At 58.1% G+C, this 57,671-nt stretch carries 54 protein-coding genes (2 of these 54 only partly in view); 8 read left to right on the forward strand and 46 right to left on the reverse strand.

Features of this window, described 5'->3' with window-relative positions; genetic code table 11:
• On the reverse strand, positions 1–264 hold the start of the coding sequence (locus G411_RS19095) for a transglutaminase-like domain-containing protein (protein WP_022957676.1). The gene continues 1,248 nt to the left of window position 1, outside the view; the window shows 264 of its 1,512 coding nt (coding positions 1–264); the start codon lies at positions 262–264; its stop codon lies beyond the left edge, outside the window.
• A gap of 83 nt (positions 265–347) precedes the next feature.
• On the opposite strand from G411_RS19095, the gene G411_RS19100 reads away from it, so the two are divergent.
• The 3 genes from G411_RS19100 to G411_RS0102930 are packed head-to-tail and all read left to right on the forward strand — an operon-like array spanning position 348 to position 1,652.
• Positions 348–806, forward strand: coding sequence for a DUF1499 domain-containing protein (locus tag G411_RS19100; RefSeq protein WP_022957677.1), 459 nt, complete (start codon positions 348–350; stop codon positions 804–806).
• A 37-nt stretch (positions 807–843) separates the two neighbouring features.
• Positions 844–1,137, forward strand: a complete 294-nt coding sequence (locus G411_RS19105; RefSeq protein ID WP_022957678.1) for a hypothetical protein — start codon at positions 844–846, stop codon at positions 1,135–1,137.
• 11 nt (positions 1,138–1,148) lie between these two features.
• Complete coding sequence (locus tag G411_RS0102930) at positions 1,149–1,652, forward strand: CYTH domain-containing protein (RefSeq protein ID WP_022957679.1); 504 nt, start codon at positions 1,149–1,151, stop codon at positions 1,650–1,652.
• On the opposite strand, the gene G411_RS0102935 is transcribed toward G411_RS0102930, so the two are convergent.
• Positions 1,649–1,837, reverse strand: coding sequence for a hypothetical protein (locus G411_RS0102935; RefSeq protein WP_022957680.1), 189 nt, complete (start codon positions 1,835–1,837; stop codon positions 1,649–1,651). The two genes, G411_RS0102930 and G411_RS0102935, sit on opposite strands and share 4 nt — an antisense overlap.
• A gap of 185 nt (positions 1,838–2,022) precedes the next feature.
• On the reverse strand, positions 2,023–3,636 hold the full coding sequence (locus G411_RS0102940) for a class I adenylate-forming enzyme family protein (protein ID WP_022957681.1): 1,614 nt from the start codon (positions 3,634–3,636) through the stop codon (positions 2,023–2,025).
• A gap of 183 nt (positions 3,637–3,819) precedes the next feature.
• On the opposite strand from G411_RS0102940, the gene dapE reads away from it, so the two are divergent.
• Positions 3,820–4,950, forward strand: coding sequence for a succinyl-diaminopimelate desuccinylase (gene dapE, locus G411_RS0102945; protein WP_028968093.1), 1,131 nt, complete (start codon positions 3,820–3,822; stop codon positions 4,948–4,950).
• Here the strand turns inward: dapE and G411_RS0102950 are convergent, their stop codons facing one another.
• The 12 genes from G411_RS0102950 to dapA all read right to left on the reverse strand — a co-directional run bounded on the left by G411_RS0102950 (position 4,951) and on the right by dapA (position 15,902).
• Complete coding sequence (locus G411_RS0102950; protein ID WP_022957683.1) at positions 4,951–5,712, reverse strand: class I SAM-dependent methyltransferase; 762 nt, start codon at positions 5,710–5,712, stop codon at positions 4,951–4,953.
• 82 nt (positions 5,713–5,794) lie between these two features.
• Complete coding sequence (locus G411_RS19110) at positions 5,795–6,178, reverse strand: globin domain-containing protein (RefSeq protein ID WP_022957684.1); 384 nt, start codon at positions 6,176–6,178, stop codon at positions 5,795–5,797.
• Between the two features lie 9 nt (positions 6,179–6,187).
• Complete coding sequence (locus G411_RS0102960; protein ID WP_022957685.1) at positions 6,188–7,372, reverse strand: acyl-CoA dehydrogenase family protein; 1,185 nt, start codon at positions 7,370–7,372, stop codon at positions 6,188–6,190.
• Between the two features lie 33 nt (positions 7,373–7,405).
• Positions 7,406–8,302 carry a VOC family protein gene (locus tag G411_RS0102965; protein ID WP_022957686.1) on the reverse strand — a complete coding sequence of 299 codons (897 nt, stop codon included), beginning with the start codon at positions 8,300–8,302 and terminating at the stop codon, positions 7,406–7,408.
• Positions 8,302–9,375, reverse strand: coding sequence for a 3-ketosteroid-9-alpha-monooxygenase, oxygenase component (locus G411_RS0102970; RefSeq protein WP_037508663.1), 1,074 nt, complete (start codon positions 9,373–9,375; stop codon positions 8,302–8,304). The genes G411_RS0102965 and G411_RS0102970 overlap by 1 nt, the downstream gene beginning before the upstream one ends.
• A gap of 165 nt (positions 9,376–9,540) precedes the next feature.
• A complete protein-coding gene (locus G411_RS0102975) occupies positions 9,541–10,077 on the reverse strand; it encodes a Tll0287-like domain-containing protein (RefSeq protein WP_211218287.1) in 537 nt (178 codons plus the stop codon).
• A gap of 131 nt (positions 10,078–10,208) precedes the next feature.
• Positions 10,209–11,552, reverse strand: coding sequence for a dicarboxylate/amino acid:cation symporter (locus G411_RS19115; protein WP_022957689.1), 1,344 nt, complete (start codon positions 11,550–11,552; stop codon positions 10,209–10,211).
• A 27-nt stretch (positions 11,553–11,579) separates the two neighbouring features.
• Complete coding sequence (locus G411_RS0102985) at positions 11,580–12,278, reverse strand: VIT1/CCC1 transporter family protein (RefSeq protein WP_022957690.1); 699 nt, start codon at positions 12,276–12,278, stop codon at positions 11,580–11,582.
• Positions 12,279–12,480: 202 nt separating this feature from the next.
• Positions 12,481–13,200, reverse strand: coding sequence for a phosphoribosylaminoimidazolesuccinocarboxamide synthase (gene purC / locus G411_RS0102990; RefSeq protein WP_022957691.1), 720 nt, complete (start codon positions 13,198–13,200; stop codon positions 12,481–12,483).
• 17 nt (positions 13,201–13,217) lie between these two features.
• Entirely contained in the window at positions 13,218–13,976 is a 759-nt protein-coding gene (locus G411_RS0102995) for an MBL fold metallo-hydrolase (protein WP_022957692.1), read from the reverse strand.
• A complete protein-coding gene (gene bamC, locus G411_RS19120; protein ID WP_022957693.1) occupies positions 13,976–14,983 on the reverse strand; it encodes an outer membrane protein assembly factor BamC in 1,008 nt (335 codons plus the stop codon). The genes G411_RS0102995 and bamC overlap by 1 nt, the downstream gene beginning before the upstream one ends.
• A 43-nt stretch (positions 14,984–15,026) precedes the next feature.
• Positions 15,027–15,902 (reverse strand): 4-hydroxy-tetrahydrodipicolinate synthase, encoded by an 876-nt coding sequence (gene dapA, locus G411_RS0103005; RefSeq protein WP_022957694.1) that lies wholly within the window; start codon positions 15,900–15,902, stop codon positions 15,027–15,029.
• A gap of 183 nt (positions 15,903–16,085) precedes the next feature.
• Here dapA and G411_RS21285 point away from each other — a divergent pair, with 183 nt between their 5' ends.
• Positions 16,086–16,571: a DUF3806 domain-containing protein gene (locus G411_RS21285; protein WP_169530607.1), complete on the forward strand. Its 486-nt coding sequence runs from the start codon at positions 16,086–16,088 to the stop codon at positions 16,569–16,571.
• 10 nt (positions 16,572–16,581) lie between these two features.
• Here the strand turns inward: G411_RS21285 and G411_RS0103015 are convergent, their stop codons facing one another.
• From G411_RS0103015 to npdG, 7 genes are all read right to left on the reverse strand, one after another.
• Positions 16,582–17,469 carry an AEC family transporter gene (locus tag G411_RS0103015; RefSeq protein ID WP_022957696.1) on the reverse strand — a complete coding sequence of 296 codons (888 nt, stop codon included), beginning with the start codon at positions 17,467–17,469 and terminating at the stop codon, positions 16,582–16,584.
• A gap of 78 nt (positions 17,470–17,547) precedes the next feature.
• The gene (locus tag G411_RS0103020; protein WP_022957697.1) at positions 17,548–18,309 is read right to left on the reverse strand and encodes an SDR family oxidoreductase; all 762 of its coding nucleotides are present in this window, start codon (positions 18,307–18,309) and stop codon (positions 17,548–17,550) included.
• 65 nt (positions 18,310–18,374) lie between these two features.
• The gene (cofH, locus tag G411_RS0103025; RefSeq protein ID WP_028968096.1) at positions 18,375–20,822 is read right to left on the reverse strand and encodes a 5-amino-6-(D-ribitylamino)uracil--L-tyrosine 4-hydroxyphenyl transferase CofH; all 2,448 of its coding nucleotides are present in this window, start codon (positions 20,820–20,822) and stop codon (positions 18,375–18,377) included.
• Complete coding sequence (gene cofC / locus G411_RS21290) at positions 20,819–21,535, reverse strand: 2-phospho-L-lactate guanylyltransferase (RefSeq protein ID WP_028968097.1); 717 nt, start codon at positions 21,533–21,535, stop codon at positions 20,819–20,821. The genes cofH and cofC overlap by 4 nt, the downstream gene beginning before the upstream one ends.
• 3 nt (positions 21,536–21,538) lie before the next feature.
• Positions 21,539–22,495 (reverse strand): 2-phospho-L-lactate transferase, encoded by a 957-nt coding sequence (gene cofD / locus G411_RS0103035; protein WP_022957698.1) that lies wholly within the window; start codon positions 22,493–22,495, stop codon positions 21,539–21,541.
• On the reverse strand, positions 22,495–23,265 hold the full coding sequence (gene cofE, locus G411_RS0103040; RefSeq protein ID WP_022957699.1) for a coenzyme F420-0:L-glutamate ligase: 771 nt from the start codon (positions 23,263–23,265) through the stop codon (positions 22,495–22,497). Before cofE ends, cofD begins: the two co-directional genes overlap by 1 nt.
• An 8-nt stretch (positions 23,266–23,273) precedes the next feature.
• Positions 23,274–23,948, reverse strand: a complete 675-nt coding sequence (gene npdG, locus G411_RS0103045) for an NADPH-dependent F420 reductase (RefSeq protein ID WP_022957700.1) — start codon at positions 23,946–23,948, stop codon at positions 23,274–23,276.
• Between the two features lie 268 nt (positions 23,949–24,216).
• Here npdG and G411_RS0103050 point away from each other — a divergent pair, with 268 nt between their 5' ends.
• Positions 24,217–24,996, forward strand: a complete 780-nt coding sequence (locus G411_RS0103050) for an SDR family oxidoreductase (protein ID WP_022957701.1) — start codon at positions 24,217–24,219, stop codon at positions 24,994–24,996.
• 33 nt (positions 24,997–25,029) lie between these two features.
• On the opposite strand, the gene pyk is transcribed toward G411_RS0103050, so the two are convergent.
• From pyk to G411_RS0103080, 6 genes are all read right to left on the reverse strand, one after another.
• Positions 25,030–26,451, reverse strand: a complete 1,422-nt coding sequence (gene pyk / locus G411_RS0103055; protein WP_022957702.1) for a pyruvate kinase — start codon at positions 26,449–26,451, stop codon at positions 25,030–25,032.
• A gap of 110 nt (positions 26,452–26,561) precedes the next feature.
• Positions 26,562–27,419, reverse strand: a complete 858-nt coding sequence (locus tag G411_RS0103060) for a flagellar motor protein MotB (RefSeq protein ID WP_022957703.1) — start codon at positions 27,417–27,419, stop codon at positions 26,562–26,564.
• Entirely contained in the window at positions 27,419–28,186 is a 768-nt protein-coding gene (gene pomA, locus G411_RS0103065) for a flagellar motor protein PomA (RefSeq protein WP_028968099.1), read from the reverse strand. Before pomA ends, G411_RS0103060 begins: the two co-directional genes overlap by 1 nt.
• 237 nt (positions 28,187–28,423) lie before the next feature.
• Positions 28,424–29,608 (reverse strand): acyl-CoA dehydrogenase family protein, encoded by a 1,185-nt coding sequence (locus G411_RS0103070; RefSeq protein ID WP_022957705.1) that lies wholly within the window; start codon positions 29,606–29,608, stop codon positions 28,424–28,426.
• A 94-nt stretch (positions 29,609–29,702) separates the two neighbouring features.
• Positions 29,703–30,614, reverse strand: a complete 912-nt coding sequence (locus G411_RS0103075; RefSeq protein WP_022957706.1) for a VOC family protein — start codon at positions 30,612–30,614, stop codon at positions 29,703–29,705.
• Positions 30,615–30,681: 67 nt separating this feature from the next.
• Positions 30,682–31,746: a 3-ketosteroid-9-alpha-monooxygenase, oxygenase component gene (locus tag G411_RS0103080; RefSeq protein WP_022957707.1), complete on the reverse strand. Its 1,065-nt coding sequence runs from the start codon at positions 31,744–31,746 to the stop codon at positions 30,682–30,684.
• Positions 31,747–32,047: 301 nt separating this feature from the next.
• Between G411_RS0103080 and G411_RS22500 the strand changes: the two genes are divergently transcribed.
• Positions 32,048–32,899 (forward strand): bifunctional helix-turn-helix domain-containing protein/methylated-DNA--[protein]-cysteine S-methyltransferase, encoded by an 852-nt coding sequence (locus tag G411_RS22500; protein ID WP_022957708.1) that lies wholly within the window; start codon positions 32,048–32,050, stop codon positions 32,897–32,899.
• On the opposite strand, the gene G411_RS0103090 is transcribed toward G411_RS22500, so the two are convergent.
• The 15 genes from G411_RS0103090 to G411_RS0103160 all read right to left on the reverse strand — a co-directional run bounded on the left by G411_RS0103090 (position 32,884) and on the right by G411_RS0103160 (position 53,919).
• A complete protein-coding gene (locus G411_RS0103090; RefSeq protein ID WP_037508401.1) occupies positions 32,884–34,008 on the reverse strand; it encodes a helix-turn-helix transcriptional regulator in 1,125 nt (374 codons plus the stop codon). The genes G411_RS22500 and G411_RS0103090 overlap by 16 nt on opposite strands.
• Positions 34,009–34,114: 106 nt before the next feature.
• On the reverse strand, positions 34,115–35,143 hold the full coding sequence (gene dmpG / locus G411_RS0103095) for a 4-hydroxy-2-oxovalerate aldolase (protein WP_022957710.1): 1,029 nt from the start codon (positions 35,141–35,143) through the stop codon (positions 34,115–34,117).
• Positions 35,144–35,153: 10 nt separating this feature from the next.
• Positions 35,154–36,062 (reverse strand): acetaldehyde dehydrogenase (acetylating), encoded by a 909-nt coding sequence (locus G411_RS0103100; protein ID WP_022957711.1) that lies wholly within the window; start codon positions 36,060–36,062, stop codon positions 35,154–35,156.
• A gap of 84 nt (positions 36,063–36,146) precedes the next feature.
• Positions 36,147–36,932 (reverse strand): fumarylacetoacetate hydrolase family protein, encoded by a 786-nt coding sequence (locus G411_RS0103105; protein ID WP_022957712.1) that lies wholly within the window; start codon positions 36,930–36,932, stop codon positions 36,147–36,149.
• A gap of 3 nt (positions 36,933–36,935) precedes the next feature.
• Positions 36,936–37,769, reverse strand: a complete 834-nt coding sequence (locus G411_RS0103110; RefSeq protein ID WP_022957713.1) for an alpha/beta fold hydrolase — start codon at positions 37,767–37,769, stop codon at positions 36,936–36,938.
• Positions 37,770–37,918: 149 nt separating this feature from the next.
• A complete protein-coding gene (locus G411_RS0103115; RefSeq protein ID WP_022957714.1) occupies positions 37,919–38,779 on the reverse strand; it encodes an SDR family NAD(P)-dependent oxidoreductase in 861 nt (286 codons plus the stop codon).
• Positions 38,780–38,912: 133 nt separating this feature from the next.
• A complete protein-coding gene (locus G411_RS19135; protein ID WP_022957715.1) occupies positions 38,913–39,845 on the reverse strand; it encodes a transglutaminase family protein in 933 nt (310 codons plus the stop codon).
• The gene (locus G411_RS0103125) at positions 39,842–42,355 is read right to left on the reverse strand and encodes a circularly permuted type 2 ATP-grasp protein (RefSeq protein WP_022957716.1); all 2,514 of its coding nucleotides are present in this window, start codon (positions 42,353–42,355) and stop codon (positions 39,842–39,844) included. Before G411_RS0103125 ends, G411_RS19135 begins: the two co-directional genes overlap by 4 nt.
• A gap of 96 nt (positions 42,356–42,451) precedes the next feature.
• Complete coding sequence (locus G411_RS0103130) at positions 42,452–43,378, reverse strand: alpha-E domain-containing protein (protein ID WP_022957717.1); 927 nt, start codon at positions 43,376–43,378, stop codon at positions 42,452–42,454.
• Entirely contained in the window at positions 43,378–44,856 is a 1,479-nt protein-coding gene (locus tag G411_RS0103135; protein WP_022957718.1) for a circularly permuted type 2 ATP-grasp protein, read from the reverse strand. The genes G411_RS0103130 and G411_RS0103135 overlap by 1 nt, the downstream gene beginning before the upstream one ends.
• Positions 44,857–45,075: 219 nt before the next feature.
• The gene (gene aceF / locus G411_RS0103140; protein ID WP_022957719.1) at positions 45,076–46,704 is read right to left on the reverse strand and encodes a dihydrolipoyllysine-residue acetyltransferase; all 1,629 of its coding nucleotides are present in this window, start codon (positions 46,702–46,704) and stop codon (positions 45,076–45,078) included.
• Positions 46,705–46,719: 15 nt separating this feature from the next.
• Positions 46,720–49,365, reverse strand: a complete 2,646-nt coding sequence (aceE, locus tag G411_RS0103145; RefSeq protein ID WP_028968104.1) for a pyruvate dehydrogenase (acetyl-transferring), homodimeric type — start codon at positions 49,363–49,365, stop codon at positions 46,720–46,722.
• Between the two features lie 349 nt (positions 49,366–49,714).
• Entirely contained in the window at positions 49,715–52,555 is a 2,841-nt protein-coding gene (locus G411_RS0103150; protein ID WP_022957721.1) for an insulinase family protein, read from the reverse strand.
• A 21-nt stretch (positions 52,556–52,576) separates the two neighbouring features.
• A complete protein-coding gene (locus G411_RS0103155; protein WP_022957722.1) occupies positions 52,577–53,656 on the reverse strand; it encodes an AI-2E family transporter in 1,080 nt (359 codons plus the stop codon).
• A gap of 32 nt (positions 53,657–53,688) precedes the next feature.
• Entirely contained in the window at positions 53,689–53,919 is a 231-nt protein-coding gene (locus G411_RS0103160; RefSeq protein ID WP_022957723.1) for a sulfurtransferase TusA family protein, read from the reverse strand.
• Positions 53,920–54,110: 191 nt separating this feature from the next.
• Between G411_RS0103160 and G411_RS0103165 the strand changes: the two genes are divergently transcribed.
• A complete protein-coding gene (locus G411_RS0103165) occupies positions 54,111–55,568 on the forward strand; it encodes a M48 family metalloprotease (RefSeq protein WP_245542363.1) in 1,458 nt (485 codons plus the stop codon).
• A gap of 23 nt (positions 55,569–55,591) precedes the next feature.
• Here G411_RS0103165 and nadA read toward each other — a convergent pair whose 3' ends face one another.
• The 3 genes from nadA to zwf form a co-directional block, all read right to left on the reverse strand.
• Positions 55,592–56,635 (reverse strand): quinolinate synthase NadA, encoded by a 1,044-nt coding sequence (nadA, locus tag G411_RS0103170; RefSeq protein WP_022957725.1) that lies wholly within the window; start codon positions 56,633–56,635, stop codon positions 55,592–55,594.
• 96 nt (positions 56,636–56,731) lie between these two features.
• Entirely contained in the window at positions 56,732–57,457 is a 726-nt protein-coding gene (pgl, locus tag G411_RS19140; RefSeq protein ID WP_022957726.1) for a 6-phosphogluconolactonase, read from the reverse strand.
• Positions 57,450–57,671, reverse strand: the final stretch of a protein-coding gene (gene zwf, locus G411_RS0103180) for a glucose-6-phosphate dehydrogenase (protein ID WP_022957727.1). Its footprint extends 1,218 nt past the window's final position; 222 of the gene's 1,440 nt are visible here — the last part of the coding sequence; the start codon falls outside the window, past its right edge; it ends in the stop codon at positions 57,450–57,452. Before zwf ends, pgl begins: the two co-directional genes overlap by 8 nt.

A 57,671-nucleotide genomic window follows, 5' to 3' on the forward strand; every position in this document is an offset into this window, starting at 1 on the left:
CCGCACACGACTGATACTGACCGGCGCACCCGGTTGCTGCACCGCAATATCCGTGACCTCACTGCTGAAACAGCGTTCGCCCGCGCAATAATGCCACTGCTGGCGACGGCCCAGTGGCTGACCATCGCGCTGTAATACCTGCCAGCGGCTTTCGACCCCGACCGGCGGCGACGGCGGCACGTTCGGCGCCGGGCTCGCCGCACAGGCACACAAAAAGACCGACAGGAGACTCACACCGCGACGAAACACCACTACACTACCCATGTAAAACGATGCCTAAGCCTAACAGAAAACCCTTTTCAAACTGTGAACGTAACAACTGCATATCTGGCCCTGCGGAACCGACAATGAAAATATCCTCTGCCCGCCACATTTTTCTCGCGCTGGCGCTGCCCGTCACTGTCAGCCTCGGCGCTTGCAGCGCGCCGCCTGCCGTTCAGCAGCTTGAAAAAGCCCCCGAGCTGGCCCCCTGCCCGCCCTCGCCCAATTGCGTATCCAGCCTCAGTCGTGACGACTCGCAGTATGTGCCCGCATTTACGGCAAATACCGCAGACGATTGGCAGCGCCTGCAATCACTGCTGCTAAGCTCACCGCGCAGCTATCCTTTGGCACGTGCCGATCACTATCTCCACGTTGAAGTACGCAGTGCACTGCTGCGCTTTCGCGATGATGTCGAACTTCGCTACTTCCCGGAGCAGCAACGCATCGATGTGCGCAGCGCTTCTCGACTGGGGCACTACGATTTTGATGTAAATCGTCAGCGTGTCGATGCCTTGCGTGCCCGTTACGAGCAGCCGCCCCCCTAGCGCAGTCAGCCGCAGCAGATTGTGCGACAATGCGGCCATGCGCAAAACCGACAAACACCGCGAACGCCAGATTATCGATGCCCTCAATACCGTGTGCGAGCGCGCACTGGAGCGGTCACTACCCGGCTTTACGTGGCTGACGCACCACGTCGACTACCAGCGCTTTCCCAACAGTCTGACTGTCTTCTGCATCGTGGAAGGTAATGCCCCAAACAGCGAGGCCTGGTTGGTGGAAGCTGTCTGCAAAGCGCTGCGAGACTGCAACATCCCCTTGCCATCGAGCCGCTGTCACTGCCTGGGTGAAGCCAGCTATCAGCAGCGCTTCGGCTAACAGGACACAACATGAGTGAGCAGTACCTGGAAATCGAACGCAAATTCCGGCTGCGCGATGAGCGCTGGCGACACGCAGTGGACGGCCTTGAAGCCCAACGGCTGGTGCAGGGCTATCTCAGTCGCGATCCGCAGCGCAGCGTACGCGTGAGACTGGCTGGAGATACTGCATGGCTGACCGTCAAGGGCATGAGTGAAGGGGCCAGCAGGTTGGAGTTTGAATATCCTGTTCCTGCGGCGGACGCAGAGGCCATGCTGGCCCTGTGCGAAGGTCCCCTGATCGACAAGCAGCGCTACCGGCTGCCGATAGACAACGATACGCGGTACTGGGAAATTGATGAATTTTTCGGCGATAACGCCGGACTGGTCGTCGCCGAGCTGGAGCTGCACAGTGAAAACGAAACTGTCCCCCAGCCGTCATGGCTGGGAGAAGAGGTTACCGGCGATCCCAACTACTACAATTCCAGCCTCAGCCAGCGACCATTTGCGTACTGGACTGAGGAAGAACGCCGTTAGAGAACGTCGGTAATCACCGAACTGTTAATACCGACTGCACGATGAGGTAGAAAGCGCGGCCCTGACAGCTGCTCGATCTTGCCGCCCTTTTTCAGAAATGCATCGACCTGTCGGGAAATCTGTTCGCGCAGCGCGTGCTGATGATACTGGGAGTGCATGGACATCGAAGGGGTATTGCGGCGCATTGTCGGCTCCTTCTGGCATAAGCGTAAGTAATCAGCGGCAGCGACTCCGCTACCGGCACAGCAGATGCTAGCGAGTGGCAATGACAATCCCGCGATGCTTTTATGACAGACTGACAACAGCGCAGGCAATCAGACAGGCATAAAAAAAGGCCGCCGAAGCGACCTTTCTCTGTCCCCCTGCTTTCTTACACAGCGGGCATTTCGTCGGCCATTTCACGCAGCTTATTCTTGGCGACTTTTTCCAGCGCAGCGCGCGGGAACTCGTCCACAAAGTACACCGCTCGGGGCACTTTGAAATCAGCCAGATTAGCTTTGCAATGATCGATGATCGCCTGAGCAAAGGCGTCCTCATCCTCCGGCGCGCCCCAGCCTTTGATCACAAAGGCGACCGCAACCATATCGAGCATCTCGTGGGATTTTGCGACCACAGCCACTTCGCCGATACCGCCACCGGGCACCTGCATGATGGTCTCTTCAACCTGGCGCGCCGATACGTTTTCGCCACCGACTTTCAGAGCGTCCTTATCGCGATCAGAGAAGTAGAAATGCCCCTCATCGCCGATATGCACCATGTCACCGGTTTTAAACCAGCCATTGTCCGTAAATGACTTGGCCATCGCCTCGGGATTTTTGTAGTACTCGAGGAAGATGTTCACGCCGCGTACGCCGTGCACCCACAGCTCACCAATTTCACCTTTTTTGCAAGGCTCGCCGGTCTCGGGGTTCACGACCGCCAGGTGATACCCCGGCGTCGGCTTACCGATACTCCCCTGAGGCCATTCCTGCACGAAATCAGAGCGGGTCGCATGGGTTACGGTCTCGGTCATGCCCCAGCTTGCAAAGGGCTGAGCCTTCAGCCAGCCCTCGATTTCCTTCCAGATAATACCCATCGGCATCACTTTCAAGCTGTGCTGCTCGGGCACCGGCTGCGGGCCGATTGCCTTGAAGACAAACGGAATCATCGAGCAGTGGGTCACCTGATACTTGTCGATAATCTCCCAGAAGCGACTGGCGGAGAATTTCGGCAGCAGCACGGCGGTACCGCCCACACCCAGCGAGCCCCAGAAAGCCCAGCTCTGACAGTTCACGTGGAAGAACGGCAGAAAGCCCAGGTAGACGCTGTCACGGTTCATGTTCATGCTCTGGGAACCCATAGTCCCTGACCACAGCGCATTAGCATGGGTATGCACCACCGCCTTGGGCAGCGAGGTGGTACCTGAGGTAAACATGATACCCGCAGGCAGCATCGGCTCGGCAGGGCGCTCAGGAACCGTAGCCGGATCGCCGAAGAGGCTGCCGAATGTCGCTTCGTCATGCTCCTCACCAGCCTCGGCCGCTTCACCAGAATTGTCGTCGGTCACCACAATCCACTGCACGTTCTTGGCATTGGCTTTGATCTCTTTGACAAATTTGGGCTGGGTAATCACCCCTACGGCTTCAGTGTGATCGGCAAAGTATTCGATCTCACCACCCACACAGCGCGTATTGGTCGTCACCCCAACGGCACCCAGCTTGGCACAGGCATACCAGGCCAGTACCATTTCCGGGCAGTTTTCGGCGTGAATCATCACTTTGTCGTGTTTGCGAACGCCCTTGGCGTACAGGCCCGCAGCCACCTTGCTGGTTTCTTCGTCAAAGGCTTTGTAGGTCCAGCGCTGGTCTTCACCAGAACGCGGCTCCCAGATCATAAACGGGTGATCGGGGCGCACCTGGGCCCAGTGCCGCAGGCGTTGCGGAATATCCTGATCGGCAAAATCAAACTGCGCAGCGGCAGCAGCAACGTCCAGATCCAAACTCATAGCCACTCCTTCGTTATTGGTTAGGCATTGTAGGGCGATAAAATAGCCTTGATCTTACCCAGCCACCTTGGCCGCCACTATGACAAAACCACTCATCCCAGTGACATTTTGAACAGTCCCCTGCCTGTGCTCCATCTCTGTTAAAATGCGCGCTTTTACACTTGCCGAGCATTGATTATGAGCCTGAGCCCGACCCTCGAACTTGCCATCGACCTGATTAAACGGCGCTCCGTCACGCCAGAGGACGAAGGCTGTCAGGCACTGATGATGGAACGCCTCAGCGCCGCCGGTTTTCACTGCGAAGCACTGCGCTTTGGCGAGGTCGATAATTTCTGGGCCGTACGCGGCGATAGCGGTCCTCTGCTGTGCTTTGCCGGTCACACTGATGTCGTTCCTACCGGCCCCGAAGGACAGTGGCAAACCCCGCCTTTCGAGCCGGAAATCAGTGACGGCATGCTGCGCGGACGCGGTGCCGCCGACATGAAGGGCAGCCTCGCCGCGATGGTGACCGCCTGTGAGCGCTTTGCCGCCACTCACCCCGACCACAATGGCCGCATCGCCTTCCTGATTACCAGCGACGAGGAAGGCCCCGCCAAAAACGGCACGGTGAAAGTGGTCGAATGGCTGGAAGCGCGCAACGAGAAAATCGACTGGTGTGTGGTGGGAGAGCCCTCGTCCACGACCCGCGTGGGCGATGTGATCAAGAACGGCCGCCGTGGCTCGCTGGGAGCGGTAATGACGGTACGCGGCGTGCAGGGCCATGTGGCCTATCCCCACCTGGCCAAGAACCCCATCCATCTCGCGGCCCCCGCACTGGCAGAACTGGCCGCAGAGCAGTGGGATGAGGGCAATGACTTTTTCCCCGCCACGTCCTTCCAGATCTCCAATATCAACGGCGGTACTGGCGCGACCAATGTCATACCCGGCGAGTTGCAGGTGGTGTTTAATTTCCGCTTTTCCACCGAACTGACCGCCGAGATTTTGCAGCAGCGCACTGAAGCCATCCTCGACAAGCACAAGCTGGACTATCACATTGACTGGCAACTGAGCGGCCAGCCCTTCCTGACCGCGGAAGGTCCCTTGGTGGAAGCGGCACAACAGGCCATACAACGTGTGACGGGCGAAGACACCGAACTCTCGACGGCAGGCGGCACCTCCGACGGACGCTTTATCGCTCCGACGGGCGCACAAGTCGTGGAGCTGGGGCCAGTGAATGCCACCATTCACAAGGTGGACGAATGCGTGAAGGCCGAGGATCTGAACCTGTTGAGTCAGATGTACGAAACCATGATGGAGCAACTGCTGGCGAAGTAATCAGTCCTTGGGAAAGGCCTTGATCGGATAAACGTCGAAACGCACAGCCTTACCGTCGATACTGAACTGCGGCGCCCTGGGACCATCGATAACCGGTGCTCTGGGTGGCCGCTTCACCACCACCCGATAGCGGGCGGCACCCAGGGCCGCCGTCAACAGCGCGTCGGCGTCGTCATCCCTGCCCACCAACTGATGGAACATCTGCATTTCTTTTTTCACCAGCGCCGACTTACCGGACTCGGGAAACATCGGATCGAGATAAATCACATCGGCCAGTGGCTCTGCTACGGCCGCCGAGAGAAACGCAACGGCACTGCCTTCGATCAGCGACATGCGACTGACCACCGCATCGCTGTCATCTGTCCGACCCCGACGCAGACCGTCTGCCAGCAGCGCCGCCACGACCGGCTGACGTTCGCAGAGTGTCACCTCGGCTCCGTAGCTCGCGAGTAACAGACTGTCTCTACCCAGCCCTGCTGTCGCATCGATGACCGTCAGCCCGTCCCGGCGACCGCCGATGGCTTTCAACAACAGCTCCTTGCCGCGATGACGGTTGCGTAACTGCGCCGCAAAATCCACACATACCGGATTCTGCCGCGCCGCAGGTGACAGCCCCAGGCTCAACCGTCGATCAGCGTAAAAGACGTATTGTTGCGCCGGATCACTCTGCCATTCCGACACGCAGGACAAACCCAGACGCCCGGCAAGCTGCGGGACATCCTCGGGATCGCCATCTTGAACATAAAAAAGTGGAGCGGGCATTGCGTGAAGACACCGAACGGATTTCGCCAGCGATTGTACCGCGCCGCTGGCAAAAACCACCAGCCGCAGCGGCTAAACCCGGTCAGGCCGTGGCTGTTTTGGCTTCCAGCATCCGGGTAATCGCCGCCAGTGGTGGCATCAGCATTTGTTTGAGCTGCTCCGCATCGTCGCGGTCTGACAGCGCATCGGCGAAGCAGTCCAGCCACTGCTGACTGTGCCGAGGCTGGATACCCAGCGGCTTGTGGGCAGCGGTGATGCACATGCTGCCTCGAGATTCCATATACACCGGCGGCCCACCCATCCAACTGATGAGATATTGAGAGAAATACTCGCGCACAGGTCCAAGGTCCTGCGCATGCATGGCGCGGATTTCTGCGTAGCGGGCCTCGCTGTCCATATACTGGTAAAACCGGTCGACCAGGTGGCGAATACCCGCTTCGCCCAACATCTCATAGGGAGATTGCACGACTGACTCCTACAGGAAAAAATCCGTGTTTTTGGCACCCAACAGGGTCGCCCCTAGGTTGCGCCCAAACTTGAAGGGATTGTTGGCCACGTGCTGGCGACCCGCATTGATATCCAGCCACGCCCGATTCAGGGGATGCCCACGGAAAATACCCTGCGCCCCACAGGCAATAAAGAGTTCATTAACGGCGTCGGCGCATTTCTTGGAAATACTGGCCGCGTGGAAGCGACGCTGAATACGCTCACTCATTTCCAGACTTTCGCCGCGCTCGGCACTGTTAACAAAATAATTCAAATCATCGCGCAAGGTCGCCCGACATTCAGCCACCGCTGCCACCGCATTGGCCAGCGCCATCTGCACGTTCGGATCCTGAGCCACTTTGGCACCGTCATTCAGTCCCACGCGCTCGCGATTGACCTCGATGTAACTGTTGACGACGCCCTGCAAGGCACCGATGGAAGAGCAGGCTACCGCCCGCGTAAAAATCTGTCCAAAAGGCAGGGTAAACAACGGACTGGTATTGACGGCGCAGCCGGGGTTTTCACCACTGAAGCCGTCCATGCTGCGATGCGTCCGGTGCTCCGGCACAAACACAGGCTCGTCGATGACAATATCGTTGGAGCCCGTGCCCTGCAGGCCGCTTACATCCCAATTGTCGACAATACGGTAGTCACTAAGCGGCACCAGAAAGGTTCGATAATCATGTGCCTCGCCGGGTGTGGCGGGGGGCGCCATCCCGCCGAGAAACGCCCACTGACAGTGCTTGGAACCCGAGGAAAACCCCCAGTGTCCCGACAACATATAGCCGCCCTCAACGCGAGAGACCTTGCCGACCGGCATATACGATGAGGAAATCAGCACACTGCTGTCCTCGCTCCACACATCCTGCTGCGCACGGTCGTCGAACATGCCGAGCTGCCAATTGTGGATCGCCACCACGCCCAGCACCCAGGCCGTGGACATACAGCCCTCCGCCAGGGTTTGCTGCACGTCAAAAAACACCTGCGGCGGCAGCTCAAAACCGCCATAGCGCTTGGGCTGCATGATGCGGAAAAAGCCACTGCGCTGCATATCGGCAATCGTTGCATCGGGCAGTCGCCCGAGTTCAGCCGCCTCAGCCTGGCGCTCGATCAGTGCCGGCACCAGTGCGCGGGCATCGGCCATCAGTTGGTTTACGCGATTGTGATCAGTCACCTTGTTATCCTCTTTCTGAATTCGGGGGTAAAGCTATTGCCAGTGGTGTCCCCACTCCGAGGGACGGCGGCTAAACGTGGGCCGGTACTGCTGCCAGTCGAGCTGCAAGCCGTCGCAGCCAAATTCAATGGCAAAGCCTGCCGGGCTCTCGACGTACACGGAAATCATCTGGTCGTTGCAATGACGGCCCAATGTCGAAACGACGGGCACTTCATGCTCCCGGCAGCGATCCATAAACTGCCCCACCTCGTTGATATCCGTCACCTCAACCATCAGGTGAATACAGCCGTTATCCGGGGGCTGCGGCGCTTCGTAAATCGCCAGACTGTGATGCCGTGGGTTATCGACATGGAGAAAATGCAGACGCTGACCGCCGTCAGGGCCGTCAAAGTGCATGGAGTCGGTGCGCTCGAAGCCCAGCAACTCACGGTAAAAGGCGTAGCAAGCATCAAACTGACGGGTTGGCAGCACATAGTGGCCGAGCCCCATATCACCGTTAAAGCCCGTCTCAAACCGCAACACATTGGCGGGACTTTGCAGGGGCTGGTAGTCGAGCGCACAGCTTTGCACCAGCTCCACGCACTGCCCGCTGGGGTCGAACAGACGCAGCCCCGCCGCCACATTGCGCAGCGCGCAATCGCTGTCTGAAAGCGGCTCAACGATTTGTCCAGCCGCGCGCAAATCCTCGGCGACATCGTTCAAAGCCAGTTCGGGGTCCAGCTCCCAACCCGCGGTATGCAAGCGCTCCCGATCACCGGGCACCACAGCCAGGCGCCAGCAGTAGGCGTCCATCTTGAAACGCAGCCAGCCGGAAGATTCCGCCGCCAGGGGCATCATGCCCACCACCTCGGCCAGAAATGGCTGCCATCGATGAGGCTGTGCTGACTCAATCAGCAAATAGGCCAGCGCGTTAACGTTGCAAACCGCCATCAGTGCTGCTCCCGGCCGCGACGCGGTTTAATCTTGGTTTCGTGTTCCTTGTGTACCGTCAGCGCCGCTGGAATTTCCGCCACGTCCATATAGAACTGGCTGTACCACTTACGGAGCATGTGTACCGGGCCATCGCCATCACACATCAGCGGATTGTCGATACGGACTTTGTTGTTCCAGATATCCACGTCCTGAATAAAGGAATCCACGCTCATCTGGGTGTAGGCGTCGACCATCGCAGCATTTTCGGCTTCGCTCAGTGAGGGGTCTTTGCGCACCATCACCCCCAGTCGAATCACGAAATTTTCCATATCGATAGGCACGTGACTGACCAGCAAGTGCGTCGTCACCTCCCTGCCGTCCATCGAGCCGGTCATGGTGGTCGTCATATACGCCGGGCCTTCATAGGTGGCGACGGAGGTAAAGCCCTGCCCCTCATCCGCGAGAATATCGTGGCCGCCTGTCATCACCTGAGTATAGGTGTGACCGTCCTGAATATTTTTGAAGGTCTGTACCTGGGAGTAATGTACCGGTCCAAAGTGCGCCATATCGGCCATGTTATCCACCAGTTCACGGCAATTGGAATGGATGGTGAATTCCGCCATTTTCCAGTCCGACCACTCGCCGGAAAAATAGTCCTCGTTGCGCCGGGGGCGTTGCTCGGCAATCGGCGGCTGCCCCTCGGGGTCATGCCACACAAACGCCAGACCATTTTCTTCCAGCACGGGCATCGCCGGGATAACGGCCTTGGGAGGAATACGGTCCGCGTAGGGAATATCGTCGCAAACACCGTCACCGCCCCAGCTCCAGTGATGAAAGGGGCACTGCAGAGAGTTTCCGCAGACTTTGCCACGACTGAGGTCCGCGCCCATATGGGGGCAATAGGAGCCCACCACATACAACTGACCGTCCTCTTCCCCCCGGTAGGCCACCCACTTACTGCCAAAGTAATTCATGGCTCGAGGCTCGCTGCCAAAACTGTCGGCTTTGCCAATACAATGCCAGCCGCGGGCATAACGCTCAGGCAGAGGCTTGGTTTCAATAATATAGGGCTTGCGAAGGGCTTGGTTCATGGCGGCCATCCTCTGATTCTTATGCTGTTACAGACTTTGCAACAGTTCGTAAGACGCAGAGTAAGTGGCTCGTCAGGCTGCCAATTTGATCTGGATCAAGGGGCGGATAGCGCCCCTCCAAACGGATGACCTGCAAATAGACGAGGTCGACGCGGGTCGCAGCAGCTATTTGACCGGGTAACGAAGGCTGAAAGCGCCGCGAATATCGCCAAGCTGGTAGCCTCGCGCTTGATCGTTGGGGTAGTACTTGGCCAATGCCGCTTCTACATCGGGTGCCACCTCACTGCCGTGGCAAGCCAGGCACAAGCCCTCGGTGGGCTGCGCTTTCATAAAGCGGTATTCGCCATCGACCTCGGCACTGTAGGCCAATGTTTCCGGGGATTCGCCCACCGCACGACGGGCATCAAAGTCTTCCAGCACACGGCGCTCGAGGGTATCAGGCAGCGCATTGGGGTTGCGGGCCTTCAAGCTGACGCGCTTGATCTGCCAGCCGCTCTCCTCACTGAGCGCCCGGGCAATCGCCGGGGCCGCCTCAGAGCAGACACTGACAGCATGTACTGGACCACCCTCTTGCATGGCTTGCTTGAGACGGGGTTTCAGCTGCCCCGCAAACTGCTTTACCAAGCTGACCGCATCCGCCTTTAGCGCGGCCTCGTTACCAGCAGCATGGGCTGCCGTTACCGTACCCAAAAGCGATGCCAATAAGATTGGAAAAAACCTGTGATGCCTCATCCCGGCTCTCCTTGACTGGGTCGTGAGCGCTACACGACTCACTGCCTGTCAACACTATACCGCTTAATAGGGCCGGACAATGCGGCACGTTGCCGCAGCATTCACTCCTGCGTCGTGACCGACGGCGGCAAGGTGTCGTCGCCCAGCACCCGCTCCATGACGACACAGGCGGTCAGATCACCACTCACATTCACCGCCGTGCGACTCATATCGAGAATGCGGTCGACGCCGAGAATCAGGGCTATCCCCTCCGCCGGCACGCCCATGCCCTGAACAATCGTCGCCAGAATTACGATCCCCACTCCGGGAGTACTCGGCGAACCAATGGACGCCCCCACCGTGGTCGCCGCCAGTAACGCCAGCTGAGGCAGGCTCAGATCGACGCCGTAGACCTGGGTCAGAAAGACCGCGGCGACGACTTGGTAAAGCGCCGTGCCGTCCATATTGACGGTCGCCCCGAGGGGCACCACAAACTGGGATACCGACGGTGAAACGTTTAGTTTGGTCTCGGCGGTCTTCATTGACAATGGCATTACGGCTGCCGAACTGGAGGTGGAAAATGCCAGTAGCTGTACACCGGAGATCGCCCGCAGAAAAGCCAGCGGTGAACGCCGAGCAAACAGCGCCACAATCACCATATAAAACATCAGCAGCAATAACAGACCCAGCAGGACAGTCCCCATATAGCTGGCAACGCCGACAATGGCATCGAAACCCACCTGCACACTGATTTGTGCGAGCAGTCCGAACACCGCCGCCGGTGCCAGGGCCATTGCCCAACTGACAATTTTCATGGAAATGTCCTGGACCGACACACACAAGTCCAACAGCGGTTTCGCACGACGATCGCTAATCGATACCAGCGCAATCGCGACAAAAATCGCCAATACGACAATCTGAAACATGGATTCCGACACCAGTGCACTGCTGGGATTGGCGGGAATTAAACCGATGATCTGATCGGGCAGCGATGCCATCGACAGCGGCTCAGCCACACCGACGACCGACGCGGGGGCCTCCAGATTCTCGATCGTGATGTATTGGCCCGGCGCCAGCCACAGTGCCACCGCAGCCCCCAGTGCGACCGCGACACAGGTAGTGGCGAGAAAGTACGGCGCTATGCGAAACCCGATGCGGCGCAAAAAGTCCGCATCTCCCGAACTGGCGATGCCGAGGATAATGGACGACAGCACCAGGGGAACCACCACCATCTGAATAATGGCCAGAAACAGACGACCCGGCAGTGCCAGCCAAGCCGCCAGCAAGTTGGCGGTAGACGCCTCAACCAACGCACCGCCACTGGGTGCCAAACTCAAACCCAGACCAATACCCAGAGCCATCGCCAACAGGATTTGCGCCCAAAGACGGCGGCGAAGCAAAAAGTCCAGCCGCGAAGCCAAACGGTAGGGCGTGCTGGGTACCAGCGGCGTGGGAAACAGGCTCACAAACTCACCTCTGTATCGTATGCAGGTCTACAACGCGACACCAAACAGGCGCCCCACCAGACCGGTCAGCGCCATGGCGCCAGCGCCCCAAAAGGTCACTCTCAAACTGGCTCGCAGGATCGGCGCTCCGCCGACCCAGGCCGACAGGGCGCCCAACGCAGCAAGAAAAAGAATACAGGCGATGGGCATCACCGAGAGCAGCAGGCCGGGCTTGAGCATCAGAACCAGCGCGAGTGGCAAGGCCGCGCCCACGCTGAAACTCAAGCCAGATGATATCGCCGCCTGCATCGGTCTTGCCTTCTGCTCTGGCGAAATACCGATTTCGTCGCGGCTGTGGGCATCCAGGGCATCGAACTCCATCAACTGGGTCGCCACGATATCGGCGGTATCGGCATCCAGTCCCCGCTGCCGATAAATATGCGCCAACTCGGCATGCTCCTGACTGGGGTTCGCCTCCAGCTCCTGGCGCTCAAACTCAATATCGGCGTGTTCGATATCCGCCTGAGAGCTGACCGATACGTATTCACCGGCAGCCATCGACATAGCCCCGGCCACCAGCCCCGCAACCCCGCTGAGCAGCAGTGTGCCGTTGCTCGCACCGGCAGCGGCCATGCCCAGCAGCAGGCTCGCGGTGGAAACAATGCCGTCGTTAGCCCCCAGCACCGAGGCACGTAACCAACCGGCACGCCCTGTTCGATGGGGTTCACTGTGTGCGCTCTGCACCATAATCGCCTTTCCTTTGGAGAGAAAAACACGCGCTATCGCCTGCTCGCCTGTCGCTGACGGCACGCCGGAATAGTATTCATTAAAGCAAACTCGGAATGCCAGTTCCCGGGGAGCGCCAGCAGCCTTGAACTGGCGACAAAAAAAAGCCCGGTGTGAATAACCGGGCTTTTTTCATCATCTGCATCACTCGCCGCAATGATAATCAGGCATCAAAGTTCATGCCCAGGCGGCGTCCGACCAGTTCGTAGGATTCGACAACATTGCCCAGATCCTGACGGAAGCGATCTTTGTCGAGTTTCTCACGGGTTTCCTTGTCCCAGATACGGCAACCGTCCGGCGAGAACTCATCGCCCAGATAGATTTCACCGTCACTGAAAACGCCAAACTCCAGTTTATAGTCGACCAGCAGCATGCCGGCATCGAGAAACAGCGCCTTGAGAATATCGTTCACCTGATAGGTCAACTCACGCATACGCGTCATCTGGGCATCGGTCGCCCAGCCAAAACTGCGGATATGCGACTCATTGATCATGGGATCATGCAGCGCGTCGTTTTTCAGAAAGGTTTCGAAGGTCGGCGGATTCAGCTCCAGACCTTCCTGCACACCCAGACGCTTGACGATGGAACCGGCCGCAATATTGCGCACCACACACTCGATGGGCAGCATATCCAGACGTTTCACCAGCGCTTCACTGTCGTTCAGCAGACGCTCGAAGTGGGTGGGCACACCCGCCTGCTGCAGCTTTTCCATAATGAAAGCATTGAACTTGTTGTTGACCATGCCCTTGCGATCGAGCTGTTCAACCTTAACGCCATCGAAGGCCGATGTGTCGTTTCTGAAAGTGAGAATATAGCGATCCGGATCATCGGTTTTGTACACCGATTTCGCTTTGCCCGAATACAACTCCTCGCGTTTTTCCATGGTCTGCCTCATTCGCTCTATGCGATATCCAGCCAGCCGAAGCCAGCTTCTTGATCTGCCGACAGCAATGCCTCGCTGTTGGCCAAACTCGGTACCACCGCCGCCCTGGCCAGGTCGGGGGTATTGTTCTGTTCACTCAGATGGGCCATCACCACATGCTGAAGGCGTTCCACCGTGACACTGTTCAGTAAATCCGCCGCCTGTTCATTGTTCAGGTGACCCCAGTCACCGCCGACCCGCCGCTTCAGCGACGCCGGGTAAGGCCCCTGCTGCAACATTGGCACATCGTGATTGCACTCCAACAGCAGGGCGTCACAGTGTCCATACTGTTCTCTGACGAATGGCGTAATACTACCCAAGTCGGTGAGCAGCCCGAAGGTCTTTTTTCGGTGACACAGCACAAACTGACAGGGCTCACGTGCATCGTGTGGCACCGCCACCGGCAGGACATCAATACCGGCAATATCGATGTGCCGCCCCAACTGCAGAGGCTGCCAGTGTGCGAACTTGCGCATCTCACCGTAATCGGCGGTGCCGAAACTGCTGAACACAGGAATGCCGTATTTGCGCGCCAGCGGCAACACACCCTTTATATGGTCGCTGTGTTCATGAGTCACTAGAATCGCGCTGAGATCATCGGCGCGACGACCGAGCCGCGCCAGCCGCCGCTCGGTTTCCTTGATGGTAAAGCCACAATCAATCAGCAGGCAGCTTTGCTCGGTCTCGACCAGCGTGGCGTTGCCTTTGCTGCCACTGCCGAGCGAGGCAAAACGCATCAGTGCAGATATCCCATAATGCGGTTGAGCAAGGCCTCCCGCTCTTCGGCACGCAGACGGCGGCCCTTCTGGTAATTGAGGAATATCAGTGCTTCGCCTTCGGCCACCGGCTTGAGTTCAACCACGTAGCGGCTGCGCTTGTCGCGATTGGCGTTAAAGAAGCGGCCCATCCAGCTGTCACTCTCGTCTTCGGGTGCGATATAGCTGAGCCAGTATTTGTTTACCGCGGGCGCTTCGTCTTCAATTTCGAAGCCCGCCTTGGTCAGAGCCAGACCCAATGCCGCCCAGGCGCGTTCGTAGGGCAGGAAGAGACGAAGATGGCGATTTTCCGCAGGGCCTTCCAGGAAGATTTTACCTTTGCTCTTGGTACCGCGCTCAGCGAGGATAGAGACAGCCCCCTGATTTTCGCTGTCCGCCAGGAACTGCGCCAGCACACGGGCAACCTGCCCCTCACGCTGGAAATCAGTGGACTCGGCCGGCCAGCGCGATTCGGCGCCGCCCTGCTGCACAAGAATGTGAACCTCACTGGTGCCAACCTGAACGCCGTGTTCTAGACGGAAACGGAAACGCTCCAGAGGCTGGCCTTTTTCCACTTCGCGCCACTGGGTTTCCAGAATACCCTGAGAGTTATCGACTCGGGCCAGTTGCATGCCCGTGCGTTCGAGGAAGGTACGCACTCGCGGCCAGACCTGTCCCGGCTCGCCATCCAGCAGAATCCACTGCCGATCACCCAGCCGCTGAATACGGACTTCAGCCGTGCCGACGCTCTTGCTCAACTGCTCCGGACGTGGCACCTCAAATTCCCCCGGCAGGGCATTGTGGTCGCGAATACCCGGCACCACATATTCATCGTCCAGCGCCGGAGCCTGAACGCCTTGAGGCAGCACCAGCGCTTCGCTGAGCTCAGCCCGGCGGTAATCGTTGGAGCGGTCCCTAAAGGCACTGCAAGCAGTCAGGGCCACCAGGCCCAACATCAGAACAGGGTAACGGATGGTGCTAAAACGCATTCGCTTCTTCACTTGTGTCAGTTAGCGCCCGAAACCGGGCAGGTTACAGCAGGCCAGCCTGCTCCAGCGCTTCGCGCACCTGCGGCTGCGCCGCATCACTCAGCACAGTCAGCGGCAGGCGAATACCGTCCTCAATCCGGCCCATGGCAAACAGTGCCCATTTAACCGGAATGGGGTTGGCTTCCACAAACAAACGCTCGTGCAAAGCCAGCAGCGGTGCATTGGCCGCTTCCGCAGCCGCGCGATCGCCAGCCATGGCCGCGTCACACATTGCTTTCATAGCAGCGGGCGCAACATTGGCCGTCACCGAAATATTGCCCTTGCCACCCTGAAGCATCAGTTCCATGGCGGTGGCGTCATCACCGGACAACACATCCATTTTGTCGCCAACCATCTCGATGAGTTCCCGACCGCGATTCACATCGCCCGTCGCATCCTTGATAGCGATGATATTGGGATGCGTCGCCAGCCGGGCGACGGTCGCATTTTGCATATCGCAAGCGGTCCGACCGGGCACATTGTACAGAATCTGCGGAATCGCCACGGCGTCAGCAATGGCCATGTAGTGACGGTACAGACCTTCCTGAGTCGGCTTGTTGTAATACGGTGTCACCAGCAAGCAGGCATCGGCACCCACTTCGCGAGCGACTTCGGTCAGTTCGATCGCCTCGCTGGTCGAGTTGGCACCGGTTCCGGCGATCACCTTGGCGCGACCGGCCACCTGATCAACGCAGGCCTTGATGAACATCTTGTGCTCGTCCATACCCAATGTCGCGGACTCACCACTGGTGCCCACAGCAACGATGCCATCGGTACCCTGTTCAATATGCCATTCGATCAAGCGTGACAACGCCTGCCAGTCGATGCTGCCATCGCTGTGCATGGGTGTCACAAGGGCGACAATACTGCCGGTAATCATGCTCGGAACTCCGAAATCTGGTGCAAGCCGCCAATGGTACTGGGCGGAGCTACACAGCTCAAGGAAGATTTGCGTGTGAAACACAAAGCGCCGGAGCGCGAAACATTGCCGCGCGGCGCAGGTCAAAAGCGTATAATCACTAAGCTGGGCGAATCGCCGTTAACAACACAGGGAGAGACCACCATGAAAGCGGTAGCCACCGTATTACTATGCCTGTTTGCCATTGCCGGCAACGCCGCGCAGTGGCGAACCGACCCTCTCACCCCGCTGGACCGCCAGTACATGGAACAGCGCCAGCAAGAACTGAACAGTCTGGCTCAGATGTCGATGGGACGCAGTTTCGGCCACGGCCGCGACAGTGACCTCCGGCTGATACAGGAAATCCTGGACCGCAAGCTGGTAAAGAAAGATGAGATAGCCAAACTGCAGGCCATGGGCATCATCATGGGCGAACATCTGCGCCGCGAAAACGGCCTGCGCTGGGTCATCTACGTGGACGCCAAGGGGCGCAGCCGCGCCTTGGAAGTCCCCGCCAAGGATGAATTCCTGTTTCCGGTCACCCAGATATCCAGCCGGGTGATTGTCGACGCTGACGTGGACGTAAAAGCCATTTATCAGCGACTGGAAAAGGAAATCACTGAAATCAAGAAAAAGATCATCGTTCGCTGAGCCTCGGTGACTATACCCCGAGATAGAGCAGCAACAGCGGTATGGTGATAAAGCTGATCAGCGTCGAACTGACCACCAGGCCCGCCACAATGGCGGGCTCCCGCTGGTATTGCATGGCCAGCAGATAATTAAACACTGCCGCCGGCATGGCCGACTGCAACAAAATGACGTTGCGCAGCGTGCCCTCCAACTCCAGAACGTAAACCGTCGCGAACCCCGCACTCACCCCCAGCAGCAAGCGCACAACCCCCAGCAACAGTGCCCGTCCGGCTACCGCTACCTGCAACGACCCCAGCGACACCCCCAGGGTAATCAGCATCAAGGGAATGGAAAGATTGCCCAGTAATCCCAGGGTGTTCGCCGCCGTCTGGGGCAACTCCCAGCCGAAAAACACCATGCACGCTGCAAAGAGACCGGCATAGATCACCGGAGACTGGCTGACGGCTTTCACGGCCGCTCGGCCATTGAGCACCGCGACACCAAAGGAGAAATGGCAGAGGGTCGTCGCCAGAAAAACCCCCAGCGCCAGTGCCAAACCCTCATCGCCAAACGCAAACAGGCAGATCGGCAGTCCCATATTACCGAAGTTGCCAAATACCAGAGGAATCAGAAAGTCTCTCAGCGAGAAGCCCGCCAAGCGGCAGAACAGGACAGCAAAAACGGCGTTGACAGCCAACAGCACCAGTGCGGCGAGCAACACCGTGCCCAACAACTCGGGCGACATGTTGATGCGCCCAAGGGTGGCGACAATCAGTGCTGGCGCCCCCACCCACATTACCAGACGACGCACAAACTCCTGATCGAAAGGCTGATTAAAACGCAGCCACAACCAGCCCAGCGACGCACACAATAATACCGGCATCATCACCGGCATCAGCGGGGAAATCAGAGAGATCATAAGAACCAGGGACTCAACTCATCGCGAAACGGCAGCACCGCGATTATGCGCTGCCAAGTGAGCCCCTGCAAAGGCGACTTAAAACGTGTCCGGCCGCAGCATGGCGTCATGACCACCGTCGACAAACACGATCGATCCGGTCATGTAGTCCGCTCCGGGGCCGAGCAAAAACTCGACAACGCTGGCAATCTGCTCTGGCTGCCCCACCTTGCCCAGCGGCACACTGTCACCAAAATCCTTCATCACCTGCCCCAGCTCCGGATCGGCCAGCACTTTGTCGCTCAGCGGCGTCTGCACAATACCCGGCGCCACGGCGTTAATGCGCAGCCCCCGGCGGGCGAGATCGCCGCTCTGGCGTCGCAACCAGCAGCAGATGCCATGCTTGGAGCCCGCGTAGGCCGAGTGTGTATCGCGGCTATCCGCCAGCTCACAGGCCGCCTCTTCGTCGCCCGCCAGCAGCAGATCAATATAGTCGTTGTGCTCAATCATCGGCGCGGAGTTCGAGGCAATCATCACAATGCGGCCACCGCGTTTTTCCAGCAAGTCCAGCAAACCGTCTGTCATCGTAGTCGCGGCAAAGTAATTGATGCGGGTGATCAGCGATGGCGGTCGCACCGACGGCCCCACCCCCGCGCAGGGGATAAATCCGTCGAGCCCCTCCGGGCAACGCTGGCGAATACCGTCAACAGCGCGCTGACGCCCCGCGTAGTCGCTCAGGTCTGCGCAGATGTCAGCGTCTTTCAGGTCAACGACGATGACCTTATGTCCTGCGGCTTGAAGGGTCTTGCGAATCGCGGCGCCGATTCCGGTGGCGCCGCCGCTCATGGCATAGGTAGCCATTGCTGTTCTCCTCGTTTTTATTATCAATGTGAGAGTTGCGTGTATCGGGAAGCGACAGCCGTCTCTCAGCCGCTGGCAATTAACCCGCGTTTGCTGCGCTCGTATTTACTGGCCGGCGTGTTGACGACATCCTTCAGACTCTCTGCACGAGCCGCTCGCTCACGCTGCGCCGGGTCCGCTTCGCCGTAAAGGGTATTGCGCTGACGCGGAGAGCGCGACATGGCGCGGATGCGCGCGTCCATCTCAGCCGGACCGACTTCCTCGCCGTGGCTGGCACCTGCCGCACGGGTAATGGTTTCGTTCATCAGCGTGCCACCCAGATCATTGGCGCCCGCATTGAGGCAGGCCAACACCCCGGCCTCACCCATTTTCACCCAGGACGCCTGAATATTGTCGATCAGGCCATGCAACACCAGCCGGGCCACCGCATGCATCAACAACGATTCTCGGAACGTCGGGCCACGACGCGCGTTACCCTTCAGATAAATCGGCGATTCGCTGGCCACAAAGGGCAGTGGCACCAACTCGGTAAAGCCGCCACTGCGGGCCTGCAGGTCGCGAATGGCCAGCAGGTGTCGTGCCCAGTGCTGATAACCATCAACGTGGCCGAACATAATGGTCGCGGTCGTCGGCAGCCCCACCCCGTGCGCGGTTTCCATTACCGTCAGCCACTGCTGAGTATTGATTTTGTCGGGGCACAATACCGCGCGCACCTCGTCGTCCAGTACCTCGGCAGCCGTGCCCGGCAGGCTGTTCAGGCCCGCGGCCTTGAGTTGACGCAGGAATTCCTCCAACGGCAGACCCAGGGTCTCAGCGCCCTGCCACACCTCCAGCGGAGAAAACGCGTGGATGTGCATATCGGGTGAGGCCGCTCGCAGCGTGGCCAGGATATCCAGATAGGTTTGCCCGGTGTACTCGGGGTGAATCCCGCCCTGCATACAGACTTCTGTCGCGCCACGCTGCCAGGCTTCATCGGCTCGCCGGGCGATTTCTTCCGCACTCAGGTCGTAGGGCCGCCCGCGCAGATTCTCACTGAGCTTGCCCTTGGAAAAGGCGCAGAACTGACACTTGAAGTAACAGACATTGGTGTAGTTGATATTGCGATTCACGACATAGCTGACGGTATCGCCGCACACTTGCTGGCGAAGCCGGTCCGCACTGCGACAGACGGCCGCAAAATCATCGCCGCGCGCAGCAAACAGTTGAACAATCTCGTCTTCGTCAAGGCGCTCCCCGGCTTCGGCACGGCGCAGAATCGCCGCGATCGGACGGCTGGCCGCCACGCGCTCTTTACGCAGCAGCGCCATGTCGCTGTCGGGCGCCGAATCACTCTGTCCGGTGAGCCAGTCGTCAACTCTGGGCATCCCCTGTCCATCAACCGCCTGCAACAGGCGGGGCCGCAAGGCCTTATCCAGCCAGCGCTCGGCATCGCGAATATAGCGGGGATATATTGTCAGTCGTTCCTGAAGCAGCTTGCCACTCAAGGCCGTTTCCTTCACCAGCCGCTCCACATGGGGCCAAGGCGCCTCGGGATTGACGAAGTCAGGGGTGACCGGTGATACCCCGCCCCAGTCATTGATTCCCGCCGCCACAATCTGTGGCAATACGCCGGGGCTGAGATTCGGCGGCGCCTGAATACTCATCTCTGCACCGAAGATCAACCGAGCAACGGCGATGGTCCAGAGCAATTCGTCCAGGTCCGGTTCGGGAGCCGAAGCCATTTTGGTATCGGGCTTGGCGCGGAAATTCTGAATAATGATTTCCTGCAGATGGCCGTGCTGCTTATGCAGGGCTCTCAAGGCCAGCAGCGACTCAATCCGCTCGCGACGCGTTTCGCCGATACCAATCAAAATCCCGGAGGTGAATGGCACACAGGCCCGCCCCGCTCTGGCCAGCGTTTCCAGGCGCACGGCAGGAGCTTTGTCGGGTGACCCGTAGTGCGGCATCCCTTTCTCACAAAGACGCTCCGACGCAGACTCCAGCATAATGCCCATCGATGCCGACACCGGCCGCAACATGGCAATCTCGTCATCGGTCATACAGCCCGCATTGATATGCGGCAGCACTGACGTTTCTTCCAGCACCCGCCCGGCAACATGGGCCAGGTATTCCAGCGTCGATGCAAAACCCATTTCCGCCAGCGCCTCACGCGCCGCGCGATAACGCAATTCCGGCTTTTCCCCCAAGGTAAACAGGGCTTCCTTGCAGCCCAGCTTTTCCGCCTCGCGGACCTGCGCCAAGACCTGCTCTACCGGCATATAGGCCTGCTCGATGCGCTTGGGCGTTTTGGCAAAGGTGCAGTAATGGCAGACATCGCGACACAGGTGTGTCAGCGGAATAAAAACCTTGCGGGAGTATGTCACAACGCCGCCGTAGCCGCGGTCGCGAAGCTCACCGGCAACCTCCGCCAGCGCGGCGGTGTCCGAATAGTCAGCCAGCGCCAATGCCTCTGAGTCAATGAGGGCACGCTGCCGGACGGCATCGAGTATGGCGGGCATGGATGTTGTGCTCATGATCCTTGTTGCTCCCTGTTGAGCAGGTTCGGTTCAGTATTCATTTGCCGCAAACGGCGGGCGATACCACTGCGGTGAAGATAGGCCATCGTCTGTGGCGCACACTCCCGGTCCCCCTGACTGACCAGCGCCAACAGGTCGTCACGAGTGTCAATATCTTGCGCCAGGCAGGGGCTTTGCTGCACGTAAAAATGCAAGCCTGCGTACTCGGCTTCCTGTCGGTGGGCATCCAGACTATTTTCGCCGTAGCGCAGCGGGATGCGGCGCTGCAATGGCATTAACACGGCGTTACTGCCGCTGCCGTGACGGTCAGTGGCGATGGCAACCGCGTCGTCAGCATAGCCCTGCAGCGCGCAGAGCTGCTGCAATTCGCTGATATTCAATAACGGCAAGTCGCCGTGCACAATCATCACTCGACTCGGCGCGTCCGCCCGCGAAGCAATGCGGGAGAGCGCAGCCTCCAGCACCGCATTCAGGCCACTGCCCAGTTCGCTTTCGGGCCAGCAGTCGGCGGCAAAATGCTCCGCCAGCAGATGCGCGGCAGGGTCGTCCGAGACCAAAATCAGCCGACGATTTTCAGGCAGCGTAGACAGCACGGCCATTACGTCTTCCACCATGTGCTGAAACAGCGCCCGCCGCTCTGCCACACTCAAGCAGCCCGACAGGCGCTGCTTGGCTTTAACAAAATCTTTGAGAGGCAGAAGCAACCACATAGATCAATGCAGCTCCGCTAGCAGGCTCAGGGTATCGACGGCGAGTTGGCGTTTACTGGCCAGATCCCTCATCAGGCTCTGGGCGGTACGACACTGGCGACGGGGATTGGCAATCTGCGCACACTGTTCTCGGTCGCAGTCATCGATAATAAATCCATCAAGCAGATCGCCATAATAGTCCGCCACCGCGGCGGCAGTATTCGGCATATCCAGCTCTTCCATCAGCTTGGCTGCGGGCCCTTTTACCGCGCGCCCGGAAATAATCGGAGAAACGCCAACAACCGGCACACCGGCAGCGGCAATCGCCTCACGACAGCCGCGCAGGGACAGAATCGGATCAATGCTCAAAAACGGATTGGAAGGGCAAATCACAATGCCGGTCAGCGCCGGGTCTGCCAATGCCTCATGGACGGCCGGATTCAGTTCGGCCGCGTCAATGCCCTCGAAAACGATGCGTTCAACTTTCGGCTCGCAGCGCTCACGAACAAAGTATTCCTGGAATGCCAGCTCACCCTGGTCGCTGTGAACCCGCGTTGCCACGCTCTGCTCGGTCATCGGCAGCAATCGGCAGGGGCTGCCCAGACGCTCTGCCAGCGCAGCGGTCACCGCGGTCAGCGATTCCCCTCGGCGCAGGGCCATGGTTCTGAAAAGGTGGGTAGCAAGATCCTGATCACCCAACTGGAACCACTCGTCTCCTGTCAGGCGCCGCATGGCAACCATGGTACGCCAGCTCTCGTCGCGCAGCCCCCAGCCACGCTCTTCGTCATTCAGGTCCGCGAGGGCGTAAAGAATCGAGTCGATATCGGGGCAGATGCGCAGGTCCCAGTAGTCGAAATCGTCGGCCGTATTCGCAACCACGGTCAGTTGATCGGGCGCCAGACATTCAGCCAGTCCTCTGGCCAGCTTGGCCCCGCCGACGCCACCGCTGAGCGCAACAATTTTCCCGGAAAAAACCTGCATCAGCGGAACATGTCCTTATCTCGATCGCGCAACAGTGCGGCCGATCCCTGCTCGGCGGGACGCAATTTGGCACCGCGCATCAGCACAACCGGACTGCCCTCGTCAGCCTGTCCCATAACGTAGGACGCCGCCGCCGCCAATTCATCGGCCACCGCAATTTCGGTCACTTCGAGCACACGGCCATACAGGTCGCGATCACCGATACGGTTCTCGACCACCTCGAAGCCCGCTGTTCCCAGCGCAAAGCCGATTGTGCCGTGACGCCAGGCGCGCCCGGCGCTGTCGTTAATGATGACGGCAACATTCACGCCGCACTGCTCGGCCAGATAGCGCCGCAGCGCCGCCGCGCTGGCGTCGGGGTCCAACGGCAACAGGAGTACCTGCGGATCGTCCTCACTGCCGGGAATATTGGACTTATCGATACCGGCATTGGCCTGCACGACACCGTGGCGGGTTTCCACAATCACCACGCCAGGCCGAGCTCTAAGAATCTCGCGAGACTCACGCAGCAACAGTTCCATCTGACGAGGATCTTTGTCGCAGCGCTCGGCCAGCTCTCTCGCCTGCTCTCCGGGTTCAACCTCGGCCAGCCGTGCATAGCGACCTTCGGCTTTGGAGACAATTTTCTGTGCCAGCACCAGTACATCGCCGTCCTGCAATGACAAGCCATTGTCATCCAGGCAGCGAAGAATCTGTGCACCGAGCTCATCCCCTGGTTCTACCAGCGGGTAGCCCTGCAAAGCCCAAAGTTGAAGTTGCGAACTGGCCATCGGAGACCTTACTGATCAGTACCGGTCAGCTTGATACCAGCGTGGCACTTGTACTGTTTGTTAATAAAGATAAGCAAGGACGTCATCGCCTCTACCGCCGCTGCATTGGCAATACTGCCTGCATGAAAACCGCGCAGCCCGGCGGCTTCCACCAACTCAATGACCGCAGCACGGGCGTCTTTACTGTCGCCGCACACCAGCACGTCACAATCCAGTTCTGACCCTTCCTGAAGGTGCACTGCCGCCACATTCTGGAAGGCGGAAACCACCTGCACGCCCTCACCGAGAATCTGCTGGGCAATCTGGCCAGCAGAACCTTCCTCAGGCAATTGCACGCGCGCAACCTTCGGCGGCACCAACGGCACGGTCACATCAATCAGAATTTTACCCTGCAATGCATTTTTCAGCAATTCCAAGGTATCGCGCTGGTGAGCAAAAGGAACCGTCAGTGCAGCGATGTCCGCTGCCTCGGCGGCAGCCAGATTATCCATGGCCTCCACATTGACCGCATCAACGCCGCGCTCGGCCATCAGCGCCTTCAATTCGGCAACCGCCTGCTCGGCCTTTTCCTGAGTCCGAGAACCGATGATGACCCGGTAGCCCGCCTGCGCCCAGCGCCGCGCCAAACCCGTACCCAGATTGCCTGTACCGCCAAGAATCGCTATCACCGAATGCGTAGACATAAATACCACCTTGTTATGATTGCTATAGCGCGGCGCCAAGTCATCTTGAAGCCACCACGCGCGATAAAGTCGAGCTAGTGTAACCACAGCCCCTGTGGGCGAACACTGACAAAACGAGTCAAATGCTTAGATAAATACGACCATATTAAAGCATGGGCTAACACGCTAAACTGTCGCCCGCGAAAAAACGCAGAAAATCGCCCGATTTAAAGAGGCGACATTAGAACATAATTCTCATCACGACAGCGAACGAGGTAGGTAAGCGGCAATGCAAAGCGCACTGGATTTTTCGGGTAAGGTAGTCATTGTTACAGGGGGCGGAAAAGGCGTTGGAAAAGGGATAAGCGAACGCTTTCTTGAGGCCGGTGCCGATGTCGCCATCTGCGGCCGTTCCGAACCGGAAAGCCTGCCCACAGCCAACGGTCGCACTGCATTTTACAGAGCTCTGGACGTCCGGGACCCCGATGCCGTTCAGGCTTTTGTCAGTGAAGTCGCCGAACATTTTGGGCGCATCGATGTTCTGGTGAATAACGCTGGCGGCGCGCCCTTTGCCGACGCCGCCACCGCGTCACCGCGCTTCTCGGAGTCCATTGTTCGCCTGAATCTACTCGCGCCACTGTTTTTTGCCCAGGCCTGCAATGCGGTTATGCAACAGCAGCAAAGCGGCGGCAGCATTGTGAACATCGCCTCAGTCAGTGCCCAACGCCCCTCTCCGGGCACCGCTGCCTATGGCGCCGCGAAGGCGGGACTGATGAGTCTCGGCACGTCGCTCGCCGTGGAGTGGGCACCCAAGGTTCGTTGTAACACGATTATTGCCGGACTGATTCGTACCGAGCAGTCGCACCTTCACTACGGCGATGAAGAAGGCATCGCGGCTGTCGGACGGACCATACCGCTGGGACGCATGGCCGTGCCGCAGGATATTGCCGATGCCTGCCTGTTCCTCGCCAGCGATATGGCCAGCTACATTAGCGGAGCCTCGCTGACCGTCCATGGCGGCGGTGAAAAACCCGCCTTTCTGGACGCCGCGAACGTCGACCAGAAATAAGCCAAAGCGCGGTGCCGCTCCCTGCGGCGCCGCTTATAAAACCCGTACGATCTTGAGCGTATTGGTGTGATTGTCGACACCAATCTGATCACCCATGGTCATCAGAATCAGATCGCCCGCCGCCACATGGCCTCTTGCCTTCAGCTCTTCCACACAATCCTCTGTCGTCACCCCTGCTTCCGGACTGGCAACGGCAAAGACACCGCGATACAGACTGACGCGATTGCAGGTGCTTTCATTGCGACTGAAGGCAAAAATAGGTATCCCTGAGGTCAGCCGCGACATCAACAACACCGTTCGGCCGGTTTCCGTCAGCGACACAATGGCCTTAACCCCCTGCTGGTGGTTGGCGGCATAAACGGCGCTCATGGCCAGCGTCTCCTCAACCGAATCGAAGCTGCGCTCCAGCCGATAACTGGATTTTCGAGCTGAGGGATAGCGCTCTGCGCCCTCACAGTTTCTGGCCATCGCCTTGACCGTTTCCACCGGGTATTTGCCGGCTGCGGTCTCGGCAGACAACATCACCGCATCGGTGCCGTCGAGCACCGCGTTAGCCACATCAAAGACCTCTGCACGGGTCGGGATGGGATTACTGATCATCGACTCCATCATCTGCGTGGCCGTGATAACCGGCCGATTCAAGCGTCGCGCACGTTTGATAATATGCTTCTGCAAACCAATAAGACTGGCATCACCAATTTCAACACCCAGATCGCCGCGCGCCACCATGACCCCGTCGCAGGCGCGAATCAGCTCATCCAGATGCTCTTCTTCCGCAACGGCCTCAGCGCGTTCAATCTTCCCGATGATTTGGGCAAAGCACCCCGCCTTCTGCAATTTGTCACGCGCATCGGCGATATCAGCAGCACTGCTTGGAAAGGAAATGGCTATAAAATCCAGATCCATACCGGCGGCATGTTCAATATCCTGAAGATCTTTTTCGGTCAACGCGGGTGCTGACAGGCCACCCCCCAGACGATTGATGCCCTTGCGCGAACGCAGCGTACCACTGCTTTCCGAACGACAGAGAACGGCCTCCCCCTTCACTTCGAGCACCGACAACTGAAAGCGACCATCATCAATCAACAGGGTATCGCCCGGTGCAACAGATCTCGCCAGCGGCTCGTAGTCGACTCCCAGATGCTGTTTGTCACCCTCGCCATCAGCCAGCTGCGTATCCAGCCACAGCTCATCGCCCTCGGCGATCTCCACCGCGTCACCCGCCAGCTTGCGCAGGCGAATCTTGGGCCCCTGCAGGTCGCCGAGAATGGCCACATAACAGCCCTGCTCATGGGCCAGCGTACGCAGCATTTCACAGCGGGCTTTATGTTCCTCAGCGGAACCGTGGGAAAAATTTAAGCGAAAGACATTGACCCCGGCACGGATCATGGCGCGAAGGATATCGGCAGAATCGGAAGCCGGGCCAACAGTAGCAACAATTTTTGTGCGACGCATAGTAGACTCGTAGTGACCAGTGAGGAAGGCGGGCTCTTCGTCCCGTTTTCGCTATGGTACACCGCAACACGTCAGGCTTCGACGCCCGAGCGCGGAGATTGGCGTATTGCTCAGTCCATGACTGAGGCTTCGCGTCCCCTGATGGCAGGCCCCGTTGCGGCATCATCGATACTGCCGCGCAGCAGAATGACCTCGACGCGACGGTTGCGTGCGCGGCCTTCGGCCGTATCGTTAGTATCAATCGGTCGCGTATCAGCATGTCCGGCCAGACGGAAATAGCTGGCGGAACGCCCGCTGACTTCTACGATGCGTTCCAGCACCGTCGCCGCACGCGCCGCCGACAGCTCCCAGTTGGAATGGAAGCGCTGGTTGTAGATGGGCAATTTATCCGTGTGCCCTGCAATGACGACGTGGCCGCCAATATCCTCGACCAAAACCGCGATCTTATTGATAACGGGCAAAAAGTCGCGATCCATGTCTGCGCTGCCAGAGGGGAAAGACCCTGTCTCCCGAATTCGAATCGTAATGACCCGCTCACCGTCATCGTCGACTTCCACCAGCCCTTCCTGAATTTCCACCGCCAGATGCTCTTTGACCTTTTCCAGGTCTTCGGCCAGGTCTTCCTCCGTAATCGCCATTTCCTCATTCAACGGCACTTCCGCAAAGGAACGCATATCGATGGCCGCTTCCTGACGCACCTGATTTTCTATCGTTGGCTTGGGCTGCCCGGGACTGAAATCCCGGGCAATAATGCTGGTGCCGATCGGCGGACTGAAGGCAGGCACTTCCCGCTGCACCCCAAAAGCGTCGCGCATGGAACCCGACAACTCCTTGAATTTCTGCTTGTCCATTTCCGAGAATGAAAACAGCAGTACGAAGAAGGCCAGCAACAACGACATCAGGTCGGCGAAGGTCAATACCCACGCCGGGGCGCCAGCGGAAGCCTTTTTCGTAGGCGCGTCGCTCACTACGCCTCCTCGGCCTTCTCGAGTTCGCGCTTGTTATCAGGCAGGTAGGTGACCAGCAGCGATTCCAGTACTCGCGGATTCAAGCCTTCCTGAATGCCGTCCACGGCCTCGAGAATCAGGTGGCGATTGCGACGCTCCTCCTGCGTGCGGAAGGCGAGCTTATCCGCCATCGGCAGGGCGACCGCATTGGCCAGCACCGCGCCATACAAGGTGGTCAACAGCGCCACCGCCATCGCGGGGCCGATGGCCTTGGGGTCTGACATATTGGACATCATCTGCACCAGACCGACCAGCGTACCGATCATGCCCATGGCCGGCGCGGAGTCGCCAAAGCCCCGGAAGATCGCTTCGCCCATTTCCTGGCGCTCAATGGTCAGGTTGATTTCCTTGTTGAGCAGGCGCTTGACGAACTCGGGGTCGTGGCCATCAATCGCCATCTGTACGCCCTTGTTCAGAAACTCGTTGCTGATTTCACGAGACTCCAAGCCCAGCAACCCTTCTTTGCGGGCAATACCCGCCAGCTCCACACACTCGGCAATCAGCGTTTGTGAACTGGTAGGTTTGTGGAAAAAGGCCCGCGAGGCGACCTTGAATGCCCCCAAGGTTTGCTCCAGCGGAAATTTAACCAGGTTGGCAAAGGTTGCCCCGCCGATAACAATCAGGATACTGGGCACATCGACAAAGCCACCGGCACTGCCACCCACAAAGATGGCCGCAATGATGACGCCGAGTGCGCCAAACATTCCCAGTAAGGTTGCTATATCCAAGGTCGTTCTCCGCTGCGCTATTACTGTCCCGACTGCGGGCCTCGTGATTGTTGAATCACTTGCAACTGTTATCGGCAGAAGGCCCCGGCAGCTTTAGGATTTTGTGACAGCTTGCTCGGCGAAGCGGTGATTTTCTATACGGGTTTGCCCTTGCTGAGTCCGTGTTCCACCCGCATAAAAACGAAAAAACCCGGCACTAGGCCGGGTTTCAGCAACGCAGAATTTACCGACTCAGATTCAGATAAAGAAGTCAGTATTTTCCATACCCAGCGACACGCCACCAAAGTTGCGCGCGAAACTGGTGGGGTTATTCGCCACGTGAGCGCGTGCGGTATGCACATCGCGGAAACGTTGCTGGATCTCGCTATCGTTAAATACCGAGTGACCACCCGCGACTTCAAACAGCGAGTCGATGATCTGGATGCTCTTGGTAATGACCAGCGACGCCTGGTAGCGATAACGTACGCGATCTTCCAGAGGAATCGTCTCGCCACGCTCAACCTGATCCATCATCACATCGAAATTGCGCAGCAGGATCGCTTCCATTTCGTCGATGCCGTTCTGGGCCGCAGCGATGCGCTCAACGACCTGTGTGTCGCCTGCCAGCTTGGTCGGATCACCACTGGCCTTATTCAGTACCGCGTGCTTGTAGAGATCAACCGTTGCCTTACAGGCGCCAATGGCTGGGGTAGACACCACGCGAATAAAGCTCTGTGCCCAGGGCAGGCGGTACAGCGGCGCATCGTTAACCGCCAGACCGGGGTTGGTGCCCGCAAAGCCATCGCTCTGCTTGTGAGTCATGTAATCGGGTACGAACACGTCGTCGACCACAATGTCATTACTGCCGGTGCCTTCCAGCCCCATGGAATGCCAGGTATCGACAATTTCGTAATCGCTTTTGGGGATCAGGAAGGTACGGTAGCCTTCACCCGGAATAATACCGCCAAGCAGTACCCAGGTGCAGTGATCGCTGCCGCTTGACCAGCCCCAGCGACCGCTGAAGCGGAAGCCGCCTTCAACCGGCGTCACTTTACCCATCGGCGCATAGGACGAAGACACGCGCGTGTGAATGGATTCGTTCCACACCGCCTGCTGAGCGCGGTCATCCATCATCGCCAGCTGCAGGGCGTGAACCGCGATAATACCGCTGGCCCAGGCAGTAGACATGCAGGCCTCGGCAATGGCGATCTGCATCTTGAAGAATTCCTGGGGGCGCATTTCCAGGCCGCCGTAGCGCTTGGGCTGCAGCGCGAGGAAAAAGCCGATGTCCTGCAGCGCATCAATAGACGCCTGCGGGACTTTACGCTCTTTGCGCGTCTGTGGCGCACGCTCACGGAATACGGGCTGCAGCTCTTTAATGGCCGCCATCATGGTGTCGAAATTATTGGTCGCGTTGCTTTCGCTCGCAGCTACTGCGCTCATCGCCGCTCTCCTGTTCTTTTACGTCTATGTTCGTTAGTGCTTCATCTACCCATTATTACGGTTAGCGATGAGCAAAGGATTCATGGCCCGGCAATCACTCGCCGGGCATATTGAATTTGTGGCCCCACAGGCTTGGCAGCGTGGTCACGGTGGGCGTGAAATCATCCCAATCCACCTGCAGGCCGCCAGTGCCGAATTCCATGGCGAAACCGGTTGGGGTGGCCATATAGAATGACAACATGCGGTCGTTGGTGTGACGCCCCAGCGTTGACACAATGGGAATCCCCGCCGCTTCTACGCGATCAAGGCAATAGCCTACTTCGTCGGTTTCCAGCACCTCCAACATCAGGTGCACACAACCCACAGGGTTATTGGCATCTTCGTACAGCGCAAGACTGTGGTGACGCGGGTTGTTCACGTGCATGAAGTGCAGCCCCTGACCGGGGTCGTTGGGCTCCGGCGAAAAATGGAAGTGCATGTAATCGCTGTCACCAAAGCCGAGTACATTCTTGTAGAACTGATGCGTCTCGGCGAGCTTGGCAGCGGGCAATACCGCATGACCCAGGCCCATATCGCCGTTAAACCCAGTTTCAAAGCCGCTGATCCCCAGCGGCGACATGAACTTGGCAAAGTCCAGCTCACCGCCCCAGTAAAGCTCCAGCTCATTCCCCGAAGGATCTTTCAGCACGATCAGTTCACGGACTTTGCGAGCCTGTGCCAGCGCGCGGTCACCTTCTTCAAAAGCAATTCCGGCAGCGCTGAGCGTCTGCTTGGCGTCGGCAAAATCCTCGCGGTCTCGCAATTCCCAGCCACAGCGCTGAAGGCGCTCTTGCTCACCTTTCACAATGGCAAAGCGGAAAGGCCGCTCATCCAGCTTGAGATAAACATTGCCATCATCCGGCATGTTCGGGGCAGGCATCAGACCGAGAATATCCCGGCCGTACTCCAGCCACTTTGTCGGGTCAGCCGATTCAATTACTACGTAGCCCAGGCTGCGTACATCCATGGAAAATTCCTGCTTATCGTATTTATTGACTAAGGTTATTCAGTAACGGCGCTGGGGCTGACCGAAGTCAGCCGTTGCGAATCGCGTAATCCACAGTGTATTCCCGCAGCTCGTTGAACTGCTCGGGAACGTCGGCGCGGTCAACGTAGAACTGGTTGTACCACTGACGCAGACGGTTGATCGGGCCATCGCCGTCGCACAGTACCGGGTTATCGACACGGGTTTTGGTGTGCCAGATGTGCACATCCTGGAAGAAGGCCGTGCGGTTTTGCTCGGTATACTGGCGCGCCATTTCATTGTTTTGCTCGTCAGTCATGCCCGGCATCTTCTTCACTGCGACACCAAAGCGCAGATCAAAGCTGTTGTGATTAATGGGCACATGCGACACCAGCAGGCGAGACTCGACATTCATGCCTTCAACCTGACCGGTCATATAGGTGGTCATGTAGGCGGGGCCGAAATACTTGGCCGTCGATGTCAGTTCACCGTCTTCCGCCAGCAGCTCACTGCCACCCGTCAGCACCTGCTCGTAGGTATGCTTGTGAACAATGTTCTTGAACTGGGTGATCGGCGCACCGTGAATGGGGCCGAAGTGAGCCACGTCGGCCATATTGTCCACCAGCTCGCGGGAGTTGGTGTTGATGGTCATCAGGTCCATCTGCCAGATGGTCCAATCCGGGCTGAACAGATCGTCGATGCGCGGCGGGCGCTGCTCTTCGATGGGCGGCAAACCTTCGGGGTCGTACCACACGAACAGCAGGTGGTTTTCTTCCATGGTCGGGTAGGAACGAATCACTGCTTTGGGCGGAATGCGTTTGGCATAGGGGATTTCGTCGCAGACGCCATCCGGCCCCCAGCGCCAGGAGTGGAACGGGCAACGCACAGAGTTACCTTCTACACAGCCCTCACTCAAATCTGCGCCCATGTGCGGACAGTAGCCATCGAGAATATGAACTTCGCCATCTTCACCGCGATACGCAACCAGGCGAGTGCCAAAGTAGTTCAATTTTTTCGGGGTGTTATCGAATTCACTGGCCAACCCAAGACAAAACCAACCGCGTGCGTAGCGATCGGGCAACTCTTTTGCCTCAATAATATGGGGCTGACGCTTCATCTGCGCAAGCTCACTCATGACTCTCTCCTCACTGTTATTGGCGCAAGCCCGTTATTTCGGAGCCTGTTATCACGGAAAAAATTCTCACACAGCAACCCATGGTGAGCCATAATCCGTTTAGACGACCGAAAAAATGCTGCAACTTTCTGTTTTTATTGAACTTTTATACTCAACGAAGGAATGAAAAAATTGAATACGCCAAAGCGATGACGGCGCAGCGAACTCCCGCTGCCCTTTTCCTTCCCGCAGCGCAAGATTCGGCTCGACAGCCTCCTGCGACACGTTATGCTGGCAGCTCGACATCATCAGGATCGCGACCGTGCCACGGGACTACCAACGTATTGCCACCGCCATTCAGACACTGTCACAGCAACAGGGCCGTGTTTCGCTCCAGCAGCTTGCCGAAGACAGCGGCCTCAGCCCATGGCATTTTCAGCGGGTATTCTGCCGCTGGGCGGGCATCAGCCCCACCCGCTTTCAACAGTTCATGACGGTACATCGCGCGCAGCAATTGCTGACCGAAGGCCGGCCATTGCTGGATATCAGCGAACAACTCGGCCTGAGCAGCAGCTCTCGCCTGCACAGCCATTTTGTTCGTGTAGAAGGCATGACGCCGGGAGAATTCCGCGCCGGGGGTCGCTCCCTGACCATCGATTGGGGCTGTGGCGATACGCCTTTTGGCCCCGCCTTTATCGCCAGCACCGAGCGCGGCATTTGCAGCCTGTCGTTCGATGCGGCCGATCAGTCATTACGAGCTCTACAACAGCGTTTTCCTGCCGCCCACTTTAGAGAAAACCAATCCGCCGCCGGGAAACGCTTATCCCGCTTTCTGAGACCCGACATACAGCGACCGGTCACAGCACCGCTCACGCTGCATGTGTTGGCCAGTGATTTTCAGTTACAGGTATGGCGAGCCTTGCTGGAGATTCCACCCGGAGAGCTGCGCAGTTACGGCGCCCTGGCGTCGGCGATCAAGCGGCCCGGCAGCGCCCGTGCTGTAGGGCGCGCCGTGGGCAGCAACCCGGTCGCCGTGCTGATTCCCTGTCACCGGGTGATCCGCGAGAGCGGCGAGTTGGGAGGCTACCGCTGGGGGCTTGAGCGCAAGCGAGCAGTGCTATTGCAGGAGTGTTGCGACGCGCTGACCGACGACGCCGGTCAGTCCGCCAGCTGAGCCACGCTTTTCAGAATGAGCCGCACCAGCAAGGTCTGACGACTGACGCCGGTTTTGGAGAATATCGAGCGCAGATGGGTACGGGCCGTATTGCGGCTCATTCCCAGCGCTTCCGAGGCTTCATCGAGACTGAGTCCATCGGCCAACAACAGCGACAACTGCGCCTCGGTCGGCGTGAAGCCAAAGAGTTGGATGATGATGTTGACCGGTGCCTCAGCGCCGTATTCAGGGTCGCTGATAAAAATCGCCACCGTCGGCACCGACAGGCCCTCTGACCATTCCCCTGAGGGCACGGGCCGGACGATTACCCCCAAATCGGCAAAGTCGCCTTCACGGGGCACGCGCATCGCCTCAACCACCGCAGGCTCATCGCTGTCGCGTCGCTCGAGAATATGATTGATCAGGCCCTGCAACTTCTTGGTGGTCGCCTGATCACCGAGAATGAGGTAGCCATCTTCGATTTTGACTTCCGGCTCTCTGGCAACCAGATTCTTCGCCATATTATTACAGCTCAGCAGGCGGCCATTTTCATCGAGGATAATGGTTGCCAGTGACAGGCTCTCTACCGCACCGGCATACAGGTCTCGCTCCGACTCCACGATATTCATGCGTACATGCAGACGCAGCGCACGCTCCAGATGGGGCACCAGCGCATAAATCAGGTCGCGATCCTGCTGGTCAAACATCGGGGCATTCTGACTGCGCGCCACGCGCAGGCCCGCCTTGATTTCACCGGGCACATGCAGATCGACACCGAGTGCGTCATACAGGCCGGTCGGTTTCAGGCAGAGGACATACAACTCACTTTCGAACCAGTCATCGTGGGACACCAGTTCCATCAGGCTTTTAACTTCGCCCGGTTTCAGCGACAGAAACGGGTCCATGGCGAACAGGCGTTCCTGATAGCGATCCAGGCCTTCAACCGTGCTGCCACCGACCACTCGCAGCAAGCCGCGCCCCTGCTCAGAGGGCGGATTGAGTACCAGCGTGACCGACACCGCGCCCATAATCTGCTGCAACTCAGAGAGAAAGCCCTGCCAGGGCTCTTCTTCCATCGGGCCCTGATAGACACTGGCCAGCAGGCGGTCAAACTTCGGATCAATTAGCATGGTCAGATCGACGAACCTTATTATGTTTTCAGGACGCCAGTATACCCGAGATACCCAAAGGAAAAAGGCCTCGCAAGCGAGGCCCATAAGGAGAGGAGTTAGAGGCTTAAATCAGGCCGCGCTCTTTGGCCATATCCAGCGCCAGATCTTCGATCATGTCTTCCTGACCGCCCACTGTGCGGCGCTGTCCCAGTTCGACCAGAATATCCCGCGCCGACACGCCGTACTTGGCTTCCGCGCGCTTGGCGAACAGCAGGAACGATGAATAAACACCGGCATAACCCAGGGTCAGCGAGTCGCGGTCGATACGGATCGGGTGATCCATAATCGGCGTCACGCGGTCTTCGGCCACATCCATGATCTTGTAAAGATCGATACCGTGATCCGCTCCCATGCGGTCCAGCACCGCCACCAGGACTTCCAGCGGCGTATTCCCGGCGCCCGCGCCCAAGCCGGCAACAGAGCCGTCGATGCGGTTAGCACCGGCTTCCACTGCCACCAGCGAGTTCATCACGCCCAGGCTGAGGTTGTGGTGGGCGTGGAAACCCAGTTCGGTTTCCGGCTTCAGCTCGCGGCGCAGCAGCGCAATACGCTCCTGAACCTGATCCGGCAGCATGTAACCGGCGGAATCGGTGCAGTAAATACAGTTGGCGCCATAGGACTCCATCAACTTGGCCTGCACCACGATTTCTTCGGCGCTGATCATGTGGGTCATCATCAGGAAGCCAACGGTATCCAGGCCCATTTCACTGGCCATACCAATGTGCTGTTCAGACACATCGGCCTCTGTGCAGTGAGTGGCTACACGAATCGTGCTAACGCCCAGGTCCGCCGCCATTTTCAGGTGGTCAACCGTACCGATACCGGGCAGCAACAATGCAGAAATCTTGGCGTTTTTCACCGCACCAACAACCGCTTTCAGGTACTCCTCGTCGCTGTGCGCGGGAAACCCGTAGTTCACCGAAGCGCCACCCAGACCATCGCCGTGGGTCACTTCAATCAGCGGCATACCGGCCTGATCCAAGCCCGAGGCGATGCTGACCATTTCGTCTAGCGAGATCTGGTGGCGCTTGGCGTGCATCCCATCGCGCAGACACATATCGTGCAGAACGACTTTTTTACCTTCTAAATTCATCGTTGTCCCCTCAGGCAGCCGACGGTGAGAAACGGCCTGCCAGAATTTCTTCGGCAAACATCTCTGCGGTGCGCAGTGCCGCCGCAGTCATAATATCCAGGTTACCAGCGTACTTCGGCAGGAAGTCACCCAGGCCCTCAACCTCCATGAACATCGACACACGATTGCCATCGAAGATCGGCCCATTTTTCAGTCGGTAACCGGGCACGTATTTCTGCACCTCTGCGACCATATCGTCCACGGACTTGCGAATGGCCTCCTGATCGGGCTCGCCCTCGGTAAGACAGTGGATAGTGTCGCGCATGATCAGCGGCGGTTCCGCCGGATTGATGACGATAATCGCCTTGCCTTTGCTGGCACCACCGATTTTTTCCACAGCGCCTGCCGTGGTACGGGTGAACTCATCGATATTTTTGCGAGTGCCGGGGCCGACAGATTTGGAGCTGACGGTTGCCACGATTTCACCGTAGTTGACCGGCTGCACGCGGGACACGGCAGCAACCATCGGAATCGTTGCCTGACCGCCGCAGGTCACCATGTTTACGTTCATCACCTTTTCGGCCACGGCGTCTTTCAGATTGACCGGTGGTACGCAGTAAGGACCAATTGCGGCAGGCGTTAAATCCACCATCAGCGCGCCCTGCTCGTTCACCTTGCGCGAATTCTCCGCGTGAACATAGGCTGAGGTCGCATCGAAGCAAATCTGTACGCCGTCTTCACGCATGGTGGCCAACATGCCGTCCACGCCCTCAGAGGTCACTTTTAAGCCCATTTCCTTGGCACGTGCCAAGCCCGGAGAGTCAGGATCAACCCCAACCATCCACACAGGTTCGATCAGCTCGGAGCGCATTGCTTTCATCAACAGGTCTGTGCCGATATTGCCCGGCCCGATGATGGCCGCGCGGATTTTTTCAGCCATAGGATTTCTCACTGTCAGTCAGGCGCGTCGCGCCCGGAAATAAATTACGTTGTGCCCCCACAGAGGCGGTCTATCTGAGCACGATCAGACGAAGCTGATCTCAGCACTGCCAATGCCTTCCAGTTCCATGCGCAGGCTGTCGCCCGCTTGCACCGGCTCAAGCGGCACCAGTGAACCGGACAAAATGACCTCGCCCGCCTTGAACGGAATACCGAAGCGGCCCAGCGTATTCGCCAACCAGGCAACGGCTGTCAGCGGATTGCCCTGCACCGCCTCGCCCAGTCCCTCGCTGAGAAACTCGCCGTTCTTCCACACCTTGATTTTCAGCGCTGGCAAATCAAACGCCTTGGGGTCGGCTTCGGTCTCACCCAGCACGTACACACCGCAGGAGGCGTTGTCGGCTACGGTGTCTTGAATGGCAATCTTCCAGTTGTCGATACGCGAATCGACAATTTCGAAACAGGGCATGATGCAGTCAGTGGCATCCAGTACATCGGCTTCCGTCACACCCGGCCCCTGCAAATCCTTCTTCAAGCGAAAACCGATTTCCGCCTCCGCGCGCGGCTGAATCAGATGGCCAGCCACGGGCACCGCAGCACCGTTATCAAAGGTCATGGCGTCCGTCAGAAAGCCGAAATCCGGCTGGTGTACGCCGAGCATTTCCTGCACAACCTTGCTGGTTACACCAATTTTTTTACCGACCACTTTCTCCCCGTCCGCTTCGCGGCGTCGCAGCATACGCAGGGAAATATAGTAGGCGTCGTCGATGGTGATATCGGGCTCGCGGGCGGTCAGCGGTGCAATACTCTGCTGTGTACGCAGCGCGTCATACAATTCGTCGCCCAGGGCGTCGATACGTGAACTGTCCATAAATTATCCGTTCTGCAAAAAGTCGAGGGTCTGGCGATTGAACAGCTCACGGTGCTCCACCATGACCCAGTGCCCGCACTGAGAAACCAGGGTCAGGCGGATATCGGGAATCCCTTTCGCCAGCTTCATAATGCCGGTCTCCGGCATCATTTTTTCATTCACCCCCCAGAAGGCCAGCGTCGGGCAGGCTATTTCACCCAAGCGATCGGTCAATTCCGGCACAGTCATTGTCGTAATAACCTGGCTGTTCTGCTGCTGGAAAATACCCCAGCGCTCACTGACAAGCTGCGCGTCTACCACGCTGTCGTCATAAACCAGCCCCCGCCGGATAAAGTCCTCGAGACGCTCTGGCGCCATTGGCCCCGAGGTAAAGACCTCTTTCATCACCTGCATGCCGGGCATGGTGAAGTAGTCGGCCTGCTGCTCCAGACCACCCGGCGCCATCAGAATCAGTTTCTCAACCAGACTGGGATAATCCAGCGTGTACTTGATGGCGATCGCGCCACCCAAGGAATTCCCCACCAGACTGTAGCGTTCCACACCAATTGTCTGCAGCGTCTGGTGAACACACTCCACAAAAAAATCGAGCGGATATTCGACGTCATCGGGTTTGTCGGAATAACCGTAACCAATAAGGTCGGGTACGATCACCCGGTAGCCCTGCTCCACAAACCAGGGATAGTTGTACTTGAAATTGCTGTGGCCGCTGGCACCGCTGCCACTGCCATGCAAAAAGACGATAACCGGTCCTTGCCCCTGATCCAGATAGTGGATTCGATGGCCGTTATCCAGATCGGCGTATTGGCCCTCGGGGAGGCCCGCGACTCGTTCGCTCATGCTTGCTCGCCTTTCATTCAGTCAATATTGTTATGCTTACCAGCCCGCTGAAAACGGCGCTAAACCCTTTTCTTTAAAAGCAAAATTCTATAGAACTGCCCGGCGCGCACTAATCCCCCAAACGGATGACAGCTCTGCGCCGCTTCCACTCACTCCACGACCGCGTCGCTGTAGCTCAGTGGGCCACCCAGCATCGCACGCGGCGACGGAGGACGATTACCGTCGACATCAACCACGCCATACTCTTCTGCCAACTCAGCGGCATAGAACACCCCGCCACTGCGCGCCATTAATGCCTCATCACGATACAGAGCATTGATTACCCTGCCGGGGAATTCAGGAGACTCGGCCATGGCAACCGCATCGGCATACAGCTCGGGCTGCGCCTCAAATACCGCCATGCTGCGTTCGGTTTTCAGCAACCCCATCCACAGCGAGACCACCGCAACGTTGAAAGGGCGGAAATCCACCGCCATATCGTGAGCCATTTTATCCACACCGGCCTTGCCCGCGCCGTAGGCGGGGCCGTGCATATAGCAACCACCACCCGCTGACGAGGTATTGACCACCAGCCCGCGCTCACTGCGGAGCAGCAACGGTGCCGCGTAGTAGCTGCTGACATAGCTGGAACGGAAGCCGACATTGAGGATGTCTTGCAGGCCGAGGGGCTTTTCCCAAAATGGCCCTGGCAGGGTCAGACCATCAGGTACCATCAGGGCGTTATTGACGAGAATATCCAGCCTGCCCTGCTCAGTATCAATCTGCTCGAACAGCGCCTTTACCTGCGTGTCATCGCTGTGATCGCAAACGACCGGCACCGCCGTCGCGCCGCGCGCTTCAATCTCTTCAGCCGTGGCAAATACCGTACCCGGCAGCGGTGCGTCGCCTTCTGACTGACTGCGTCCGGTCACGTAGATCACCCGGCCCGGCTCGGCCAATGCCAAAGCAATACCCTTGCCTGCACCACGCGAGGCGCCGGTAACGAGAATAATCTTATTGTCTGTGCTCATCGTTCCACCTGCGATTAGTTTCCAGGCGGCAAGACTGACAGGATTTTTCTCTACTGCCATCACCCAAACTGGCTAGCGACGACGGCAATGCAATGGGGAATATAGGGGCGCTGAGCATCGCCCAGCGCCGTGCTTAGGAGGACTGTTGTTGCTGCGCAGTATTGCCCGGCGCCGGCGAGCCGCCGTCCAGATCAATACGCTCTACATCGACGGCAACGGACATCTGCTGCTGAACACCGCCGCCAAAGACAACGCCGCGCAGGGGGGTTACATCGCTGTAGTCACGCCCCCAGGCCGTTGTGATGTGTTTGCCCGCCACTGCGATGCCGTTAGTGGGATCGAAATCAAACCAGCCCACACCCGGCACATACACCGCAAACCAGGCGTGGGAGGCATCGGCGCCCTTCAATTTTTCCTGTCCCGGCGGCGGCAGGGTTTCCAGATAACCGCTCACGTAGCGCGCCGCAAAACCCATGCTACGCAGCGCGCCAATGGCAAGCTGAGCAAAGTCCTGACAGACACCGCGCTTCTGGGCCATGACTTCATCGAGAGGCGTGGCGATCGTGGAAAAACCGGGGTCGTAGATGAAATCCTTGAAAATACGCTCATTCAGGGTTTGCACCGCACGGATAAACGGCGCGCCATCGGCGAACAGGTCGGCAGCGAATTTTGCCAGTTCTGCACTGGCAATAATCATCGGCGAATCATAGCGGTATTCCACCGCCTCAATATCGTCGGCAAACGCACACTGATCCAGCGCCGCGCGCACCTCGGCGCAGCTGGTCGAACTGCTGAACAGGTTGCGTTCAGCGGGGTCGACCTCCACATCGCTATCCACACGCACTTCCAGACGCTTGTGCGGCTCTTCCACATTGAAGCTGAGCAGTGTATTGCCGAAATAGTCCTGGCGATGCTGTTTGATGCTCGGATGAGGGGAAATGGTGACTTCGCTGCGCAACACGCGTTGGACCAGAGTATTTCGCGGAATCAGATAGGCCAGACTGTAGCCCCGGCTGACCTGATCAGCATAGTCGTATGCGGTGGTGTGACTGACACGGTATTTCATGATGACAGGCGCCCCCCTTGATCCAGCAACTGCGGCCCCGCGGTATGGTCAAAGTAGCGGTCGGCAATCGCCTGTGCCGTCGCCTTCAAATCTTCTTCCATCGCCAGCAGCAGGGCTTCCAGTTGTACATGGCGACCGTTTTCGACATCGCATTGCGCCAGCTCACTTGGCTGAGACAGCAGCAGCGTATTGGCCGCTTTGAGCAGACAGCGCCGATCCTGCCCCATCTGCAGGCGAGAATCCGATGCCGACAGGGCTTCCAGATGATGTTGCAGGGAATCCAGTTGGAAGGCCACCGAACGCGGGTTTTCGTGATCGAACAACAACAGCTCCAGCCCTTTCTCCAGCCGGTAGCCGCTGCGGTAATAGCGCTTGTAGACGATCCGCGATTCCAGACTGGCCAATACCGGCTTCAGCAGGGAAATCGGGCCATCTGCCTCCACCCCCGGCACCAGGGTATGGCGAAGCAGCTCCAGACTTTGCAGGGCGCGCTCAATGCGTCGCCCCATCTCCATAAATCGCCAGGCGCGCGACCGCACCATGCTTTCCTGGCTCAAGCCCGACAGGGCCAGCAAGGTGGTGACCAGAGGATCAAACAGCTCTTCCGGCGCCGACTGCAATTGCCGCGCAAGATGCCGGTTGAGGTAATCCATGCCGTCGCGAATATCATTGATCAGTCGCAGCATGTCGGTCGAAAACAACTCTTTCACACCATCAGCGGCGTGCAGGATCGACTCAAGATTACTGGCGATGCTGCCTATTCGCGCACGATTCGCGACGACATCCAGCAACTCCTGCTCGGGCGCCTGCAGGTTTTCTTCGGTCGTAAAACCCGGATAGGTATCGGTGATGTGTGTGACGGCTTGCAACAGCGTTGTCAGCATCTCCGTTGGGAGCGGCTCAATGCTGTGCAATTCTTCAAAGATGGTTCGCGTCAGGCGCAGCCCCGATTCAGCGCGCTCGGCATAGCGGCCGAACCAGAACAGGTTCTCCACCACCCGGCTGGGCAGACTCAGGCTGCCCTCTGGCCCGCGACTCTGCTCCCCGTCGATATTGCTGATCTGCGCCTCGGGTTCGGAGGCCAGAATCCAGGTGTCCTTGCTGCCACCCCCGTGGCTGACAATATGTCGGGTGTCAGCCGAGGCACCGACATGCGTCAGCCCGCCCGGCATCACACTGTAAGAACTGCCAGCCGCAACGGTGTAGCCGCGCAGCAGCATGGGGCGACTGCCGAGTTTGTCGCCGTCCAATACAGCGGTGTGCGATGGCGCGACCGCATACTGCGCAACATAAGCCTGCGGACGCGCCATGACCGAGGCCAACAAGGCGTCGCGCTGCCCCGGCGCCAGATCTCCGACAAACACACTGTGGTTGTTGTCGCTGCGGTAACAGGGGCGAATCAACAGCTTTTCAAAGTGCTCGCGCACATACTTCAGATCAGCCGGATCGCCACACCACCAGCTCGGCACTGACGTCAGCCGCAATTCGCGTCCGAGAAAATGACGGGCAATCGCCGGCATATATTTGGCCAGCGCAGGATTTTCCAAAATCCCGCTGCCCAGCGGATTTGCCATCGCAACCGCACCGCTGCGCACCACTTCCAGCAATCCCGGCACGCCCAGCCCACCACTGGAATGGCTGACGAGCGGGTCCGTGTGGCAGTCATCGGTGCGCCGCAACACCACATCCACCCGGCGCAAGCCATCCAACGACTCCAGCCAAAGTGCGCCTTTGCGCACCGTGAGGTCCCGGGCCTGAACAAGGGGGTAGCCGAGATAGTTCGCGAGAAACGCATCCTCGAATGAGCTTTCCTGATAGGCACCGCGCGTCAGATACACAATCAGCGGCGAGTCCTTGTGTCCCGCCAGTTCCGACAGTTTTCGCCGCCATTGCAGGAAGAAGTTGGCCAGTCGGTGAACGTGGGCATCGCGGAACAGGCTGGGCATAACCCGGCGGAGCACGGTGCGGTTTTCCAGCGCGTAGCCGGTCCCCGGCGGCGCCTGACTGCGGTCACCGATCACCATCCACTCACCGCTGCGGTCCCTGACCAGATCGGCCGCATGGAAAATCAGCTGATGCTCACCGGGCAAGCGAATACCATCACAGGCCCGCAGAAAGCCGGGGTGGCCGAAGACCAGTCCCGGCGGAATCACTTTATTACTAATCAGGGTCCGCGGACCGTAGAGGTCGGCCAGAATCAGATTCAGCAGCTCGGCACGCTCGCGCAGCGCGTTTTCGATGTTTTCCCATTCGCCACTGGAGAGAATCATTGGCAGCAGGTCGAGCTGCCAGGTGTGGCTGATATTGAGCTGGTCGCCGGGGCTGTAGCTGGCGCCATCATCGCGAAGAATCCGCTTGGCGGTCTGCTGGCGTTTCTGCAGCGCTGACACGCCCATCGACTGCAGCACCTCCATGGGATAGCGCCAATGCTCGCGCAGCTCACCTTCGGGGCGCAACAGCTCATCAAACTGGCTGTGTTGCGGGCGGTACAAAACAGACTCGGAAGACATGATGATTGTTTAAGCTCGTAAATACCGGCGAGGATCACCGGGCGGCGAGCAGACTACCCCAGCCGCCCCCGGGCGTAAAGCGTGGCTCACCGATATTCAGCCAGGCTGAAACCAGTTGTCCTGAATTTTCAGATGGATACCCGATACCTGTTTCTCCAGCCCATCCAGTGCTGGCAACAGCCGCTGCGGATCATCCATTTCAATATTCTTACCCAGTTTTGCCGCCAACTTTTCCACGGCACTGGCCACATCGTCGCCACCGGGCAGGCTGCTCAGCGATGCCTGCATCTGCTCCAGGCAACAGGCCACCGAGCGCGGAAACAGACGATCTTCGATCAGGAAGCGGGTAGCATCACCGGCATTCAACGCGACCCGCATTGTGCGCCGGAAAGGAGTAATTGCATCCAGTGAGCTGAGCACGCTGCTCCACACCACCTCTATCGATGGCAGCTGCTCTTGTTCGCTGAACTCTGCCGACATACTGGCGCCGGCCTCAATCGTCCGCAGCCCCATGTCGGCGCGTTCAATATTGCGACCCAGACGATAGAAATGCCAGGCGCTGTCGCGGCGCATGGTATCCACAATCAGGCCGTTAATCCCCTGGCAGGTACGAATGATTTCCTCAAGGAATTCATGGCGATTCCGACGATTAATGCCCTGCTGAATATTCTCACTGACGTAAATCTGGAATTCGTTGATCAGCTCCCAGCTTTCGGGTGGGAGCGTGTCGCGGCTGGTACGGATATTCTCCCGCACCATTTTCAGCGAGTAATTCAGGGAACCGGAATTGCTCATGTCTTCCAGCAGGAAGCGAATCACGCGTCGCTCATCCCGATTGGAAAAACGGCGTTCAAATTCGCGGTGACTGCCACTGGCAATAACCAGGTTGTGCCAGCTGATTCCGGTATCCCGAGGTAAATCCGAAAGCAGTGATGTGTAAACCTGTATCAGGCGAGCAATACTTTCCACCCGCTCCATGTAACGGGCAAACCAGTAGACCCGTTCAGCAACGCGCGACAGCATCAGCGCTCCTCCCTTCTCACAATCCAGGTATCCTTACTTCCTCCACCCTGAGAGGAATTCACCACCAGCGAGCCCTTGCGCAACGCAACACGCGTGAGACCACCGGTGGTCACCTGCAGTTTTTTGCCTTGCAACACAAAGGGCCTGAGGTCCAGATGCCGGGGCTCTGCCTCCCCCGGGCCGGTAATAACCGGCGTGGTGGACAGGCTGAGTGTCGGCTGGGCGATGTAGTTGCGCGGATTCTCCTGAACCAGCTTGCGAAACTGCTCGTGATCCTTCTTGCTGGCGTGAGGGCCGACCAACATACCGTAGCCGCCAGACTCGTTGGCGGGTTTCACCACCAGCTCCTCGATATGCTCCAGCACATACTCCCGATGTTTAGGGTCGTCGCAGAGCCAGGTTTTCACATTCGGCAAAATGGCTTTCTCGCCAAGATAGAATTCGATCATTTTTGGCACGTAGGCGTAGACCACCTTGTCATCTGCCACCCCGGCACCCGGCGCGTTGACAATGGCCACCTTGCCCGCCTTCCAGGCGCGCATCAGACCGGGCACCCCGAGTACGGATTCCTTGTTGAAGACTTCCGGGTCAAGGAACATATCGTCGATACGGCGATAAATCACATCCACCCGTTCGAGGCCGTCAATGGTTTTCATGTAGCAGTAATCGTCGTCATCCACCACCAGATCACCGCCCTCAACCAGCTCCACCCCCATCTGCTGCGCCAGAAACGCGTGCTCGAAGTACGCCGAGTTGAAGATGCCCGGTGTGAGGATAACAATGACCGGCTTGGATGAGCGCGGAGACACCGACGACAGGGTCTCCAGCAGCATGGACGGGTAGTTGTCCACGGGGAGAATCGTGTTGTTCTCGAAGAATTCCGGCAACACCCGCTTGCTGACTTCGCGATTTTCCAGCATGTAGGCAACACCCGACGGCACTCTCAGGTTGTCCTCCAACACGAAAAATTTCCCGCTGTCATCGCGCACCAGGTCGCAGCCACAGATATGCGCCCAAACCCCCTGGGGAGGCGAGAAGCCTTCGCACTCGGGCCGATAATTTTTGGAGTCGTCCAGCAGGTGTCTGGGCAGCACCCCCTCTTTGAAGATGCGCTGCCCGTTGTAGACATCATCAATGAACAAATTCAGTGCGCGAAGCCGCTGGGTAAGCCCCTCTGCGGTGCGCTGCCACTCAGTGGCATCAATAACCCTGGGAATCAAGTCGAAAGGCCAGGTTCTATCGATATTCTCCCCGTCGGAGTAGACCGTAAAACTCACCCCCATATCGCGCACGGTACGCTCCGCAGCGGTGCGTCGCGCCTCCAGCTCGGCTCTATCAAGCTCTGAAAAATGCTTGACGATAGGCTGAGCAGCTCGCCGCGGCCGACCTTTTGGAGTAATCATCTCGTCGTAGAACCGACCGCCATCATACTGCGACCAATCGATGCCGGTCGCGCTGTCCCTGCTGCTTTGCGTCATAAGCCGCTCACACCTGTTCTTGTCATCCGGCCGCCCCGGTTTGTTCGGGGCTCCGCTGTCTCTTCACTGAAGATAACTGTCTTCCGCGCTTATTTTCCAGAAAGCAAGGCGCGGGCCAAAACCACCGTAACCCCTTATAAAACCCCATAAAAACACGCACCCACAAAAAAGCCACCCTGAGGTGGCTTATTGTCGTAACGTCAATCGCATTCCTGTTCCCTACAGCAAAATGCGACGAATATCGGCCAGCAACTGCCCCAGTTCGGTAAAGAACTTACCGGCATCGGCACCATTAATCGCCCGGTGATCGTAAGACAGTGACAGCGGCAGCATCTTGCGTGGCTGGAAGGCCGTACCATCCCACACCGGCTTGATATCAAGTTTGGACACACCGAGAATCGCGACTTCCGGCGCATTGATAATCGGAGTAAATCCGGTGCCCCCGATATTGCCCAAACTGGAAATGGTGAAGCAGCCCCCCTGCATATCGGCAGGTTTGAGCTTGCGCTCCTTAGCCTTCTGCGCCAGCTCCGACGCTTCCGCAGCCAGCTCCCACAACGACTTTTTGTCGACATCGCGGATAACGGGCACCATCAGACCGACCGGCGTATCCACCGCTACGCCAATATGAACGTACTTTTTGTACACCATATTTTCGCCGTCAGCGCTCAGCGAGGCATTGAACTTGGGGTTCATGCGCAGCGCTACCGCCGCCGCTTTCAGCAGGAAAGGTAAGGGCGTAAGCTTCACGCCCTTCGCCTGAGCTTCGGCTTTCATGCTGTTGCGAAAGGCCTCCAGCTCGGTGATGTCGGCGTCATCAAACTGCGTGACATGGGGCAGGTTCAGCCAGCTACGGTGCATATTGGCCGCCGTGAGCTTATGCAGCTTGGTCAGCGACTCTACCTCGATCTCGCCAAACTGACTGAAATCCACCTCGGGAATCGCCGGAATGCCAGCGCCTCCCGCCGCAGCCGCCGGCTTAGCCGAGGTCAGCGTTTTCACATAGGCGTGCAGGTCTTCTTTAACCACCCGTCCACGCGGACCGCTGCCGGTTACCTGATCGAGGCTGATACCAAACTCACGAGCCAACTTGCGCACCGCCGGTCCAGCGTAAACCGTCTTGCCATTGCCCTCATTCGCGGAAGACTCCGACGCTGCTGGAGCGGGAGCTGGCGTGGCCGCTTTTGGCTCTGGCGGCTCCGGTGTTTTGACCCGCTCACTTTCAGCAGCTGCCGTGGACTCGACCGCGGTATCCGGCGCCGACGAACCGCTGCGCTGCATTTCAGCAATGGCAGTGCCCTCAGCCGCGGCATCGCCGACCTTGATCAGCATGCTCAATACCTTGCCACTGAAGGGCGCAGGAACTTCCATCGACGCTTTATCGGATTCGAGCACGATCAGCGAGTCGCCCTCTTCTACCTCGTCACCCGCCGCCACACACAGCTCGATAACCTCAACACCATCGCCACCGCCAATATCCGGCACCTTGACCGTTTCCGGTCCCGCGCTGGCGGTTGGCGCCGCCTCAGCTTCGTCAGCAGCGGGCGGCGCAGGCTCCTCATCGGCGGCCTCTGGCTCGGCAGCTACCGGTTCGTCAGCGGGCGCATCGCCTTCAACGTCCAGCTCCAGAATGACATCGCCTTCGCCAACGCTGTCACCCACTTTCAGGCTGATTGACACCACTTTGCCCGCCTTGGGCGCAGGGACTTCCATCGATGCCTTGTCTGACTCCAGTACCAGCAGTGAGTCTTCTACCTCGACCTGATCGCCGACGGCGACGCACACTTCAATGACTTCAACACCATCACCGCCGCCGAGGTCAGGAATTTTGATCGTTTCTGTTGCCACAAAAAACTCCTTCTCTTAGCGGTAAATCGGGTTAATTTTATCGGCATCAATGCCGTATTTGGCAATGGCCTTGCTCACGTCACTCGCGGCGACTTTACCTTCGTCAGCCAGGGCTTTCAGGGCGGCCACCACAATGTAGTGACGATCCACCTCGAAATGCGCACGCAGCTTGGCGCGGGTGTCTGAGCGTCCATACCCATCAGTACCCAATACCACATAACGATTGCGAATATAGGGTCTGAGCTGCTCACCGTAAGCTTTGATATAGTCCGTCGCGCAGATCACCGGCGCATCCTGTGCGTTCAGCAGCTCGCTGACATAGGGCACCTTCGGCTCAGCTTCCGGATGAAGCATATTCCAGCGCTCACAGTCATTCCCTTCACGACAAAGCTGATTGATGCTGGTGGCGCTCCAGATATCCGCCTCGACTTTGAAGTCAGCTTTCAACAGCTCGGCCGCCGCTTCTGCTTCGCGCAGAATCGTGCCACTGCCCATTAACTGCACTTTGAGCTTGGGCTTTTTCACACTGCTGGAACGGAGCTTATACAGTCCCTTGATAATGCCTTCCTCTGCGCCTTCGGGCATATCCGGGTGCAGATAGTTTTCGTTCATCGTGGTGATGTAATAGAAAACATTTTCCTTCTCGTGATACATGCGCCGCATGCCGTCCTGAATGATTACCGCCAATTCATAGGAATAGGTCGGGTCATAGGAATGGCAGTTGGGAATCATATTCGCCATCAGGTGGCTGTGGCCGTCCTGGTGCTGCAAGCCTTCGCCGTTGAGCGTGGTACGCCCGGAAGTCGCGCCGATCAGAAAGCCCCGTGCCTGTGAGTCGCCGGCCGCCCAGGTCAAATCCATTACCCGCTGGAAACCAAACATGGAGTAGAAGATATAGAACGGCACCATCGGATAACGATGGTTGGCATAGGACGTCGCCGCCGCCAGCCAAGCCGAGAACGCACCGGACTCAGTAATCCCCTCTTCCAGAATCTGACCGTCTTTGGATTCCTTGTAGTACATGATCTGGTCGGCATCATGGGGGGTGTAGCGCTGTCCCTGTGAGGAGTAGATCCCCAGCTGCCGGAACATGCCTTCCATGCCGAACGTACGCGCTTCATCGGGCACGATCGGCACCACGCGCCCACCCATGTTCTTGTCTTTCACCAGCGTCGAAAGCAAGCGAACAAAGGCCATCGTCGAGGAGATTTCCCGCTTGCCACTGGACTTGAGCTGGGCATCAAACTTCTCCAGCGCCGGGACATCCAGCGGTTCGAAGTCCGCCTGGCGCGCAGGCAGGTAGCCCCCCAGTGACTCGCGCCGTTTGCGCATGTACACCATCTCCGGACTGTCTTCCGGCGGGCGGTAGTACGGCACATTCTTGAGTTCATCGTCGCTAATCGGCACGGAGAAGCGATCTCGGAATTTCTTCAGTTCTTCCAGATCGAGCTTTTTCACCGAGTGCGCTTCGTTCTGCGCTTCACCGCCGCTGCCCAGACCATAGCCTTTCACGGTCATCGCCAGTACAACCGTCGGCTTGCCCTTGGTCTCCATGGCATTGGCGTAAGCCGCATAGACTTTATACGGGTCGTGACCACCGCGATTCAGGTACATGATGTCGTCGTCGGACAGGTCTTTGACCAGCTCCAGCAATTCCGGGTACTTGCCGAAGAAGTGCTCGCGAGTGTAGGCGCCACCATTGGCCTTGTAGTTCTGCAATTCGCCATCGACCACTTCATTCATCCGGCGACGCAGCAGACCGGTGTCGTCCTTCTCCAGCAGCTGGTCCCACAGACGACCCCAGATGACTTTCACGACGTTCCAACCTGCACCGCGGAACACGCCTTCCAGCTCTTGAATGATTTTGCCGTTACCGCGAACCGGCCCATCCAGACGTTGCAGGTTGCAGTTGATGACAAAGCAGAGGTTATCGAGCTGCTCACGACCTGCCAGCGCGATGGCGCCGAGAGATTCCGGCTCATCGCACTCGCCGTCACCCATGAAGCACCAGACCTTGCGGTCGCCGTGCTCAACCAGCCCGCGGCTCTGCTGGTATTTCATGACATGAGCTTGATAAATGGCCTGAATAGGGCCCAGTCCCATGCTGACGGTCGGGAACTGCCAGTAGTCGGGCATCAGCCAGGGGTGGGGATACGACGACAGGCCGTCGCCATCCACTTCGCGGCGGAAGCGGTCCAACTGATCTTCACTGAGACGCCCTTCCAGATATGAACGGGCGTACATGCCCGGCGAGCTGTGACCCTGGTAGTAAATCAGGTCCGCTTTGTCGCCACCGCGGAAAAAGTAATTAAAGCCCACATCGTAGAGAGTAGCCGACGACGAGAAACTGGAAATATGGCCACCCAGGGCATCATTATTGTCGTTGGCACGCATCACCATCGCCAGCGCGTTCCAACGAATCAGTGAGCGGATTTTGCGCTCCATGAACAGGTCGCCCGGCATACGCTTTTCATCGCGGGGCTCAATGGTGTTGCGGAATGAGGTGGTAATGGCTGCGGGCAGTTGTGCGCCATTGCGCGCGGCATGCTTGGCCAGACGCTTCATGATGAAGGTGGCACGGGCGCGACCGGCATGGGTCAACACGCCATCCATCGCTTCCATCCACTCTTGGGTTTCCTGGGGATCAAGATCTTCGCGCAGATCGGGGTCTTGCTTCATATCACAGTCCTTTCGAATAACGTGGGCTGCCTCGACCAGCAAGCGACTGCTTGATTGTGTTCCGCGTCAACGGGCGCACCGACAGGGTCAACGGTCGGCGGTTATGTGCCTGTTGGTGACGGTGATCACCTGGCCTGTATGGCGCTGCCCGGCCTTGTGAGCTGGGCAGATAACCGATTTAAATTGGATTCCCGGCGGCGGTATGGCCCTCGGGAGCGACACGATTCTCGCAGCCCCTCAATTATAAATCAAGAAAATCCAGACATTTTTATTATGAATAAAACTTTACAGTTTTATAAAAAACAATCACTTATACCCTTTCAACTCCGCATCAACGGAATAAATAGTACTGAGATTCCGCTTTGTAGGCGGCCGCATCCTTCACTGGTTCGCCGACCAGGCTGACATCGGGCCACTGCCCCAGTGAATACACCGTCAGCGCCCTGCGCTGCTCGGGCTCGAGTGTTGCCTGAATCATCTGCCACCATTGATCAAAGCTCAAATCCCGCAAAGCGGCCAGCAGCTGTTCTCGGCTGTTAAAGGCCGTATAACCCTCCAGCAGGTCCTGCCAGTGCCGACCAGCCGCCTCCCACAGGTTCTCGGGCTGCTGCTGCAGTTTGGCAATCAAGGTATCGCGGTGCGATTCAAAGTCGGCCTCAGTGACGCCGCCAGCCAGCCAGCGCTCAAGATAACTGTTCACCTCGGCCTGCAGTGCGGCCGCATCGGCGACTGGTGACTGCACCATAAAGAACAGGCCGCCCACCGCGCGCATGGGGTAAACACCCGCATTCACCACATAGCCCAGCTGCTTCTGGGTACGCAACTGATAGTAGAAATCCGCACTCATCATTTGCCCGGCCAGGCCGAGCGCCACACGATAGTCTTTTCCATCACGAGGCGCCTGCACATAGGCAAGCAAGGCCGAATCACTGTGCTCTGCAGCTACCGGAATCAGTCGCTGCCCCGACGAAAGCTTCGCTACTCCCTGTTCCGGAGGCTGAGACTGCCCGGCTTCCGGCAGCACCTCAGCGGTGAGCGCCGCCATCGCCAGTGCCTCATCGCGATCGAAATTACCTTCAAGCATCAGCCGATAACGAAAGTCTTTCAGCACCTTCTCGGCATGCAGTGCCACCTCAGCCATACTGAGCGACGCAGTTGCCGCTGCCATATCGTCCAACAGCGGGCGCTCGCTTTGCAGCATTCTCGGCAAGTCGGCTAACAGCTGCTGATACGGTGACTGCCGACGGCTGTTTTCAAAGCCTCGCATGCGCTTGCGCTTCAGCCGATCGAAACGCGCCTCGTCCCATTCCGGCGCCTTCAATACCGTCAACACGGCGGCAAGCAATTCAGCCTGCTTTTGCGAAAAACCACCCAGACTGATTTCGATACCGCGCCAATTGGCGCTCAAGCCATAGTCGAGCCCAGCCAACTGCGCCGGATACGCCACCTCATTGAGCTGGTCACGTACCATGCTGAGCCACATTTTGGTTTTAGCCAGACTCGCGGCATCCTCGCCAGCCAGCGCGGACTCCATCAGCACCATGCTGCGACCTTTTGGCAGCACGAATTGGCGGTTGGTGTTGAGCCATAGTTCACTGACGCTGTCTGCGGGCAGCGCCTGCGGAATAGTGGCCTCCCCCGGCGCAACTTTCAGCGAAAAATTGTCGGCGATAAACGGGTTGGCCGCAGGCAGTGAAAGATCTGCCTCGGGCGCCTGCTGCCACGCAGCCAGTACGGTCTTGTCTACGGTACGCAGGCCCCACGGCACATCGTAGAGGGGTTCCCGTTGAGCCGTTTCCACTCCTGGCGCGGTCAAGGTAATAATGGCCTGTTCCGGGCGCATGGCATCCAGGTAATCGCCGAGAGTGTCCGGCTGGTAATCGTTCATCAGATAATCGCCGCGGACGACTTCTGCAGCGGGATATTTTTGCAGTGAGGATGAAAGCTGAATCAACTCCTGCGTCAGGCTCGGGCGGTTGCGAAAACGAAACTGCTGGGCAGCCAGTTGCGCCTGCTCGGCATAACGCCAGGGCTCAATCCCTTCCTTTCGAATCAACTCGATGTAGCGAAATACCAGCGCCACCACGGCATCACGATTCGCCAGACCATCCTCGGTCAAACGTATGTTTACACCAAACATCGCCTGTCCTTTCAGCGACAGGCTCTGCCCGGCACTCAAGCCTTCAGCCCAGCCCTGCTCCTTGAGAGCCGACAGCAGGCTGCCCTCGCCCTCGTGACCGAGGAGATTGCCAATGTAAGACAAGGGCTTGCCGCGCCAATGCGGCTGCGCATCAGGCACCGGAAACTGAAGAGACAGGCTGCGCTGATTCTGGACGGGCTCGATATTGACCCAGCGCGGCAGCGCGCCGGGGGCAAATAAGGGCTGGGTCACACGATCATCGGGCACCGCGTGGCTGGCTACTGGCGAGAATCGCGGACGCACCATGGCTTCCAGCTCATCCAGCGAGGCATTACCGACCACCGTCAGCGCCATAATGTCGGCAGAATAATAGCGCTCATAGAAGGCGAGTAGCTGCTCGCGCAAGGCCTCTTCACGATTGGCGTGCAGGGTATCCAGATTGCCGACTGAGAACTTGCTGAAAGGGTGTCCGGGATTGAGTTGCGCTTTGAATACCGCCAGTTCTCGGCGTTGATCGTTGCGCAGACGAGCCCGGTATTCCGAGTTGACCGCATTCACCTCGCGCTGAACATAGGCCGCGTTAAACAACGGAGAAACAAAAAACTGCGCAAAACGGTCCAGCGCCCCCTCAAGAGCATCGGCGCGGATATCAAAAAAATAATTGGTATTTTCGACACTGGTAAATGCATTGTGCGCGCCGCCGTTGGCGCTGATAAAGGCCTGATATTCACCCGCCTCCGGATAGCCTTCCGTGCCGAGGAACAGCATGTGCTCAAGAAAATGTGCCAGCCCCTGATAGTCCTCCGGATCGTGGCGACTGCCAACGTTCACATCCAGTGACGCCCCCGCCTTGTCGGCGCCGGGGTCGGACACCAACAGCACTTTCAGGCCATTGTCGAGCACCAAGTAGCGATAGGCGCGCTGCTCGGTGTCGGGCAATTCAATACCGGTAGTCTCGTTGCGAAGCGCCGCACAGGCGGCCAGAAAAAAACACAGTCCAAACGTCAGGAAAAAACGCGGAGAAAAACGCACAGGCATTCCTTATAAAACCGTTTATTCAACCTCGGCGGGCACGGTGGCCTCGACTTCATCAACCCGGGGCCAGGCATAGAGTATGGCCTTCACCAGCGTTGCCAGAGGAATTGCAAAAAACACGCCCCACATTCCCCAAATGCCGCCAAAGACCAACACCGCAGCAATAATCGCGACCGGGTGCATATTGACCGCCTCGGAAAACAGGAGTGGCACCAGCACGTTGCCGTCCAGCGCCTGAATCACCCCATAGACAATACAGAGCGTAAAGAATTCACCCCCCCAGCCCCATTGCAGATACCCCACCAGCAGCACGGGAATGGTCACTACAGCAGCACCGATATAGGGGATCACCACCGACAGCCCCACCGTCAGCGCCAGCAGCGCAGCATAGTTCAGCGACATCAGCGAAAAGGCAATGTAGGAGGTCACCCCTACAATCACAATTTCGATGGCCTTGCCGCGCACATAGTTGGCCACCTGATCATTCATTTCCAACCAGACGGCGGTCAGCAGCGGACGTCGATTGGGGAGGAAGCTGGCAAACCAGCCGAGAATCATCTGTTTATCTTTGAGGAAGAAGAACACCAGAATCGGGATCAGGACAATATTAATCAGCACACCGACTAGGTTGGGCAACTGCGCCAGCGAGAATGACACCACGTATTGACCCATGGAGCCAAATTCGGCGGTCGCCAACGCCATCCATTCGCGTATCTGCGCCTCGTTAAACAACTCTGAGCGCTCCGGCAGCAACATCAGCACCTGCTGCAGCTTACGAAGCATCGTCGGCAACTCCTGTACCAAGGTCACCAACTGCTGCCAAACCAACGGCAACAACAGAATAATCACGCCGAAGAACAGCGTAATAAACAGGCCGTAGGCAATCGTCATTGCCAGCCAAGGCCGGGCGCCGACAGCCGCCAATCGGGCGATCACCCCCTGCATCAGAAATGCCAGTACCGTGCTGGCAATAATCGGAATCAGTACATGCCCGAGGCTGAGAATCAGCAGCAGAATCACTGAGATGATAATCAGCAGCACAACGGTCTCTTCTTCCGCGAAGATCCTGTCGAACCAATTGCGCACCATTCCCAGCATAGGTCAGCCTCTAAGCCCCATTAATTACTGCATTACTTTTTCTGAAGAACGTATCGAAACTCGCCGTCCCGCTCACTTTGCTCCAGCAGGGTATTGCCGCTCTGTCTGGCAAAAACCGCAAAATCACGCTGCGACCCAGCATCAGTGGCCAGCACTTCCAAGACCTCGCCACTGCCCATTCGGTTCAACGCCTGCTTGGCCTTGAGCAACGGTAATGGACAATCCAGCTGTCTCGCATCCAGTCTCTCGGCAATTTCGCTCATAGCATACCTCGTTGGCGGAAGAGCCGCAGTATAGCCTGCGGGAACGCCGAAGCAGAACCTAGTAGCACTGCACTTTTTGCGCTTTATTAGGTCTGATCCGATACCCTCTTGTATGATCAGAGGCGAGCTGTCGGCAAGGCATTGCCATCGGCCACCCAAATGGGACAGCATTTTTAAACAAGGACCCAATGGTGTTACGACCCTTACTGCTTTTGTTTGTCAGCGCCGTACTGCTCTGCAACATCGCCACCGCTGCAGAGAGCCGCCCGATCAGCCAACAGTTGCCCGAGCTGGGAGAAGTCAACGCCTCGCCCTATTCGCTGCAACAGGAGTACGATCTTGGGCGGCTTTGGCTGAAAATGTTTCGCACTCAGGTGACAACCGTCGATGACCCGCAACTGCAAAGTTATCTGGAATCGCTGCTCTACAACCTGGCAGCCAACAGTGAACTGAAACAACGCCAGCTCGACACCGTCATTGTCGACAACAGCACGATCAATGCCTTCGCGGTACCTGGCGGCGTTATTGGCGTCCACAGCGGCCTGTTCCTGTTCAGCGACAACGAGGCACAGTTCGCCGGGGTACTCGCCCACGAACTTGCTCACCTCAGCCAGCGGCATTTTTCCCGCTCCATTGATAAAGCTCGCGAAGCCAATATCCCCAGTCTGGCAGGTATGCTGGCGGGCATTATCCTCGCCGCCACGGTCGGCGCGGATGCAGGTATTGCCACGATTACGGCCAGCCAGGCGGCCGCACTCGACAGCCAACTGCGCTTCAGTCGCGAGCACGAACAAGAGGCAGACCGCGTCGGCATGGAAACCCTGTCTCGTTCGGGCATGGACCCCAACGGGATTCCGTCCATGTTCGAAAATATGAATGCCAATCTCCGCTATGCGCGTTCCAAACCGCCGGAGTTTCTGCTCACCCACCCGCTGACAGAGAACCGGATCAGCGACAGTAAAAACCGTGCGCGCAATTATCCTCGCAAGGTCTACACCGACAACTTGAACTTCCAACTGATGAAGAAGCGCGTCGAACTGCTGCACAGCAAGAAACCAGAGAATCTGCTCGCAGAGTGGCAGCGAGAAACCGACGTCAACGGCGAAGCCAAACACTATGGCCGCGTGCTCGCACTGATTGAACTCGAACGCTGGGACGAAGCCGATGCCCAACTGGCAACCCTGCTCGCCGACAATCCGCAGCGCATCGCTTACATTATCGCCCGCGCCGAGATACAGCAGGGGCAGGAAAAGGGCGAAGCGGCCATCGCCACTCTCAAGCAAGCCCTCTCACTGAGCCCGCGCAACCACTCACTGACGATGACGCTGGCCGCAATTCTTCAGGAAAATAAACTGTTCAGACAGGCCGATCAGTTACTCACGGTCCACAGCGAGCAACGCAGCGAAGACCCTCATCTTTGGTATGAATTGGCTGAAGTCCGTGGCCTGGCCGGAAATATTCTCGGCGTACATATGGCTCGTGCAGAGTATTTTATATTGGTTGCCCAGTTTGAACGCGCGTCAAAACAACTGCGCTATGCCCACCAGTTGATCGGCAGTGACAACCGCGTATTGGAAAGCAAAATTCGCCAGCGCCTGCGCGACATCGACGCGATGAAAGATGAAATGAAAGAACTACAGGGGGGCTGACACGCCCCCACGGAAAGAACGCCTCAGCGTTTCGCTGCCGCAAAGTCCAGCATGCGAGTCAGAGGTTTCATTGCCTGCTCGCCCAGCGCTGGGTCAACGTGAATTTCATTGCCGCCATTTTCCAGCACATCCAGCAGGTTTTCCAGGGCGTTCATCGCCATCCACGGGCAATTCGCACAGCTTCGACAGGTGGCACCACTACCCGCCGTGGGCGCAATAATGAACTCTTTGTCGGGCACCAGTTGTTGCAGCTTATAAAAAATGCCTTGGTCCGTCGCCACAATCATCTGTTTGTTGGGCAGGTCGCGAGCCGCATTGATGATCTGAGTGGTCGACCCCACGACATCGGCCAACTCGACCACACTGGCCGGTGACTCCGGATGCACCAGCACCGCGGCCTCGGGGTACACGGTTTTCAGGTCGATAATCCCCTGAGCCTTGAACTCTTCATGCACGATGCAGGAGCCGTCCCACAACAGCACGTCGGCGCCGGTTTCACGACGCACATAATCGCCAAGATGCTTATCCGGCGCCCACAGAATTTTCTCCCCTTCGGCATCCAGATGATCGACAACATCCAGCGCAATACTCGAGGTTACTACCCAGTCCGCTCGCGCTTTAACAGCAGCAGAGGTGTTGGCGTAAACGACTACGGTACGCTCGGGATGCTGGTCACAGAAGGCGGCAAATTCATCCGCGGGACAGCCAATATCCAGAGAGCAGGTGGCCTCCAGCGTGGGCATCAGCACGGTTTTTTCCGGAGACAGAATCTTGGCGGTCTCCCCCATGAACTTAACGCCGGCCACAATCAGCATTGAGGCAGGATGATCACGCCCGAATCGCGCCATCTCCAGGGAGTCCGAGACACAACCGCCCGTCTCTTCGGCGAGTGACTGGATTTCCGGGTCGGTATAGTAATGCGCTACCAGCACCGCATCGCGGGCCTTTAGCAAGGTTTTTATCCGTTCGCGCAATGCCGCACGCTCCCCCTCAGGGAGTTCGTTGGGCTGATTGAGCCGGGCGAGGTGATCGCGCACCAACTCTTTTGCAATTGCCTGTTCTGCCAAAACCATTTCCCCACGGTGAGGACGAAAAGCCCTCGATTTTAACAAACATTACGCAATCAGGGCCACATATGACCCGTTTCTGCTGTCACCCGGCGGTCACGGTGCCCAATATACCGTTTTGCGGCAATCCCCCGCCCCGAACAGCCGGGCAACTGGCGGGGGTTTGACGGCAAACAACGCGTCAGACAACACCGAGCGCTTGTCTTCTCCGCAAATATGCAAAATAAGCTGCTCACAGTTCAACAGCCTTGGCAGGGTCAGGGTCAGGCGCTCGTAGGGACTGGAGGGCGTTTGCACGGCGATACAACTGTGACGCCCATTCAACGCCAAGCCGTCGCTGAGTTGCGCACTGTCTGGGAACAGCGAGGCCGTATGGCCGTCCGTCCCCATACCCAGCACGACACAGTCAAAGCGGGGAATGGCCGACAGTTCGGCATCGGCAACTTCCGCACCGGCTTCAACCGACGACACGTCGGATCGCAGAGGCAAAAAGCGCGCTTCTGCTGCACCGGCAGTCAGCAGCAGTTCGCGCAACTGACGCTCGTTGCTGTCGACGTGGTCGGCAGGTAACCAGCGCTCGTCGCTGAGGAGGACCGTAATCCTCGACCAGTCGAGTTCACTGATCGCCAACAGCGACAGCAGTCCTCGCGGTGTGCTGCCACCCGGCAGTACGAGGCTCGCCTCGCCCCGCGCCGCAACTGCGGCGCTGAGGACCGTACAGATATCATCGCACAGTGTCTGATCCAGCGAGCCACGACTACTGAAGCTGAATAATTGCGCCCCGCGCGAATCCAGGCGCCGCTCCAACATATGCTCATTCATGCCAACTGCGTCCATCCCTTTCGATCAACAATTCGGCCTTGGCTGGCCCCCAGGTTCCCGCGTGATAGCCGGTAACCGGCACCGCCTGATCACCCCAGGCGGCGATTAATGCATCGCACCATTTCCAGGACTCTTCCACCTCGTCTCGCCCGACGAACAATGAGGGGTCACCGTTGATCACGTCCAGAAACAGGCGTTCGTAGGCGTCGGGAAC

Origin of the sequence: Spongiibacter tropicus DSM 19543 (assembly GCF_000420325.1) — a bacterium.
GTDB lineage: Bacteria > Pseudomonadota > Gammaproteobacteria > Pseudomonadales > Spongiibacteraceae > Spongiibacter > Spongiibacter tropicus.

Coding starts and splice junctions, on each gene's coding strand:
- G411_RS19100 (WP_022957677.1), top strand. CDS start 348: ATGAAAATATCCTCTGCCCGCCACATTTTTCTCGCGCTGGCGCTGCCC.
- G411_RS19105 (WP_022957678.1), top strand. CDS start 844: ATGCGCAAAACCGACAAACACCGCGAACGCCAGATTATCGATGCCCTC.
- G411_RS0102930 (WP_022957679.1), top strand. CDS start 1,149: ATGAGTGAGCAGTACCTGGAAATCGAACGCAAATTCCGGCTGCGCGAT.
- G411_RS0102935 (WP_022957680.1), bottom strand. CDS start 1,837: ATGCGCCGCAATACCCCTTCGATGTCCATGCACTCCCAGTATCATCAG.
- G411_RS0102940 (WP_022957681.1), bottom strand. CDS start 3,636: ATGAGTTTGGATCTGGACGTTGCTGCTGCCGCTGCGCAGTTTGATTTT.
- G411_RS0102950 (WP_022957683.1), bottom strand. CDS start 5,712: ATGCCCGCTCCACTTTTTTATGTTCAAGATGGCGATCCCGAGGATGTC.
- G411_RS0102965 (WP_022957686.1), bottom strand. CDS start 8,302: ATGGCGGTTTGCAACGTTAACGCGCTGGCCTATTTGCTGATTGAGTCA.
- G411_RS0102970 (WP_037508663.1), bottom strand. CDS start 9,375: ATGAACCAAGCCCTTCGCAAGCCCTATATTATTGAAACCAAGCCTCTG.
- G411_RS0102985 (WP_022957690.1), bottom strand. CDS start 12,278: ATGGTGCAGAGCGCACACAGTGAACCCCATCGAACAGGGCGTGCCGGT.
- purC (WP_022957691.1), bottom strand. CDS start 13,200: ATGGAAAAACGCGAGGAGTTGTATTCGGGCAAAGCGAAATCGGTGTAC.
- G411_RS0102995 (WP_022957692.1), bottom strand. CDS start 13,976: ATGCGTTTTGCCTCGCTCGGCAGTGGCAGCAAAGGCAACGCCACGCTG.
- bamC (WP_022957693.1), bottom strand. CDS start 14,983: ATGCGTTTTAGCACCATCCGTTACCCTGTTCTGATGTTGGGCCTGGTG.
- dapA (WP_022957694.1), bottom strand. CDS start 15,902: ATGATTACCGGCAGTATTGTCGCCCTTGTGACACCCATGCACAGCGAT.
- G411_RS21285 (WP_169530607.1), top strand. CDS start 16,086: ATGAAAGCGGTAGCCACCGTATTACTATGCCTGTTTGCCATTGCCGGC.
- G411_RS0103015 (WP_022957696.1), bottom strand. CDS start 17,469: ATGATCTCTCTGATTTCCCCGCTGATGCCGGTGATGATGCCGGTATTA.
- G411_RS0103020 (WP_022957697.1), bottom strand. CDS start 18,309: ATGGCTACCTATGCCATGAGCGGCGGCGCCACCGGAATCGGCGCCGCG.
- cofH (WP_028968096.1), bottom strand. CDS start 20,822: ATGAGCACAACATCCATGCCCGCCATACTCGATGCCGTCCGGCAGCGT.
- cofC (WP_028968097.1), bottom strand. CDS start 21,535: ATGTGGTTGCTTCTGCCTCTCAAAGATTTTGTTAAAGCCAAGCAGCGC.
- cofD (WP_022957698.1), bottom strand. CDS start 22,495: ATGCAGGTTTTTTCCGGGAAAATTGTTGCGCTCAGCGGTGGCGTCGGC.
- cofE (WP_022957699.1), bottom strand. CDS start 23,265: ATGGCCAGTTCGCAACTTCAACTTTGGGCTTTGCAGGGCTACCCGCTG.
- npdG (WP_022957700.1), bottom strand. CDS start 23,948: ATGTCTACGCATTCGGTGATAGCGATTCTTGGCGGTACAGGCAATCTG.
- G411_RS0103050 (WP_022957701.1), top strand. CDS start 24,217: ATGCAAAGCGCACTGGATTTTTCGGGTAAGGTAGTCATTGTTACAGGG.
- pyk (WP_022957702.1), bottom strand. CDS start 26,451: ATGCGTCGCACAAAAATTGTTGCTACTGTTGGCCCGGCTTCCGATTCT.
- G411_RS0103070 (WP_022957705.1), bottom strand. CDS start 29,608: ATGAGCGCAGTAGCTGCGAGCGAAAGCAACGCGACCAATAATTTCGAC.
- G411_RS0103075 (WP_022957706.1), bottom strand. CDS start 30,614: ATGGATGTACGCAGCCTGGGCTACGTAGTAATTGAATCGGCTGACCCG.
- G411_RS0103080 (WP_022957707.1), bottom strand. CDS start 31,746: ATGAGTGAGCTTGCGCAGATGAAGCGTCAGCCCCATATTATTGAGGCA.
- G411_RS0103090 (WP_037508401.1), bottom strand. CDS start 34,008: ATGCTAATTGATCCGAAGTTTGACCGCCTGCTGGCCAGTGTCTATCAG.
- dmpG (WP_022957710.1), bottom strand. CDS start 35,143: ATGAATTTAGAAGGTAAAAAAGTCGTTCTGCACGATATGTGTCTGCGC.
- G411_RS0103100 (WP_022957711.1), bottom strand. CDS start 36,062: ATGGCTGAAAAAATCCGCGCGGCCATCATCGGGCCGGGCAATATCGGC.
- G411_RS0103105 (WP_022957712.1), bottom strand. CDS start 36,932: ATGGACAGTTCACGTATCGACGCCCTGGGCGACGAATTGTATGACGCG.
- G411_RS0103110 (WP_022957713.1), bottom strand. CDS start 37,769: ATGAGCGAACGAGTCGCGGGCCTCCCCGAGGGCCAATACGCCGATCTG.
- G411_RS0103115 (WP_022957714.1), bottom strand. CDS start 38,779: ATGAGCACAGACAATAAGATTATTCTCGTTACCGGCGCCTCGCGTGGT.
- G411_RS19135 (WP_022957715.1), bottom strand. CDS start 39,845: ATGAAATACCGTGTCAGTCACACCACCGCATACGACTATGCTGATCAG.
- G411_RS0103125 (WP_022957716.1), bottom strand. CDS start 42,355: ATGTCTTCCGAGTCTGTTTTGTACCGCCCGCAACACAGCCAGTTTGAT.
- G411_RS0103130 (WP_022957717.1), bottom strand. CDS start 43,378: ATGCTGTCGCGCGTTGCTGAACGGGTCTACTGGTTTGCCCGTTACATG.
- G411_RS0103135 (WP_022957718.1), bottom strand. CDS start 44,856: ATGACGCAAAGCAGCAGGGACAGCGCGACCGGCATCGATTGGTCGCAG.
- G411_RS0103155 (WP_022957722.1), bottom strand. CDS start 53,656: ATGCTGGGAATGGTGCGCAATTGGTTCGACAGGATCTTCGCGGAAGAA.
- G411_RS0103160 (WP_022957723.1), bottom strand. CDS start 53,919: ATGAGCGAAATTGCCGAGAGACTGGATGCGAGACAGCTGGATTGTCCA.
- pgl (WP_022957726.1), bottom strand. CDS start 57,457: ATGAATGAGCATATGTTGGAGCGGCGCCTGGATTCGCGCGGGGCGCAA.